The organism is Paenarthrobacter sp. CC6 (assembly GCF_040560085.1).
In the GTDB taxonomy this organism is placed as follows: domain Bacteria; phylum Actinomycetota; class Actinomycetes; order Actinomycetales; family Micrococcaceae; genus Arthrobacter; species Arthrobacter nicotinovorans.
This window is the reverse complement of record NZ_JARDAN010000013.1, coordinates 1-57,671: the sequence shown is the minus strand read 5'-3', so window position 1 is coordinate 57,671 and position 57,671 is coordinate 1. Positions and strand designations below refer to the sequence as shown.

The 57,671-nt window shown below is 61.7% G+C and carries 49 protein-coding genes, 3 tRNA genes and 1 pseudogene (1 of these 53 running past the window's edge); 35 read left to right on the top strand and 18 right to left on the bottom strand.

Going from position 1 to position 57,671, the window contains the following annotated elements; genetic code table 11:
- On the bottom strand, nt 1-794 hold the 5' portion of the coding sequence (locus PV760_RS14235; RefSeq protein WP_354628082.1) for a flavin monoamine oxidase family protein. It extends 580 nt beyond the left edge of the window; 794 of the gene's 1,374 nt are visible here — the first part of the coding sequence; it begins with the start codon at nt 792-794; its stop codon lies beyond the left edge, outside the window.
- A gap of 107 nt (nt 795-901) precedes the next feature.
- On the opposite strand from PV760_RS14235, the gene PV760_RS14230 reads away from it, so the two are divergent.
- The 11 genes from PV760_RS14230 (at nt 902) to PV760_RS14180 (ending at nt 13,178) form a co-directional block, all read left to right on the top strand.
- Nucleotides 902-1,606, top strand: a complete 705-nt coding sequence (locus tag PV760_RS14230) for a TetR/AcrR family transcriptional regulator (protein ID WP_055976690.1) — start codon at nt 902-904, stop codon at nt 1,604-1,606.
- 53 nt (nt 1,607-1,659) lie between these two features.
- Complete coding sequence (locus tag PV760_RS14225; RefSeq protein WP_354628081.1) at nt 1,660-2,265, top strand: helix-turn-helix domain-containing protein; 606 nt, start codon at nt 1,660-1,662, stop codon at nt 2,263-2,265.
- A 40-nt stretch (nt 2,266-2,305) separates the two neighbouring features.
- Complete coding sequence (locus PV760_RS14220) at nt 2,306-3,166, top strand: EamA family transporter (RefSeq protein WP_018778448.1); 861 nt, start codon at nt 2,306-2,308, stop codon at nt 3,164-3,166.
- Between the two features lie 79 nt (nt 3,167-3,245).
- Nucleotides 3,246-4,373: an L-talarate/galactarate dehydratase gene (locus tag PV760_RS14215; RefSeq protein ID WP_039239022.1), complete on the top strand. Its 1,128-nt coding sequence runs from the start codon at nt 3,246-3,248 to the stop codon at nt 4,371-4,373.
- 10 nt (nt 4,374-4,383) lie between these two features.
- The gene (locus PV760_RS14210) at nt 4,384-5,082 is read left to right on the top strand and encodes a FadR/GntR family transcriptional regulator (protein ID WP_275777151.1); all 699 of its coding nucleotides are present in this window, start codon (nt 4,384-4,386) and stop codon (nt 5,080-5,082) included.
- Nucleotides 5,083-5,343: 261 nt separating this feature from the next.
- Complete coding sequence (locus PV760_RS14205) at nt 5,344-6,759, top strand: FAD-binding oxidoreductase (protein WP_354628080.1); 1,416 nt, start codon at nt 5,344-5,346, stop codon at nt 6,757-6,759.
- Between the two features lie 61 nt (nt 6,760-6,820).
- On the top strand, nt 6,821-8,473 hold the full coding sequence (locus PV760_RS14200; protein ID WP_064722329.1) for an ABC transporter substrate-binding protein: 1,653 nt from the start codon (nt 6,821-6,823) through the stop codon (nt 8,471-8,473).
- Complete coding sequence (locus tag PV760_RS14195) at nt 8,470-9,423, top strand: ABC transporter permease (RefSeq protein ID WP_039239019.1); 954 nt, start codon at nt 8,470-8,472, stop codon at nt 9,421-9,423. The genes PV760_RS14200 and PV760_RS14195 overlap by 4 nt, the downstream gene beginning before the upstream one ends.
- The gene (locus PV760_RS14190) at nt 9,420-10,274 is read left to right on the top strand and encodes an ABC transporter permease (protein ID WP_039239017.1); all 855 of its coding nucleotides are present in this window, start codon (nt 9,420-9,422) and stop codon (nt 10,272-10,274) included. The genes PV760_RS14195 and PV760_RS14190 overlap by 4 nt, the downstream gene beginning before the upstream one ends.
- Before the next feature lies 1 nt (nt 10,275).
- Nucleotides 10,276-11,982 carry a dipeptide ABC transporter ATP-binding protein gene (locus tag PV760_RS14185; RefSeq protein WP_354628079.1) on the top strand — a complete coding sequence of 569 codons (1,707 nt, stop codon included), beginning with the start codon at nt 10,276-10,278 and terminating at the stop codon, nt 11,980-11,982.
- A complete protein-coding gene (locus tag PV760_RS14180) occupies nt 11,979-13,178 on the top strand; it encodes an aminotransferase-like domain-containing protein (RefSeq protein WP_079582039.1) in 1,200 nt (399 codons plus the stop codon). The genes PV760_RS14185 and PV760_RS14180 overlap by 4 nt, the downstream gene beginning before the upstream one ends.
- Nucleotides 13,179-13,230: 52 nt before the next feature.
- On the opposite strand, the gene PV760_RS14175 is transcribed toward PV760_RS14180, so the two are convergent.
- A tRNA-Leu gene (locus PV760_RS14175) sits at nt 13,231-13,313 on the bottom strand.
- A 372-nt stretch (nt 13,314-13,685) separates the two neighbouring features.
- Here PV760_RS14175 and PV760_RS14170 point away from each other — a divergent pair.
- Genes PV760_RS14170 through pknB form a run of 7 tightly spaced genes read left to right on the top strand, consistent with a single transcriptional unit; the run spans nt 13,686 to nt 23,272 of the window.
- Nucleotides 13,686-14,435, top strand: a complete 750-nt coding sequence (locus PV760_RS14170; protein WP_018778451.1) for an FHA domain-containing protein — start codon at nt 13,686-13,688, stop codon at nt 14,433-14,435.
- Complete coding sequence (locus PV760_RS14165) at nt 14,432-14,920, top strand: FHA domain-containing protein FhaB/FipA (protein WP_018778452.1); 489 nt, start codon at nt 14,432-14,434, stop codon at nt 14,918-14,920. The genes PV760_RS14170 and PV760_RS14165 overlap by 4 nt, the downstream gene beginning before the upstream one ends.
- A 3-nt stretch (nt 14,921-14,923) precedes the next feature.
- Nucleotides 14,924-16,624 (top strand): PP2C family protein-serine/threonine phosphatase, encoded by a 1,701-nt coding sequence (locus PV760_RS14160; RefSeq protein WP_018778453.1) that lies wholly within the window; start codon nt 14,924-14,926, stop codon nt 16,622-16,624.
- Nucleotides 16,621-18,048 (top strand): FtsW/RodA/SpoVE family cell cycle protein, encoded by a 1,428-nt coding sequence (locus PV760_RS14155; protein WP_018778454.1) that lies wholly within the window; start codon nt 16,621-16,623, stop codon nt 18,046-18,048. The genes PV760_RS14160 and PV760_RS14155 overlap by 4 nt, the downstream gene beginning before the upstream one ends.
- Entirely contained in the window at nt 18,045-19,502 is a 1,458-nt protein-coding gene (locus tag PV760_RS14150) for a penicillin-binding transpeptidase domain-containing protein (RefSeq protein WP_026267267.1), read from the top strand. Before PV760_RS14155 ends, PV760_RS14150 begins: the two co-directional genes overlap by 4 nt.
- Nucleotides 19,499-21,355, top strand: a complete 1,857-nt coding sequence (locus tag PV760_RS14145; RefSeq protein ID WP_018778456.1) for a protein kinase domain-containing protein — start codon at nt 19,499-19,501, stop codon at nt 21,353-21,355. Before PV760_RS14150 ends, PV760_RS14145 begins: the two co-directional genes overlap by 4 nt.
- Nucleotides 21,356-21,361: 6 nt before the next feature.
- The gene (gene pknB, locus PV760_RS14140) at nt 21,362-23,272 is read left to right on the top strand and encodes a Stk1 family PASTA domain-containing Ser/Thr kinase (RefSeq protein WP_354628078.1); all 1,911 of its coding nucleotides are present in this window, start codon (nt 21,362-21,364) and stop codon (nt 23,270-23,272) included.
- Nucleotides 23,273-23,323: 51 nt separating this feature from the next.
- Here the strand turns inward: pknB and PV760_RS14135 are convergent, their stop codons facing one another.
- Both PV760_RS14135 and PV760_RS14130 read right to left on the bottom strand, forming a co-directional pair.
- Entirely contained in the window at nt 23,324-23,965 is a 642-nt protein-coding gene (locus PV760_RS14135; protein WP_039239007.1) for an aminodeoxychorismate/anthranilate synthase component II, read from the bottom strand.
- 170 nt (nt 23,966-24,135) lie between these two features.
- Nucleotides 24,136-24,948 (bottom strand): class E sortase, encoded by an 813-nt coding sequence (locus PV760_RS14130; protein WP_502921444.1) that lies wholly within the window; start codon nt 24,946-24,948, stop codon nt 24,136-24,138.
- Nucleotides 24,949-25,121: 173 nt separating this feature from the next.
- On the opposite strand from PV760_RS14130, the gene PV760_RS14125 reads away from it, so the two are divergent.
- The 7 genes from PV760_RS14125 (at nt 25,122) to PV760_RS14095 (ending at nt 29,916) form a co-directional block, all read left to right on the top strand.
- Nucleotides 25,122-25,376, top strand: coding sequence for a cell division protein CrgA (locus PV760_RS14125; RefSeq protein ID WP_018778460.1), 255 nt, complete (start codon nt 25,122-25,124; stop codon nt 25,374-25,376).
- Nucleotides 25,377-25,421: 45 nt separating this feature from the next.
- Nucleotides 25,422-25,931, top strand: coding sequence for a methylated-DNA--[protein]-cysteine S-methyltransferase (locus PV760_RS14120; protein ID WP_039239004.1), 510 nt, complete (start codon nt 25,422-25,424; stop codon nt 25,929-25,931).
- Nucleotides 25,931-26,461, top strand: a complete 531-nt coding sequence (locus PV760_RS14115; RefSeq protein WP_018778462.1) for an RNA polymerase sigma factor — start codon at nt 25,931-25,933, stop codon at nt 26,459-26,461. The genes PV760_RS14120 and PV760_RS14115 overlap by 1 nt, the downstream gene beginning before the upstream one ends.
- Nucleotides 26,458-27,087, top strand: coding sequence for a methylated-DNA--[protein]-cysteine S-methyltransferase (locus PV760_RS14110; RefSeq protein WP_018778463.1), 630 nt, complete (start codon nt 26,458-26,460; stop codon nt 27,085-27,087). Before PV760_RS14115 ends, PV760_RS14110 begins: the two co-directional genes overlap by 4 nt.
- Nucleotides 27,084-27,800 carry an alpha-ketoglutarate-dependent dioxygenase AlkB family protein gene (locus PV760_RS14105; protein ID WP_039238999.1) on the top strand — a complete coding sequence of 239 codons (717 nt, stop codon included), beginning with the start codon at nt 27,084-27,086 and terminating at the stop codon, nt 27,798-27,800. The genes PV760_RS14110 and PV760_RS14105 overlap by 4 nt, the downstream gene beginning before the upstream one ends.
- Before the next feature lie 139 nt (nt 27,801-27,939).
- Nucleotides 27,940-28,539: a DNA-3-methyladenine glycosylase I gene (locus PV760_RS14100; protein WP_018778465.1), complete on the top strand. Its 600-nt coding sequence runs from the start codon at nt 27,940-27,942 to the stop codon at nt 28,537-28,539.
- 756 nt (nt 28,540-29,295) lie between these two features.
- Nucleotides 29,296-29,916 (top strand): GyrI-like domain-containing protein, encoded by a 621-nt coding sequence (locus tag PV760_RS14095; RefSeq protein WP_354628077.1) that lies wholly within the window; start codon nt 29,296-29,298, stop codon nt 29,914-29,916.
- A gap of 51 nt (nt 29,917-29,967) precedes the next feature.
- Here the strand turns inward: PV760_RS14095 and PV760_RS14090 are convergent, their stop codons facing one another.
- Together PV760_RS14090 and PV760_RS14085 are read right to left on the bottom strand one after the other, a co-directional pair.
- A complete protein-coding gene (locus PV760_RS14090) occupies nt 29,968-30,822 on the bottom strand; it encodes a rhomboid family intramembrane serine protease (protein WP_354628076.1) in 855 nt (284 codons plus the stop codon).
- Nucleotides 30,823-30,842: 20 nt separating this feature from the next.
- Entirely contained in the window at nt 30,843-31,385 is a 543-nt protein-coding gene (locus PV760_RS14085) for a peptidylprolyl isomerase (RefSeq protein WP_018778468.1), read from the bottom strand.
- Nucleotides 31,386-31,538: 153 nt separating this feature from the next.
- On the opposite strand from PV760_RS14085, the gene PV760_RS14080 reads away from it, so the two are divergent.
- Both PV760_RS14080 and PV760_RS14075 read left to right on the top strand, forming a co-directional pair.
- On the top strand, nt 31,539-32,510 hold the full coding sequence (locus tag PV760_RS14080; RefSeq protein WP_018778469.1) for a hypothetical protein: 972 nt from the start codon (nt 31,539-31,541) through the stop codon (nt 32,508-32,510).
- Between the two features lie 129 nt (nt 32,511-32,639).
- Entirely contained in the window at nt 32,640-33,515 is an 876-nt protein-coding gene (locus PV760_RS14075) for a glycosyltransferase family 2 protein (protein ID WP_018778470.1), read from the top strand.
- 34 nt (nt 33,516-33,549) lie between these two features.
- On the opposite strand, the gene PV760_RS14070 is transcribed toward PV760_RS14075, so the two are convergent.
- From PV760_RS14070 to dnaA, 12 genes and pseudogenes are all read right to left on the bottom strand, one after another.
- Nucleotides 33,550-34,473, bottom strand: coding sequence for a DMT family transporter (locus tag PV760_RS14070; RefSeq protein ID WP_110504801.1), 924 nt, complete (start codon nt 34,471-34,473; stop codon nt 33,550-33,552).
- 116 nt (nt 34,474-34,589) lie between these two features.
- A tRNA-Ala gene (locus PV760_RS14065) sits at nt 34,590-34,665 on the bottom strand.
- Nucleotides 34,666-34,736: 71 nt separating this feature from the next.
- Nucleotides 34,737-34,856, bottom strand: a complete 120-nt coding sequence (locus tag PV760_RS14060) for a DLW-39 family protein (RefSeq protein WP_018778473.1) — start codon at nt 34,854-34,856, stop codon at nt 34,737-34,739.
- Between the two features lie 47 nt (nt 34,857-34,903).
- Nucleotides 34,904-34,977: transfer RNA gene (locus tag PV760_RS14055), tRNA-Ile, on the bottom strand.
- A gap of 113 nt (nt 34,978-35,090) precedes the next feature.
- On the bottom strand, nt 35,091-35,816 hold the full coding sequence (locus PV760_RS14050; RefSeq protein ID WP_026267271.1) for a DUF3566 domain-containing protein: 726 nt from the start codon (nt 35,814-35,816) through the stop codon (nt 35,091-35,093).
- Entirely contained in the window at nt 35,813-38,485 is a 2,673-nt protein-coding gene (gyrA, locus tag PV760_RS14045; RefSeq protein WP_079582045.1) for a DNA gyrase subunit A, read from the bottom strand. Before gyrA ends, PV760_RS14050 begins: the two co-directional genes overlap by 4 nt.
- 63 nt (nt 38,486-38,548) lie before the next feature.
- On the bottom strand, nt 38,549-40,627 hold the full coding sequence (gene gyrB, locus PV760_RS14040; RefSeq protein ID WP_018778477.1) for a DNA topoisomerase (ATP-hydrolyzing) subunit B: 2,079 nt from the start codon (nt 40,625-40,627) through the stop codon (nt 38,549-38,551).
- Nucleotides 40,628-40,964: 337 nt separating this feature from the next.
- Nucleotides 40,965-41,519, bottom strand: a complete 555-nt coding sequence (locus PV760_RS14035; protein WP_018778478.1) for a DciA family protein — start codon at nt 41,517-41,519, stop codon at nt 40,965-40,967.
- Nucleotides 41,506-42,699 carry a DNA replication/repair protein RecF gene (gene recF, locus PV760_RS14030; RefSeq protein WP_354628075.1) on the bottom strand — a complete coding sequence of 398 codons (1,194 nt, stop codon included), beginning with the start codon at nt 42,697-42,699 and terminating at the stop codon, nt 41,506-41,508. The genes PV760_RS14035 and recF overlap by 14 nt, the downstream gene beginning before the upstream one ends.
- 23 nt (nt 42,700-42,722) lie before the next feature.
- A pseudogene (gene gnd, locus PV760_RS14025) lies at nt 42,723-43,634 on the bottom strand (phosphogluconate dehydrogenase (NAD(+)-dependent, decarboxylating)); the annotation flags it as partial.
- A 15-nt stretch (nt 43,635-43,649) separates the two neighbouring features.
- On the bottom strand, nt 43,650-44,774 hold the full coding sequence (gene dnaN / locus PV760_RS14020) for a DNA polymerase III subunit beta (RefSeq protein ID WP_018778481.1): 1,125 nt from the start codon (nt 44,772-44,774) through the stop codon (nt 43,650-43,652).
- 576 nt (nt 44,775-45,350) lie between these two features.
- Entirely contained in the window at nt 45,351-46,769 is a 1,419-nt protein-coding gene (dnaA, locus tag PV760_RS14015) for a chromosomal replication initiator protein DnaA (protein WP_018778482.1), read from the bottom strand.
- A gap of 466 nt (nt 46,770-47,235) precedes the next feature.
- On the opposite strand from dnaA, the gene rpmH reads away from it, so the two are divergent.
- From rpmH to PV760_RS13975, 8 genes are all read left to right on the top strand, one after another.
- The gene (gene rpmH / locus PV760_RS14010) at nt 47,236-47,373 is read left to right on the top strand and encodes a 50S ribosomal protein L34 (RefSeq protein ID WP_011776797.1); all 138 of its coding nucleotides are present in this window, start codon (nt 47,236-47,238) and stop codon (nt 47,371-47,373) included.
- 41 nt (nt 47,374-47,414) lie between these two features.
- The gene (rnpA, locus tag PV760_RS14005; protein ID WP_079582047.1) at nt 47,415-47,825 is read left to right on the top strand and encodes a ribonuclease P protein component; all 411 of its coding nucleotides are present in this window, start codon (nt 47,415-47,417) and stop codon (nt 47,823-47,825) included.
- Nucleotides 47,755-48,240, top strand: a complete 486-nt coding sequence (gene yidD, locus PV760_RS14000; protein WP_026267272.1) for a membrane protein insertion efficiency factor YidD — start codon at nt 47,755-47,757, stop codon at nt 48,238-48,240. Before rnpA ends, yidD begins: the two co-directional genes overlap by 71 nt.
- A 16-nt stretch (nt 48,241-48,256) precedes the next feature.
- The gene (yidC, locus tag PV760_RS13995; protein ID WP_018778484.1) at nt 48,257-49,234 is read left to right on the top strand and encodes a membrane protein insertase YidC; all 978 of its coding nucleotides are present in this window, start codon (nt 48,257-48,259) and stop codon (nt 49,232-49,234) included.
- Nucleotides 49,234-49,785 carry a Jag family protein gene (locus PV760_RS13990; RefSeq protein WP_039238989.1) on the top strand — a complete coding sequence of 184 codons (552 nt, stop codon included), beginning with the start codon at nt 49,234-49,236 and terminating at the stop codon, nt 49,783-49,785. Before yidC ends, PV760_RS13990 begins: the two co-directional genes overlap by 1 nt.
- Nucleotides 49,786-49,790: 5 nt before the next feature.
- Nucleotides 49,791-50,441 (top strand): 16S rRNA (guanine(527)-N(7))-methyltransferase RsmG, encoded by a 651-nt coding sequence (rsmG, locus tag PV760_RS13985; RefSeq protein ID WP_354628074.1) that lies wholly within the window; start codon nt 49,791-49,793, stop codon nt 50,439-50,441.
- Nucleotides 50,442-50,528: 87 nt separating this feature from the next.
- On the top strand, nt 50,529-51,584 hold the full coding sequence (locus tag PV760_RS13980; RefSeq protein WP_227453619.1) for a ParA family protein: 1,056 nt from the start codon (nt 50,529-50,531) through the stop codon (nt 51,582-51,584).
- A 67-nt stretch (nt 51,585-51,651) separates the two neighbouring features.
- Entirely contained in the window at nt 51,652-52,893 is a 1,242-nt protein-coding gene (locus PV760_RS13975; protein WP_354628073.1) for a ParB/RepB/Spo0J family partition protein, read from the top strand.
- The last annotated feature ends 4,778 nt before the right edge of the window (nt 52,894-57,671 follow it).

Below are 57,671 nucleotides of genomic sequence, written 5' to 3'. Positions count from 1 at the left end.
GGCGGAACGGCCATGATCACGTAACGGGCGTTGACGGTGGCCTGCTCGGAAACAACGGTCGCGCCGTTGTCGTCCCACTTGATGGTGCGCACCGGGCTGTTAAGGACGACATCGGCACCCAGTTCTGCTGCCTGGAGCAGTGAAACCTGCTGCATGCCGCCGATGACGCGCTTGTCCAGGATGAAGTCTTCGTCCGTGAGGTGCGTGAACGAACCGGCAGAGGCGGCCATCAGGACTGCCTGCAATGCCGAGAAGGCGTGCGCGGGCTTGGTGAGCATGCCGCCGGCGATGAAGAGGCCGATGTTGTTGCAGGCTTCTTCGTCTGTGGAGTTCCGGCGGAGCCAGTGGTGGAAGGAGATGGTGTCCAGCTCGCGTGCCTTGGGGTGTGCCCAGGGCTCGGTGGGGCCGATCTCTGCTGCGAGTTCGTCCAGGATGGCGACGAGCTTGTCCATCTCGGCCTTGGTGGTTTCGTTGACCGGGAAGGTGTCACCGGTGTACTGCGTGCGCTTGCCGTCTGCGCCGATGTAGACGGATTCGCCATCGCGGTAGCGCGGGTACATTTTCAGGCCGAGCTCGTCCAGCAGGTCCATGAGGGCCGTCTGGTCCGGCGAAACCCACTGGCCGCCGATCTCCAGCATGGCGCCGTCGATGGTGTCGGTCCAGGTGCGGCCGCCCACGCGGTCGCGTGCTTCGAGCACTGCGACGCTGAGCCCGGCCTTCTTCAGTTCACGTGCCGCCGTCAGCCCTGACGGCCCGGCACCGACGATCACAACGTCGCGATCAAGATTCTGCATGATGTCCTCTCCGTGGCCGTCCGTTGGTGGCTGACCAATAAATGAATGGCATTCATTTATCTCCATAGTAGCGGCTGAGTGCGCGGCTGTGAAGAGCCGATGGAATAATGCTGGGGACACAGGCAGCAGAAAGGCTCCCGATGCCCGAACCCACCCCAGCCCCATCCGCCACTTCCCGGCGCCGCGCCGGCCGACCAACGGCGGCGGTTCTGGACCAGGACGGCATCACGACGGCGGCGCTCAAGCTGATCAGCAGCAAGGGTTACGACGGACTCACCATGGCGGCGTTGGCCCGCACACTGGGAGTAGCCCCCTCCGCCTTGTACAACCACGTGTCCTCCAAGGACGACGTGCTCGTCCTGCTCGAGGACCACTTGGCCGCGATGGTTGATGTGTCGGCGTTCGGGATTGAGCCCTGGGAAGAGGCCGTTCGCAAGTGGGCGTGGTCCTACAGGGATGTGTTCTCCGAGCACACGCCGCTTATTCCGATCATCGCCGTCCTGCCTGTCGCCAATGCTCCCAAGACCCTGGCCATGTACGAGGCCGTGACGGCCGGCTTCCGCGACGCAGGCTTCCCGGAGGAGAAAATCATCTCCGCGATTGTGGCTATCGAGGCCTTTGTCTTCGGGGCCGCTTACGACGTCACCGCACCTGAGGACATCTTCGACGCCGGCACCCTCGCCGATCAGGTCCCCAACTTCACGGCCGCCGTGGACCGACTGGCCTTGGAACAGCATGCGCGTCCCACTGACATCGCCTTCAGCTTGGGCTTGGAGGCTTTGATTACGGGCTTTGGGGCTCTGCGGAACTAGGCCCACGAGAATCCGAGCTTCTTAATGCCAAGTTAGTGCATTATGCTGCACTTATGGATGACAGTGCAGAGGCCTTGGCGCGCGCAATTGGCCTGCGGGTGAAACAGGAACGCAAAGGCAGGGAGTGGACCCTCGACCAGCTTGCCGCCATGGCCGGCGTTAGCCGCAGAATGCTGGTGAGCGTCGAACAAGGCGGCGTAAATCCCAGCATCGGAACCCTCCTGCGGCTCAGCGATGCCCTAGGTGTTGGCTTGCCTGCATTGGTGGAGCCGCCCACGCTGCGTTCGGCCAAACTTACCCGCAAGGGCGAAGGCGCCGTACTGTGGTCCGGCCCCCTGGGCGGCAAGGGCGAGCTGGTTGCCGGTACCGAATCTCCCGACGTTGTTGAACTGTGGGACTGGTCCCTGGCTCCCGGAGAGCTCCACGAGAGCGAAGCCCACAGCTCCGGCACGCGTGAATTGCTCCAGGTGCAGGAGGGCGCCATCACGGTGAACGTCGAGGCCGGGAGCTACGAACTGAACACCGGCGATGCCCTGACCTTCCGCAGCGATGTTGCCCACTCCTATGCAAACCACGGCGGGACAACTGCCCGATTCTCCCTCGCCGTTTTCGAACCGGGCGTTGGAGCCGGACATCGGACGGAAAGCCCCAGTGCGTAATACCTTGACCCGAACCCTCACCGCCGCTCCCCCCTGGTCGATGGCCGTCGCAGCAATGATGGCCATCCAGCTCTCCAACGCCATGTCGGTCACCGTTATCGGCCAGGTCGGCCCAGCAGGGACGGCATGGCTTCGGATGTGCTTTGGAGTGGTCTTTCTCTGGGTAATCAGCCGTCCGGCCATCCGCTCGCTGCGCCGCCGCGACCTGCCGGCTTTGATCGCCCTGGGGGTCGTGACAGGTTTCATGACCACCTTCTTCCTCGCCGCCGTCGAGCGCATCCCGCTGGGAACCGCCGTCGCGATTGAATTCCTTGGCCCCCTCACGGTGGCCGGGATCATGAACAAACGCCGGAAGGCGTTGGTCTGGCCGCTCCTCGCCTTCATCGGCGTGGTGCTGTTGACTGAGCCATGGCATGGCGTCATCGACCTTGCCGGCGTGGGATTCGCTGTGGCTGCGGGTGCCTGCTGGGGCCTGTACAACGTGCTCACCCAACATGTGGGAGACCGGTTCTCCGGCATCAGCGGCCTGTCACTCACCATCCCGATTGCCGCTCTTGCCACCATGCCGGTCGGGTTGCCGCAGGTACTGGGCGGGTCACTCGACTGGTGGGTGCTGCCCCTGGCGGCCGGGATTGCCCTCATAACGCCGGTGATCGCGTTCGGCCTCGAAATGCTGGCGCTGCGGCGCATGACCCACACGGCCTTTGGAACGCTGCTTTCGATCGAGCCCGCATTCGGTGTCCTCATCGGGCTGCTTGTCCTCGCCCAGCAGCCGACACTCATGCAGGTGGCAGGGATAGCCCTGGTGGTCATTGCCGGGACAGCCGCACAGCAAGGAGGCAAGCGCACACCCAAACCCGTGCTGACAACGGATGTTCCGGCATCGCCAGCAGGGTCGTGAAGAAGCAAGTCTTGTAATACAAGTACTCAGCTTGTATCTTAAGTAGTAGGCAAGGATGCCCCGCCCCTTAGGAGACCCAGTGAGTACCGTAGACCTCATCCGCCACGTCAAACTGTCCACGGCGCGACTGCCGCTCAGCGTTCCCATCAGCGACGCCAAGGTCTTCACCGGCAGGCAGAAGCCGATGACGGAAGTAGTGTTCCTCTTCGCCGAGATCACCACGGAGCAGGGACACAGCGGCCTCGGTTTCAGCTACTCCAAGCGCGCCGGCGGGCCGGCCCAGTACGCCCACGCCAAGGAGGTCGCGGAGGGCATCATTGGCGAGGACCCCAACGACATCGGCAAGATCTACACCAAGCTCCTCTGGGCCGGCGCCTCGGTGGGAAGGTCAGGCGTGGCGACGCAGGCTCTCGCCGCGATAGACATTGCCCTCTACGACCTCAAGGCCAAGCGCGCCGGACTCCCGCTGGCCAAGCTGCTGGGGTCCTACCGTGATTCCGTCCAGACCTACAACACCTCCGGCGGCTTCCTCAACGCCACCCTGGCAGAGGTCAAGGAACGCGCCACGCAGTCCATCGACGACGGCATCGGCGGCATCAAGATCAAGGTGGGCCTGCCCGACTCCAAAGAAGACCTCCGCCGCGTGGCGGGAGTCCGCGAACACATTGGCTGGGACGTTCCGCTCATGGTCGACGCGAACCAACAGTGGGACCGGGCAACGGCGCTGCGGATGGGCCGCCAACTGGAGGAATTCAACCTCATCTGGATCGAAGAACCACTCGATGCCTATGACTTCGAGGGCCACGCCCACCTCGCACAGCTCCTGGACACGCCTATCGCCACCGGTGAGATGCTTGCCTCTGTCGCCGAGCACAAGGGCCTCATCAACGCCAACGGCTGCGACATCATCCAGCCGGACGCGCCGCGCGTCGGAGGCATTACCCAGTTCCTGCGCCTGGCAGCACTGGCCGACGAAAGAGGCCTGGGCCTGGCACCGCACTTTGCCATGGAGATCCACCTCCACCTGGCCGCCGCCTACCCGCGCGAGCCGTGGGTGGAACACTTCGATTGGCTGGACCCGCTGTTCGAGGAGCGGCTGGAGACGAAGAACGGTCGCATGATCGTCCCGGACCGTCCCGGACTCGGCGTCACGTTGAGCGAACAGGCCCGTGCGTGGACCACCGAAACCGTGGAGTTCGGCGCGTAATCTGGAACGCATGAGCCGAAACCTGACTGCGGATCTCGCCGCCGACCTCCGCAACCGCATTGTCGACGGCGTCATCCAACCGGGCGAGAAGCTCCCCAGCGAGAACACCCTCATCAGCGAATTCGGGGTGAGCCGAACCGTGGTCCGCTCCGCATTGACGCGGCTGCAGGCCGAAGGCCTTGTGGAAACCGAACGTGGGCGGGGCAGCTTTGCCCTGACTCCGCCCGCCGAAGGCCCGACCCAGGCACCGGGAACCCGGCCTGTGTCCAGCATGGAAGAACGGCTGCAGATGCTCGACTTCCGGATCGGCGTCGAAGCAGAGGCAGCTGCCCTTGCTGCCCGGAACCACAGCGAACGACAACTCAAGGCCGTCCACGGTGCCTTGGAACAATTCACTGCGAACGTTTCGCATCCGGCGCACGCCATGAAAGCTGATTTCGAGTTCCATCGTGCTGTGGCTGCGGCTTCAGGCAATCCCTTTTATACAGACTGCATCGCCGCCCTCGGCCAGACCATGATCACCATGCCCCGCCCACGCCTCGTCGGCGGGGATGACCGGGAAACCCGCGAACGCTTCGATCAAGTAGTCCACGAGCATTCCTCTATCTACGCAGCAATCGCGGACGGCGATCCCGTGGCTGCCGCGGCAGCCATGCGCCTTCACCTCAGCAACTCACGACGCCGGCTGGCAGGTTCCGCCCGCAGCTGACCGTGCGTGGGGACATATGACGTCGCGGCGCTTTTTACTGCGACACAATTCGTCTTTCAGGGTACCCGTTTAACGAAATGGGAATCCCCACGACGCCCCATTGAGAACTGTTGATTGACATTTCAAGAAACTGGCGCGCAAATTCCGAGTCCCGCTAACTTTTGAAGAGCCCGTCAATTTATGACCGGGAAATCCATCAAAAGCCTTTGGGTGCTTCACGCAGGAATGCCTTGTCATGCACCCGGACAGAGAGACACCGGCATGACAACAGAGCAAATCAACTCCCCCGCCCTCACAACAATCCAAAGCTACGTCCGGGAGCTCACGCGTCGGGTGGAAGGGCTCGAAGTCCTGGCTCCAGGCCCTGCTACCTCCCGCTACAGCCATGACGCTGCCACCGCCAAGACGGGAGCCGCAACCGGAAACCCGGGTCCCGCCGTCGTTCTTCCCACGTCAGCAGCCGAAGTTCAAACGGCCGTGAGGCTCGCAGCGGAACTCGGCGTGACCGTTGTTCCCCGCGGGGCGGGGACGGGCTTGTCGGGTGGTGCCAGCGCACAACAGGACCAGGTGGTCATTTCGACGGAAAAGCTGACCGCCATCATCGAAGTTTCCCCGCTGGACGAGGTGGCTGTTGTCGAACCCGGTGTCATCAATGCCGAATTGAACAAGCATCTAGAACCCTTCGGACTTTTCTATGCACCCGATCCGGCAAGTTTCGACATTTCCTCAATTGGCGGGAATATCGCCACAAACGCGGGCGGACTCCGCTGCGCCAAGTACGGGGTGACCCGGGAATCCATCCTGTCGCTCGACGTCGTCCTCGCAGACGGCAGCCTGATCACCGTGGGCCACCGCTCCATCAAGGGCGTCACCGGACTGGACCTGACGTCATTGTTTGTCGGCTCGGAAGGCATTCTCGGCATCGTCACGAGGGCCACGGTTCGCCTTCGCCCCATTCCGGTTGCCCGCAAGACGATCAGCGCGTTCTTCAACAGCACCGCCGAGGGGACCGCGGGACTGTCTGCGATCACCTTGTCGCCAGTGCGCCCGGCCGCGATCGAGTTCTTTGATGCGCCAAGTCTCGCCAACATCGACTCGCACTCCGGAACCCGCCTGCGGGACCGCGGTGCCGCACTGATCCTCATCGAAATCGACGGCTACGGCATCGGCGACCAAGCCGCGGACCTCGCAGTGGCACTCAGCGCTGTAGGTGGCCGCGTCACCGTGGAGTCGGACGATGACGGTGTACGGCTCTGGGAACTGCGCCGCAGCGGCCGCGGACTCCCGCAGGACAAGTGGTACATCGGCGAGGACATCGCCGTGCCCAAGTCCCAGCTCCCCAGGGTTTACGCCGCGTTCCCGGCTCTGGAAGCGCGTTTCGGGGTGGATATCTCAGCCGTGTCGCACGCGGGCGACGGAAACCTGCACCCTTTGATCACCAAGGACAAGACGCCCGACGACGGCCCGAACCCACCGGCCTCCCTCCTGGAAGCTGCCACTGAACTCGTGAGGGTGGCGCTTTCGCTTGGCGGAACGGTCACCGGCGAACACGGGGTAGGAACCATCAAGCGCGAATGGGCAGCCCTCGAACTGTCCGAACGCAGCCGCGAGTTGCAACACACCATCAAGGAGGCTGTCGACCCCCGGCAGCTTCTCAATCCCGGCAAGGCCATCTAAGCGCACTGCCTCCAGCAGCACCCCAACGCAATCCCCCCCAAACGCATCCAGGAGAAACACCATGAGCACTTTCAGCACCCCCGAATTCCGCCGAAGGGCCTTCCTCGCAGGCCTTGGCGCACTGTCCACCTCTGCCTTGGTCACCGCTTGCGGCGGCACAACTGCCAGCACCGGCGCCGGCTCCACAACCCCAGTGGACGGCGGAAACATCACCTTCCTGATCCAGGGCTATGACACCGGCTGGGTCTCCAGCAAGACGTCCATCTCCAGTTACGAGGGCAATCTATGGGGCCAGATCACGGACAAGCTGGTGTACGTCAATGAGAAGGGTGAGCTGAGCCCGTGGGTTGCTGAGAGCTGGGAAGAACTCAATGGCGCCAAGGACTTCGTGATTCACCTGAAGAGCGGCGTGACGTTCTCGGACGGGACACCGGTGGACGCAGCGGCTGTTGTGGCCAATCTCAACGCCTGGGCCAAGGGTGATTCCACCCGCGGCGTCAGCAAAGTAGGCCTGTTCCCGTCCAGCAACTTCGTCTCGGCCGAGGCCACGGACGCGGCTACCGTAAAGGTGTCCTTCTCCTCCCCCGCGCTGGGGTTCATCGCCACGCTCGCGTACCACGGATGCATCCTGCTTTCACCGAAGACCTTGGCTTTGCCGGTGGAAGCCCAGGCCGACCTCAGCCAGGAAATCGGCAGCGGTCCGTTCGTCGTGAAGTCCTGGAAACAGGGTGACAGCTACGTCCTGGAGAAGCGCAAGGACTACAACTGGGGTCCGGCCGCGCTGGGCCACACCGGCCCGGCCCGTTTGGACACCATCACCTACAAGGTCATCAAAGACACGTCGGTGCGGACATCGACGGTTGTTTCGGGCCAGGCCGATGTTGCCTTCAATGTTGAGCCGCAGGAAATCGAATCGCTGAAAGCCCAAGGGTTCACAGTAGGCACACCGCGCTATCTGGGCTTCGTGGACGGGTTCCAGGTCAACACGCAGGCCTTCCCCACCAATGACATTGCCGTCCGCCAGGCCATCCAGCATGGCATCGACCGCGACGAGATCCTCAAGACTGTCTACACCAGCGACTGGAACGCCGCCACCACCTTCATCCAGGGCAATGTTCCGGAAGCAGGCGAGTTCAGTGACTCGTTCAAATTCGATGCCGACAAAGCCAACAAGATTCTTGACGATGCAGGTTGGACCAAGGGCGCCGACGATTACCGCAGCAAAGACGGGAAGACCCTCGAGTTCACGCTCACGCCCAACCCCTATGTCCCGTCCACCAAGGCCGAGGACGAGCTCATTGCCCAGCAGCTCAAGAAGGTGGGCATCAAGGTCAACCTCAAGGTTGTGGACGTAGCCGGCTACGCGGCAGTGCAGGCGAGCAAACCCCCTCTGTTCCAGACCTCCCGCAGCTTCGTCGACGTCGGAACGGTTGCCGGAGTCCTGACAAGCCAGAACAAGGGCGAGGATTGGTTCGGACTCGGAACCAGTGATCAGAAGCTCAACGACCTCTCCACGGCCATCGCCACTGCCTCCGACCGGGCTTCACGCGAAAAGGTCGCCGACGAACTCCAGCAGTACGTCCTTGAGCAGGGCTACTTCATCCCTCTTAACCAGCTCGTCCAGCGCCTCTACCTGATCAGCCCGAAGATCAAGGATGTCCAGTACAACGGCCTTGCCTACGCAAACTTCTACACCGCCTGGATCTCACAGTGACCAGCGATTACAAGCGCTTTGCCCTGACCCGGGCGGGTCAGGCGGTCGTCGTCGTGCTCCTCGCTTACGTCCTGACATTCCTGGTGATCAGCGTGCTCCCGGGCGATGCGATCACCAACACGCTCCGGGACCCGCAACACGGACTGAGCGAGGAAGACATTCAGCGGATCGTGGCTTTCTATGGCCTGGATCAGCCCGTGATTGTGCAGTTACTCCTCTCCTTGGGGAGGTTTCTGACGGGTGAACTGGGCTTCTCGCTGCAGTCCAACCTGCCTGTGTCCCGGATTGTGGGGGACGCCTTGCCGTCCACGCTCACCCTGGCCACCAGCGCGTTGGTCATCGCCGTCGTTTTCGCCGTGGTGATCGCGTACGGCGCGCAGTATTTGCCGGGCAAGTGGGCCGCAATCGTCCGCTCCATCCCGTCGTTCTTCCTGTCAGTGCCCAACTTTGTGATCGGGCTGGTGCTGATCGAGTTCTTTGCCTTCCGCCTCCATTCGTTCACCACCACGGATCCCAACAGCCCGGTGGCCACGCTGTTCGCAGCCATCACTTTGGCCATTCCGGTCTCCGCGCCGCTGGCCGAGGTCCTGATTGCCAGCCTGGACCATGAATCCCGCCAGGAATACGCCTTGGTTGCCCGTTCCCGTGGTCTGACTGAGGCCAGGCTGTTTGCCAAGCACCTGGTGAAACCGTCCGCTCTGCCGTCCGTAGCCATGGTGGCGCTGATCGTGGGTGAGCTGCTTGGCGGATCCGTTATTACGGAAACGATCTTCGGCCGTGACGGCATCGGCACGGTTGTCCAGAAAGCCGTGACGGGAGAAGACCAACCCGTCCTTCAAGCCGTGGTGTCCCTTTCAGCCGTGGTGTTCGTGGCCGTCAACCTGGTGGCCGACCTCGCATCGCCGCTGCTCGATCCACGCGTCAAGCTTCGAGAGAAGGTGGCCGCATGACCGCCACACTTGGATACCCGCAACTACGCAATGTCGGCACCGCCTCAAAGAGGCTCACCGCAGGACTGCCCCCCATCACGGTGATCCTGTCATTTGCCGTGGTGCTCCTGGTTATCCTCTGGTCCCTTGTCCCGTGGCTCTTCACTTCGTACAGCCCGGTCACCGGAGATACGGCAAGCAAACTGGCCGCGCCGAGCGCCCAGCATTGGTTTGGCACTGACTACCTCGGCCGGGATCAATTCGCACGGGTCGTATACGGCACGGCATCGTCAGTTACCAGCGCCTTGGTCGCTGTCCTGATCGGCCTCGTGATCGGCAGCCTCATCGGCCTCGCCAGCGGATTCCGCGGCGGCTGGCTGGACTCCGTTTTGGGGCGTTTCGTGGATGTCCTGCTGGCCATTCCGGGCTTCCTCCTGGCCGTTGTCATCGTCAGCTCGCTGGGTTTCCAAACCATTAATGCGGCCATCGCCACGGGAGTGTCCGCCGTCGCGGTCTTTGCCCGGCTGATGCGTGCGGAAGTGATGCGTGTCCGCAGCGCCACGTATGTGGAGGCCTCCTACCTGGAAGGCGGAAACCGGCTCCACGCGCTGCTCGGCCACATCCTTCCCAACGCTTACAGGTCGGTGCTGGTCCTGGCAGTGCTTCAGTTCGGGACGTCCATCCTGATCATCGCCTCGCTGGCGTTCCTCGGCTACGGCGATCCACCCCCGGCCTCGGACTGGGGCCTCCTGGTCGCCTCCGGCAAGACCTACGTGACAGCCCCTTGGCTCGTCTACGCTCCGGCCCTGGTGATCGTGGGCACCGTCCTGTCCGTTAACCGCATCAGCCGCTGGCTGCGAAAGGCCAAGTGACATGATCTTGAAGACCAAGGACACCAACGTGTCAGCAGACCTATTAACAGTGCAGGGCTTGTCGATCGCCTACGGTTCCACCGCCGTCGTCCATGACGTCTCGTTTTCGCTGGCCAAAGGCGGGAGCCTGGCGCTCATTGGCGAGTCCGGCTCGGGCAAGTCCACCATCGCCAAAGCCATTCTCCGCCTGCTCCCACACGGTGAAGCGACTGCTACCGGGCGGGTGGAACTCAACGGCAGTGATCTTCTCGCGTTGCCGGAGAAACAGTTCCGTCCCCTGCGCGGCCGGGAGTTGGGCTTCATCCCACAGGATCCCGCGTCCGCACTGAATCCGGTCCGGACCATCGGCGCCCAGGCCCACGAAGCTGCCGCCTTGCTCGGTGAAACCGACCCGGGGGTCCGCCGAGCGAAGATTCTGGAGGTGCTTGACCAGGTGGGGTTGCCGGACCCGGCCCGGGTTTACGACTCCTACCCCCATCAGCTCTCGGGCGGCATGCTCCAGCGCGTGCTGATCGCCCTGACAGTGTTGCCTCAACCATCCCTGATTGTGGCTGACGAACCCACGTCAGCCCTGGACGTGACGGTTCAGAAGCTGATCCTGGACATGCTGAGCGATCTCCGCCGCGAGCTGGACATCAGCCTGCTGCTGATCACGCACGACCTCGCCATCGCGGCCGAGCGTGCCGATTCCTTGGTGGTGCTGAAGGACGGAGCCGTTCAGGAAAGCGGTGCCTCGCGGGACGTATTCGCTTCGCCCAGGACCGAATACGCGCGAAGCCTGCAGGCCGACGTGCCCGCTTTGCACCCGGACCGGTACAGGCGCAAGCGCACCTTGCTGACGCAAGCGGACGACGGCGGCTTCCGCACGGACACTGCCCCCTCACCAACCGCCCAACTGCAGATTGATGTACGGGGCGTAACCAAGAGCTTCCCGGTCGGCGGCAAGGACGTTCTTGCCTGCGATGGGGTGAGTTTCTCCGTGGAGCGCGGACGCACGCACGCCCTCGTGGGTGAATCCGGTTCCGGCAAGACGACAGCAGTCCGGTTGCTGCTGGGTCTTGAGCAGCCCGACGGTGGGGACATTACGGTAGCCGGTCAGTCGACGTCGGGCCGGTCCAGAGCCGACGTACGCGAGATCCGCCGCCACCTCCAGCTTGTTTACCAAAACCCCTTTACGTCACTTGATCCAACCTGGCGGGTTGGCCGGATCGTCCGCGAACCGCTTGACCATTTCGGCGTAGGGACCAAGGCGGAGCGGACCCATCGTGTGAGCGAAGCGTTGGAGGCTGTCGGGCTGCCGTCCGATGTGGCGTCGAGACGGCCCGCGCACCTGTCGGGTGGCCAGCGTCAACGGGTGGCGATCGCCCGCGCGCTGGTGGTGAGACCCGACGTCGTGGTTCTGGACGAACCTACGTCGGCACTGGACGTGAGCGTCCAAGCGGGAATCCTCGAACTCTTGACCACCCTGCAACACGAACTCGGCCTGACGTACTTGTTCGTCTCCCACGATCTTGCTCTCGTGAGGCAGGTAGCTGACACAGTGTCGGTCCTTCGACGAGGTCAAGTGGTTGAGGACGGTCCTGTGGAGGAGATCTTCCACAGGCCCCGGCATCCATACACACGCGCCCTGCTCGGGGCGATTCCACTCGCGGCCGTGTCCACCGAGGAACAGACAGCCCTTAAACAACCAGCGAAGGCAACAGCATGACCGTAAACCTGATATCTGCCCGGCGGCCCGCGCTTATCGAGGCATTCACCGCACCCAAGGGCTTTGGCGACCAGACACTCCGCGACCGGCGTGCCGACGCCATCGAGCTCCTTGGTGGCATTCCGGATCCGGGGGTCCTCCCCACGGAGGAACTGACCGCCGCCACGGCACGGGTGCTGGCCCGGCCGGGGGTCCCTGCACTCCAGTACTCACGAACGGAGGGGATTTCGCCCCTGCGGGAGTGGATCGCCGAACGCGAAGGCGTACCCGTGGATCGGATTCTGATCACCAATGGAGGCTTCCACGGCCTTTCCCTGGCAATCCAGTCCGTGGTGGAACGCGGCGACCTGGTGGCGGTGGACAACCCGATCTTCCCCTTGTTCCTCCGCGGGTTGCAGTTGTCGGATGCCGGGACACTGCCCGTCTTTGTGGGGCCACAAGGTCTCGACGTCGATCATCTCGCCGACCAGCTCCGGGCCGGCGCCCGCCCGTCCGCCCTTTATACGGTGCCGGATTTCCATAACCCATCCCAAGGAACACTGTCTGGAGAGGCCCGCAAGGAACTTGTCAGGCTGGCGGAACACTATGGCTTTGTGATCCTGGCGGACAACCCCTACCGGGAACTTCGTTTTGCCGGCGAGCCGGAGAGTGTGGAGGAGTTCAATAACTCGGACCATGTCCTTCACATCAATACGTTCACCAAGACACTCGGTCCCGGGTTGCGCCTGGGTTGGACTGTGGCCCCTGAGCGTTTGGCCCGCGATCTGGTGGCGTTGCGCAGCCGCCAGGATTCGCACAGCTCCACGCTTGTCCAGGCCATCATCGGGGAATTGGTAACCTCAGACCCCGGAATCTTCGGTGCCACCTTGGACCGGGCCCGCGCCTTGTACCGGAACCGTGCCGAAACCCTGGTTGCCGCGCTGCACCGGGAGGCCCCTGGCGCTTTCGAGACCGTACTTCCCGAGGGCGGCTTGTTCCTCTGGCCCAAACTCTCGGATTCCTCCGTGGACCCGGATCGCCTGGCCTCCGACGCCAGCGCCGAGGGCGTGGAGTACCAACGGGGATCGTTCTTCGCCTCAGGACCCGGAACGGACGCTGACCGGCATCTGCGCCTGGCCTACGGAGATGTCCCTGCGGCCAAGCTGGAGGAAGCAGCTGCGCGCCTGGCCCGCGCGTTGAAGCGCCAAATTCCGTAGACCCACAAAACAAAAGAGCCCCGGTCCTAAGACCGGGGCTCTTTCGATTGCGTGCGCGAGGGGGGATTTGAACCCCCACACCCTTTCGGATACTGGCACCTGAAGCCAGCGCGTCTGCCGTTCCGCCACTCGCGCGCAACTTCTTTTTCCGGACTTCGCTGGTCTCCCAGCTTCGTTTCCTTCAAAAGCAGCGAGATCAAGCATAACGGACATCCGGAGCAAAACACCAATCGGGCTGGGAGGCACCCTCCGGAAGGGCGGTGGACGGCCTGGAAACCGCAGAACTTCAAGGGATTTTCAACCCCTGCGAGCCCCGCCAGCAAGGGCCGCCGTCGAACTTTTCCGTGGCGCAAGGCGTTGTGGATTAAGGTCATTCCCAGTCAGTCCCAGTAGTATCGGGAAGAGGAAGGGCCGTGGGGCGCGCACTTTGGTGTGTGCACAGTCGGACCAATTGCAGGACTATCGGACAGGCACAGCAGGTGCCGCGGCAAGGAAAGGAGAAGGAACATGGGTTTGCTGGACAAAGTCGAGCGCGGCATTGAAAAGGCCGTCCGCAACGTCTTCTCCACGGGGTCGCGGGCACGGGTTGAGCCAGTGGAGATCGCGAGCAAGCTGAGGCGGGAACTGGACAATCAGTCCATCACCATCGCCGCCGGACGCACGCTTGCTCCCAACGTTTTTGATGTCCTGCTCAGCGATGAGGACTTCGCCCGGGCCCAGGAATGGGGAACGCCCCTCGCTGAGGAACTGTGCGACGTCGTTATCCAACACGTTCGCAGCCAGGGCTATACGCTCCAAGGCGCGGTCAGGATCTCGTTCCGTCGCAATGACGAGGAACGGGCCGGCCACTTCGAGATCGCTTCCCGGACCGAAAAGTCCTCCGGCGACGCAGCTCCTGCTCCGCAGCCTCCGCGGGCCAACGTTCCCGCAGCCCCCGCACGGCAGCCAATTCGCCTCCAGCCTGTCCTGGACATCAGCGGTCAGCGATACTCCCTCAATGCAGCCAGCGTGGTGCTCGGCCGCTCTTCTGAAGCCGACATCCTGGTGGACGACACCGGGGTTTCACGGAAGCATCTTGAGGTACGCACCGAGAACGGGAGCACGTGGGCTGTTGACCTCGGCTCCACGAATGGCAGTTACGTCAACGGACATAAGGTAAACGGCAGCGTGGAGCTCACAGACGGCTCAACCATCACGATGGGACGTACCAAGATTATTTTCCGCCTCCTCCCCCAGACCCCGGGTGGCCACGCGTGAACGATGTCAGCGAACTGACCATTACAGCGCTTCGTTTCGGCTTCCTCCTGTTGCTGTGGGTCCTGATCTTCAGCATTGTGTCCACCATGCGCCGCGACTTCCAGATCGGACGCAAGGCAGTGACCGGTGTTCCTACGGCACGTGAAGTCCGCAAGCATCCTGAACTGGCTGCCACACCACCGCCGGCCATCCAGCATGCCCGCAACCTGGTGGTCACCGAGGGTCCCCTCAAGGGCACCACGGTTCCCCTGGCGGCCAGCCCCATCCTGCTCGGACGCGCGCAGGAAGCCACCCTGGTCCTGGAGGATGACTACGCCTCCGGCCGGCATGCGCGTCTGTTCCCGCAGGGCAGCCGATGGTTCATTGAGGACCTCGGCTCTACGAACGGCACCTACCTGGCCGATCAGCAGCTCACTCGTGCGTTGCCGGTGGAGCTCGGTGTCCCCGTGAGAATCGGCAAGACGGTCATTGAATTGAGGCCATAGTCCATGGCCTCTTCTGAGACCCCCGAGGACAAGGAAAAGCCCGCGGAGCGCCCGCTGATCATGCGCTACGCGGCCCGTTCCGACGTCGGCCGGATCCGCTCCAAGAATGACGACTCCGCTTATGTGGGCCGCCATCTCGCTGTGGTCGCCGACGGCATGGGTGGGCACGCGGGCGGCGATGTCGCCTCCGCTTCGACGGTCCTGGACATGATCCACCTGGATCATGACGACTACCCTGAAGGCGCCGACACCGTCCTGGCGGACGAGATCCAAACCGCCAATTCACTGCTCTCAGAGCTCGTCCACCAGAATCCCAAGCTGTCAGGCATGGGTACGACGGTCACGGCGTTGCTCCTTGAGGACCGCAAACTCCACTTCGCGCATATTGGCGATTCCCGCGCTTACCGCCTGCGCAACAAGAAGTTCGAGCAGATCAGCGTCGACCACACGTTCGTCCAGCGCCTGATCGATGAGGGACGCCTCCGTCCGGAGGAAGCCGAGACCCATCCCCATAAAAACGTCCTGATGCGCGTGCTTGGCGACGTTGACGCGAGCCCTGAGCTGGACTTGGACGTCCTGGACGTCGAACCCGGCGAACGCTGGCTGCTGTGCTCTGATGGCCTGAACTACGTAGCAGGGCACGTCGTGGAGCGCATGGTCCGCGAGACCAAGGACCTTCGCGAATGCGCCGAGATCCTCGTAGACCTCACGCTCGAAGCGGGCGCCCCGGACAACGTCACGGTTGTCATGTTGGAAATCGTCGAGGAGACGGTCGACGACGTCAACACGGCCGCCGTCGACGTCGTACCGGCCGCTGCGCTTGCCGCCGTCGATGAGCCTGAAGCGGTGACGGCCACCAAGTCCCCCGATGAGGTGCCGTCCGGAGATGCGGCCAAGGGCGCCTCGAAGTCGGAAGCTGACCGGAAGCCGGACGCAGGATCGGCTTCCGACGACGGCACGAGGACGAAGGAATCGGACGAGGCGGACGAAACGTCCGGGACTTCTGATTCCTCCACCGAACCGCCGGCGACCACCGATCCCCACCTCGGTGAGCATCTGTCAGCCGAAGTCCTGCGCGAGGAACTGGCCAGCCGCCCCCATGAGCTCGTTGGCGCCGCGGCAACGGCTGCTGAAACAGGCTCCATTCCTACCGTTGCCGGCCGCACGGTGGCCCGTCGCGCTGCCACAGTCCTGACGCACAAAGCAGAGCAGGACCGCGCGGAGGCCGAAGAGCCGCCAAGGCGTCGCATCCGTTGGTTGATGCCCGCCGTCGCCGCATTCCTGGTTCTGGGCGTCGTGGTCGGCCTGTGGCTTGGCTACGCCTGGACCCAGACACGCTATTACGTGGGTGAATACGATCAGCGTGTTGCCATCTTCAACGGCATCTCGCAAAGGCTCGGCCCAATTCAGCTTTCCCGGCTGGAAGCCGTAACCGATGTCAGGGTGGATTCCTTGCCTGAATATGGCCAGCAGAGCGTTCGCCAGACCGTTCCTGCCGGGGACCTCGACGACGCCCAGCTCATCGTGGAAAACCTCAAACAGTACGGCAGCGCCTCGGCCAATTGCCCCAGCCCGACTCCAACCGGGACGGCGACTCCCACGCCGTCGCCGTCGGCTACGGCCACAGTGCCGGTACCCAGCACGGCAGCCGTTGCCAGCCCCACGCCATCTCCCGTTCCGACTCCCTGTGAGGGGGCAAAATGATCCAGACTGAAACCGCCCCCAAGCCCCGCCGGAACGTCGAGCTTCTGCTCATCGTGCTGGCACTTGCCGTTGGAATCGGCGCCAGCGCACTGGTCAGCCTCAACTCGGATCTGGGACTGGACAGCGACTTCTGGTTCCAATCGAGCCTGCTCGCCGTAGCCGCCTTTGCATTCCACGTGGTGCTCCGTCTCCGCGCTAAATATGCCGATCCGGTAATACTTCCCATCGTGGTGGCCCTGAATGGATTGGGCCTGGCCCTGATCCACCGCATGGACGGCCCTGGCGACGACACCGGCAACAACCAGCTCCGGTGGACGCTGATTGCCATGGCCGTTTCCATCGCCGTGATCTGGTTCCTCAAGGACCACCGCATCCTGCGCCGCTTCACCTACATCTCGTTGGCGGCCAGTGCATTGCTGCTGATTCTTCCTCTGGTGCCCGGCATCTCCGCCGGTGAGGTGCTCGGTGCCAGCGTCTGGATCCGCATCGGCCCCATGACTTTCCAGCCTGGTGAAATCGCCAAGATCACCCTGGCCATATTCTTCGCGGGTTATCTGTCGTCCAACCGGGACCTCATCCTCCTGGCCGGCCGGAAGATCGGTCCCATGCAGTTCCCCCGCTTCAAGGACCTGGGTCCGATGATCACCGCCTGGCTGGTGAGCATCGGCGTCCTGGTCTTCCAGCGCGACCTCGGATCGTCCGTCCTCTTCTTCGGCCTCTTTATCGTGATGATCTACGTGGCCACCAGCCGTATCTCCTGGGTCGTTATTGGCCTGGCCCTGATCCTCGGCGGCGGTTTCATCGCATCGAAGATCTTCTCCCACGTCGCGTTCAGGATCGACAGCTGGATCAACGCCTTCACCCCGGAGGTCTTCGGCAGGTCTCCCGGCGGTAGTGGACAGATCGTCCAAGGCCTGTTCGGCATGGCCGACGGCGGCCTGGTGGGAACAGGACTGGGACAGGGCCGCCCGGACCTGGTTCCGTTCGCAAACAGCGACATGATCGTGGCGCTCATCGGCGAAGAACTGGGCCTGATCGGCCTTTTCGCCGTGGTGATGCTCTATTTGCTGCTCTTCACCCGCGGTTTCCGCGCAGCCCTGGGAACGCGCGACGCCTTCGGAAAGCTCCTGGCGTGCGGATTGTCCTTCGCGATCGCACTGCAGTGCTTCGTGGTCATCGGCGGCGTCACCCGGCTCATCCCGTTGACCGGCCTGACCACCCCGTTCCTGGCCGCCGGAGGTTCATCCCTGCTGGCCAACTGGATCATCGTCGGGCTGCTGCTCATGATCTCCAATACGGCCCGCGGACCGGTTGACACCACACCCATGGTCAACAAGCCCCCGACCACCAGCTCCCACGGGACAGTCAAGACTCCAACAGGCCAGACACCAAGCGCACCAACTGAGGCGGTGAAGCATCAATGAACCAAGCGATTCGCAGCTCGTGGATGGCCGCCGTCGCCATGTTCGCGTTGATTTTCGGCGCCATCAGCTACGTCCAGGTCATTGGCGCGGACGACCTCAACGCCAATCCCTGGAACCAGCGCGCCATCCTCGCCACGTTCTGCAACGAACGCGGTGCCATCATCGTTGGCGGGAAACCGGTGGCAGAGTCCGTCCCCGGAACCGAGTCCTGCGCCTTCCAGCGTTCGTACCCCCAGCCGGAGCTTTATGCGGGCGTCACCGGCTTCTTCTCAAGGGGCTTCGGATCCACCGGGCTGGAGCAGTCAATGGGGGAAACCCTGGCGGGTAACTCGGACCAGTTGTTCCTGGACCGCATCAGCCAGATGTTCCTGGGCAAGGAACCCAAGGGCGCTTCTGTGGAGCTGACCCTTGATCCTGCCATCCAGAAGCTGGCCTACGACCTCATTCCGGACGGCCAGCGGGGTTCCATCGTGGTCACCAACCCGAAGACGGGAGCCATCCTGGCGATGGTCTCCAAGCCGTCGTACGACCCCAACCTGATTGCCACCCACGACACTGCCGCTGCAGAGGCGAACATGGCCCAGCTGAACCAGATCCCGGGTATCAACCTGAACCAGAACGTCAGCGGTCCCACCGGAAACCTTCTCTCTCCCGGCTCGGTTTTCAAGCTCATTGACACGGCCGCGGCGTTGAACTCGGGCAAGTACAACAAGGACAGCGAGCTGCCGAACCCGAGCAGCCTCCCGCTTCCCGGTTCCAATGCCAGCCTTCCCAACTATGCCGGGGGCAACTGCAACGTCCGGGAGACGGCGTCGTTCGCCTTTGCCCTGGAGCAGTCCTGCAACACGCCGTTCGCGAGCATTGCCCTGGACCTCGGCCAGGACGCCATCCGTGAGCAGGCCGAGAAATTCGGATTCGGTGAAACCTTCGGAGATCAGCTCAAGCTCCAGCAGGCCAAGAGCGTCTTCCCCAGGGACCTGGACCAGGCACAGCTCGCCCAGTCGTCCGTGGGCCAGCGCGACGTCAAAGCTACTCCGCTGCAGATCAACATGATGACGGCAGCCATCGCAAACGGCGGCGTGCAGATGAAGCCGAACCTGGTGCAGACAGTACGTGCTCCTGACCTGCGCGTCATCAGCGAAACAAAGCCTGAAGCACTCCGCACCAGCACCACGCAGCCGATCGCCGGCCAGATCACCGAATGGATGACCAGCGCAGTGGACAACGGCATTGCCAAGGGCGCAGCCGTTCCCGGCATCAAGGTGGCCGGCAAGACCGGCACGGCGGAACTCGGTGATTCAGGTTTGAACAACTCATGGTTTACCGGGTTCGCCCCGGCAAACGACCCGCAAGTAGCCGTCACCATTGTCATGGAACGTGTGGACGTGCTCAGCGGTGCCCAGCTAACCAGTCCGAACGCAAAGAAGATTTTTGAGGCGGTGTTGAATAAGTGAGGCCTACTTCGGGAATCACACTCGGCGGCAGGTTCCAGCTGACCAGTCGCATTGCGATTGGCGGCATGGGCGAGGTCTGGAAGGCCAAGGACCAGATCCTTGGCCGGATCGTGGCCATCAAGGTGCTCAAGGAGGAATACACGGGTGACCCCGGCTTCCTGCAGCGCTTCCGTGCCGAAGCGCGCCACACCGCCCTCCTCAACCACGTGGGCATCGCCAACGTGTTCGATTACGGCGAGGAAGCCGGCTCGGCATACCTGGTGATGGAGCTCGTGCCGGGCCACCCCCTGAGCGGCATCCTGGAGCGCGAACAGGTGCTGTCCCCGGACATGACGCTCTCCATCATTGCCCAGACGGCCCGGGCCCTTGCCGTGGCTCACGCGCAAGGCCTGGTTCACCGCGATATCAAGCCCGGCAACCTGCTCATCACACCGGACAACCGGGTCAAGGTCACCGACTTCGGCATCGCCCGCCTGGCGGACCAGGTTCCGCTGACGCAGACCGGCCAGGTCATGGGCACCGCCCAGTACCTGGCACCTGAGCAGGCAACCGGCCAGACAGCCACCGGGTCCTCGGATATCTACTCCCTGGGTGTCATCGGCTACGAATGCCTCACAGGTCACCGTCCGTTCTCCGGGGAATCGCAGATCGCCATTGCCTTGGCGCAGGTCAATGACGCACCGCCGCCCCTGCCGGAGACGCTGCCTACGCCCGTGCGTGCCCTCTTGATGTCCATGCTTGCCAAGGACCCCAAGAACCGGCCGGCCAACGCCATCAAGCTTGCCGAAGCAGCTGAAGCCATCCGTAACGGCGACATCGCCACGGCTCATGCCGCTGTGCCGGGAATGCTGTTGTTCGAAGACTCAACCGGCCCCATCACGGCGCCGGTCGACACCGCAACGGCACCCACCGGCGTCGTCGCCTCACCTTACGGCAAGGAGCAATCCTCGACGGCGACCTCCGCACTTCCGGTGCTGGGCGCCGGCGCCGCCGGAGCTGCTGTGGGAGCCGCTGCGGCATCCGCGGACAACCCACTGACACGAGCCAACGCCCTCGAGGCGGAACGGCAACTGAACGACGACGAAGAGGTCATCTACAGCGATGACGAACGCTACGACGATCAGGAACCGGAACGCAAGAAGCGCAGCCCCTGGACGTGGCCCCTTGTTGCGTTGATCCTCCTGGTCTTGTTCGCGCTGGTCGGTTTCCTGATTTCCCAGTCGGGATTCTTCTCGCCCACCCCTTCGCCGAGCCAGTCCACTTCCGCGAGCCCGAGCCGCTCTGCCAGCCCGTCGTCCTCATCGACGTCGTCCTCGCCGACGCCTACGCCTACGGAAACCTCCGAAGCGCCGTCGCCCACCCAGTCGACGCCGCAGAAGATCAACATCATCCCGGAGGAATTCCAGGGACAGCCGTTCGAGACGGTCAGTGCCAAGCTGCGTTCCCTCGGCCTCGGCGTCAACGGCCAGGAGGTCTTCGATCCGGCAACACCCGGGACGGTTCTCAGCCTCAACCCCACAGGTCCTGTTGACCCGGGGACCACCATCACGGTGACCTACTCAAAGGGACCCGAAATGGTTGCGGTCCCGAACATCGGTCAGGGAGTCTCCGAAACCCAGGTCCAGGGCGCCCTGCAGGGGGCAGGTCTTAAGTACGTGAGGGGCGAGGACGTCAACGGAAGCATCAGCCAGGGCCCGAACACGTTCGTGCGTTCCTCGCCTGCCGCCGGCACCGAGGTACCCGCAGGGTCCACGGTGACCTACTACCTGTCCAAGGAGCTCATCCCTACGGATCCCGTCACTCCCAGCGGCAACCCCAAGCCGTCCAGCTCTGCGTCCCCCACAGGCCGCTAAGCCACCATGTCTACGCCACGCCCCGGCCCCGCGCATCGAGAGGAGAGCACACCTGTGTCTTCACAGCGCATCCTCAATGGACGCTACGAACTCGGTGAGTTGATCGGTCGTGGCGGCATGGCTGACGTCTACAAGGGAACAGATACCCTCCTGGGCCGAACCATCGCCGTAAAGGTCCTGCGTGCCGACCTTGCCCGCGATCCCCAGTTCCAGGCCCGTTTCAAGCGTGAAGCCCAAGCCGTCGCGGCGCTTAACCACCCCTCCATCGTGGCTATTTTCGATACCGGAGAATATTCCGTTCCAGGTGGGCCCGGAGAGGATGTCCGCGTTCCTTACATCGTCATGGAGTTCGTCTCGGGCCGCACCCTGAGGGACATGATCAAGGCGAAGGAACTGGGCGTAGAGGACTCCGTCGGCTACACGCTGGGTGTCCTCTCAGCCCTGGAGTACAGCCACCGGGCAGGGATTGTGCACCGGGATATCAAGCCGGCCAATGTCATGGTGTGTGCGGATACCGGCGACGTCAAAGTCATGGACTTCGGAATCGCCCGGGCCATGGCAGATTCCGCGGCCACCATGACCCAAACACAGGCAGTCGTTGGCACCGCGCAGTACCTTTCCCCGGAACAAGCCCGGGGCGAAACCGTGGACGCCCGCAGCGACCTCTACTCGGCTGGATGCCTCCTGTACGAACTGCTGACCAGCAGGCCGCCGTTCGTTGGCGACAGCCCGGTGTCCGTCGCCTACCAGCACGTCCGGGAAACCCCGGAACTGCCCAGCACCCACAACCCGGATATCACAGAGGCGCTGGATTCCGTTTTGGTCAAGGCACTGCAGAAAAACCGTACTGACCGCTTCCAGGACGCAGCGGCCTTCCGTCGGGCCCTCCGGGCAGCCAGCAACGGTATCCCCGTGCCTGCACTCCCGGCAAGCGAAGCCCCCACAGATCCCAACGACCTCGTGGAACAGGAAGATCCCGCCACGCAGCTCCTGAGCACTACCGCCGTGGGGCTTTTGGACATGGACCAGTTCAAGGACGAGACCTTGGACCACGAGCACGAGGACCCCCTTCCTTTGGGCCTCCCAGCGGAACGCGAGCGGCCCGCCCAGCAGAAGTCCCGGCGTCGAGCGTGGATCTCCACCCTGGTGATCTTCACTATCCTGGTACTGGCCGGCGGCGGGTTCTGGCTCTACAACCTCATGAACGCCAAGCCGGCCGAACCTGCACAGATCGAGGTTCCGGTGGTGGCCAACATGTCGGAATCCCAAGCAATCCAGAAGCTCTACTCGCTCAAGCTGGTACCGAAATCCGTACGCGAGCCAAGCGATACTGTGGCCAAGGACATGGCCATTGGCACCTCGCCCGCAGCGGGCGCCAAGGTACCCCAGGACGGCGAAGTGATCCTCAAGGTCTCCAGCGGTCCGAGTTCGGTGACCATACCGGCGGATATCGTGGGCCGCACGGAAGCAAACGCGACCGACGCCCTGCGGGAACTTGGTATCACGGGCACCATCACCAGTGTCCGGACGCACAGCCCGACGGTACCCATGGGCCAGGTGATCAGCACAGCCCCGGCGCCGGGCGGACCCATAGCTACGTCCTCAAAGGTGGAACTGCAGATCTCATCCGGCAAGGTCCTGATGCCCCAACTCATTGGCCTGCCTGTAGCGGAGGCCGAAGCGGCGCTGAAGGCCAACGGCTTGACCATGCAGGTAGTGGAACAGGAAAACTCGCAGGTGGATCCGGGCAAGGTCACGGCACAAAGCGAGGTATTCAACAGCGAGGTAGATCAGGGCAAGTTGGTCACCGTTACTGTTGCGAAGGCTCCCGCGCCTGTCCCGACCCCGACCCCCACTCCAACACCCACAACGGACACGCCGACGCCGAAGCCTACGCCGACGACGACCAAGAAATAGCCTGCTGCCGGGGCGGATCCGCCGTCCCGCCGGGTAAGTCTTTACCGGCAGTTATTGCTTAATGAGCGGGCTCAGCTTGGAGGCACGTTCGGCGGCACCGGCCATGCCCAGGGATTCGAGCCAGTTCCCCAACATCTGGTACCCGCCCTCGGTGAGCACTGATTCCGGGTGGAACTGGACACCGCACAGGGGAGCGGTCCTGTGTTGAAGACCCATCACTACACCGTTCGTAGTCTCCGCTGTGACCTCCAGGACGTCCGGTATGGAATCACGAACCGCCGCCAGTGAGTGGTACCGCGTTGCCGTAACGGGCGAGGGCAGGCCGACGAAGACGCTTTTGCCTTCATGCCGCACGGGCGATGTCTTGCCATGCATGAGTTCCGGCGCGTGGGTCACCACTCCGCCGTAGGCCTCAGCGAGGGCCTGGTGTCCCAAGCAGACACCGAACATGGGTTTGGAGGCCTCACCGCACCACTTGATCAGCTCAATGCACACGCCGGCTTCTGCAGGGGTCCCGGGCCCGGGGGAAACCAATACGCCGTCCCGCGTTGCGGCCAGTTCGATGGCCTCGGCAAGCGTGACGTCGTCGTTACGGACGACCGTTGTTTCCGCACCCAGTTCCTGAAGGTAGCCCACCAGTGTGTAGACGAAGCTGTCGTAGTTATCTATTACCAAAATCTTTGTTGTGCTCATGGCTGCTGCACTAAACCAATCGTTGAGTCAGTCAATGTGGTGAATTGGGAAAACCAGGGGAAGAGGAACTCGACCATCAAGACAAGGGCCACACCCACCAGAACCAGTGAGGTCAGGATCCGTACCCACAGCGGACCGGGCAAGTTCCGGAAAATCCATGCGTACATCTGCTACCCCTTTCCGTGGGCGCGGGCTACTTGGGCGGCTATTTCCGACGGCGGCCCTGCCGAGGCAGGTTGCCAACCATCCAGCACTGAGTACGCGATGATGCGTTCCTGTGCACCAAAGCGGGGATTGCAGCTGGTCATGGTGAGGAAACTTTCCGTGGGGGTTGCCCCCGGTTGGGTAGGCACGGGCATCAGCACGTCGGTACGGTCCGGCAGGACAATCTGATTGTTGCGGAACACGTAGGTGTAGTAGCCATCCGCGGTTTGGACGTAGATCTTGTCACCGGGAACCAACGTGTGGATGTTGTCCAGGACCGCACCGTGCGTTTGCCTGTGGCCGGCCACCGCAAAATTGCCGGGAGCTCCAGGCATGCTGGTGGTTCCGTAGTGGCCCAATCCCAAGGTGTCCAGGACGTCCGAGCCCGTGCCTTCAATGATGGGGCGGGTGTAGTCCTGGCCGAAGCGGGGGATGTACATGATCCCGATGGTTCCGCCGTTGCCGGGGGCATTGCCCACCACGGGAGGGCCATAGTCCACCGGACCCACCGGCGCCGCCGGAGCTACCGGGCCGGTGAATTCCTGGGCGAAGCTCTTCACCGCTTCCGTTTGCTTGGCATCGGCTTCCACATTGGTCCACCACAATTCCCAGCCAACGAACAGCAGCAGTACTATCCCGGCTGTGATGAGGAGTTCGCCGAAGATCTGGCTGATTTTACGGATAACATCCGAGGCCCGGCGACGCTTTCGGGGCCGCCGTTCGTGCCCCGGGCTGGCGGACGGCACGGCTGATGCCGCCGTCGTCTGCTGGTGCGCCACAGGGTCTCCTCATATAGGGCGCGGGCGTCGCGGGCGTATCCCGAGTTGCGGCTAGACTTGACAGCTAGAACCAACCCGGAACGCCGTGTGGCCGTTAACCGCTGGAAATTTCCTTCCTGCAGGATATCAAGGCCGGCAGGGACGGGTATCAACCGAACAGTCCAGGAGGATCCGTGCCCGAGTCCAAGCCCCGCAAGCGGCCTGCCCGCCAGGCCCCACAGACTTCGGCCACGCAGCAGTACAAGCCCAACCCGGTTTGGTACAAGGCCGTCATGTTTGGATTGATGATCCTCGGCCTCCTGTGGATCATCACCTTCTACATCACTGAAGGGCAGTTCCCGGTCCGCGACTGGGCATCCTGGAACATCGTGGCCGGCTTCGGCATTGCAATTGTCGGGTTCCTCATGACCACGCGCTGGCGCTCCTAGGAATTCCGGACCTCACATTCCAGTGCTTGCTGGCGTCTACAGGATATGAGCAACCGGCACACCACGTTGGACTCCCCGTTGGGTCAGTTGACGCTGACAGCCCGCGGGGAGTTTTTGACGGGCATATTTTACGAAGGCCACTGGCATATGCCTCCGCCCGACTATTTCGGAGAGCCCACCACCATCGAGGACCCGGTGTTCTCCCGCACCCGGAGCGAGCTCTCCGAATACCTGGCCGGTCAACGCACCGAATTCAACGTGCCGTTCGAGGCACGCGGAAATCCCTTCCAGGAGAAGGTCTGGGCACGCCTCGAGACCATTCCTTTCGGGGAAACGGTCAGCTATGGGGAATTGGCCCAGGAACTGGGTGATCCCCACCTGGCGCAGGCAGTTGGTTCGGCTGTCGGCCGTAATCCCATCAGCATCATCATCCCCTGCCACCGGGTAGTGGGCCGGAAGGGGCAACTGACCGGCTATGCCGGCGGGCTTCGCAACAAGCGCTTCCTCCTGGAACTGGAAGAACCGGATTCCGTAAGAGAGGGCAAGCTCTTCTGATGGAAGACGGACAGGCGGCCAGCAAGAAACCGTTCGAAGCAGTTGTTCGGGAACGCGGGGCGACAGTGCTTCGTGTTTGCCGTGCAATTCTGGGCGTCCACGATGCCGACGACGCCTGGTCGGACACGTTCCTGGCGGCTCTCCAGGCCTATCCCGATCTTCCCGTGGGGGCCAACGTGGAAGCCTGGCTGGTGACCATCGCCCACCGGAAGTGCATTGACCATCTGCGGGCCGGTGCGCGCCGGGCATTACCTGTGGAACAACCGCCGGAACAACCAACCCGCCTGGGCCTTCCGGGCGAACGGGACACCGAGCTTCTCGACGCCGTCGCCAAGTTGCCCTCGAAGCAGCGCCAGGCCGTGGCGTACCACTACCTCGCCGGGCTGCCTTACAAAGAGATCGGCGCCCTTCTGGGCAGTTCCCCGGAGGCCGCACGCCGGGCCGGAGCAGATGGCGTGAAGGCGCTCCGGGCAGCCGTCCACACCCCCGTTCCGCTGGTCCATTCATCGTCGAAAGGTGAAGTGCAATGACCCTCGACCCCAGCCCCGGGCACACCGAGGTGTTGTCACTCCTGGAACCACTGGACGTTGCCCTTGGGCCCGCCCTCGCGGACCTCCATGCCCGCCTGGCCCTCGACGCACAACTGACCCACACCCTGGACATCGCCTACCGAACCGTCGATTCACCGGTGGGGAAGCTCCTCTTGGCAGCCACGGACCGCGGAATCATCCGGGTAGCCTTCGAATTGGAAAACCATGACTCCGTCCTGCAGTTGCTGGCGGACACGGTCAGCCCGCGCATTCTGGAAGCGCCCACGCGCCTCGACGACGCTGCCCGGGAACTCGAAGAGTATTTCGCCGGTACACGCCGCGACTTCGACCTCATCCTCGATTTCCGGTTATCCCGCGGTTTCCGGCTCAACGTCCTCCGTCACCTGCCCCGGATTCCTTACGGCAACACGGCGAGTTATGCACAGGTGGCCCAGGCGGCCGGCAGCCCCAACGCCGTCCGTGCCGTGGGCACCGCCTGTGCCACCAACCCGCTTCCCGTGATCGTTCCCTGCCATCGGGTGGTCAAATCCGACGGCAGCTTCGGTGGCTACCTTGGAGGTCCTGAAGCCAAACGCGCATTGCTCACGCTGGAGGCCGCGGCGTGAGCGACGACGCCCTGTTCCCGCTGGAGCTGGTTCAACCGGAAAACCACGACGCCGGTCCACGCCTGGTGCGGCCGGGTGCGGTTCACGTCCCCGGTTGGCTGACCCTGGAGCAGCAACGATGGATCGTCGGGCGTTTTGGTGAATGGACCCAGGGGCCCGTTCCCTTGCGGGCTGCAACTCTGCCGGGAGGGCATCAGATGTCCGTCCGCACGGTTTGCCTGGGATGGCATTGGCAGCCGTACCGCTATTCACGGACGGCGACCGACGTGAACGGCCAACCCGTCCTCGACTTTCCTGAGTGGATGGTCCGCCTGGGGAAGCAGGCCGTTGCTGTCGCGTATTCCCCGGACCTTGGAGTCGATGAATCCTTGATTGGCCTGTCCCGGGACTACGCACCGGATGCCGCCCTGGTGAACTATTACGGCGATGGAGCCGCCATGGGCATGCACCAGGACAAGGACGAGCATTCCAACGCTCCGGTGGTGTCCCTCAGCATCGGAGACACGTGTATCTTCCGTTTCGGCAACACCGAGTCACGGACCAAGCCCTACACCGATCTGGAACTCCGTTCGGGCGATCTGTTCGTATTCGGCGGGCCCTCCCGGTTCGCCTATCACGGCATCCCCAAGGTCCTTCCGGATACGGCTCCTGAGGGCTGCGGCCTCGATCGTGGACGGATCAATATCACCATGCGTGTCACGGGTCTGTCGTAAGACCGGACCCGTGGAAACCGGCTCCGTGCTACCCGGCTGTCGACGTGACAGCTGTTAATGTCACAGGTGCCGGGAAGAATATCCCCGGCAGTTAAATGCATGCCGGCCGCTGGGCCGGCATGGTTGCGGAGGAGTGCGCATGACCCCGGATAACGGTACCATCATCGGACCGGACGGCTTGGCTCGTCCCTCATGGGCTGCCTCGGACCCGCTCATGCAGGCCTACTACGATCACGAGTGGGGCATGCCCGTGCGCGATGAACAGGGCATGTACGAACGCATCAGCCTCGAGGCGTTCCAGGCCGGCCTCTCCTGGGCCACCATCCTCCGGAAGCGCGAGGCCTTCAGAGAGGCGTTCCTGGACTTCCACCCGGAAAGCGTGGCCGCCTTCACGGAATCCGACGTGGAGCGCCTGATGCTCGACGCCGGGATAGTCCGGAACCGCCTGAAGATCCACGCCGCGATCACGAACGCCAAAGCCACCATTGCCTTGCGTGAGGAGGGCGGGCTGGTGGAATTCGTCTGGTCCTTCCAGCCGGACAGCACACCCGCTCCCCGCACGCTGGCGGAAATCCCCACAACTTCGCCGGAGTCAATCGCCCTCTCCAAGGCCCTGAGGAAGAAGGGTTTCGCTTTCGTGGGACCCACCACCATGTACGCCCTGATGGAAGCAGTGGGCATCATCGATACCCATTTGGTGGACAGCCACCGGCGCGGCACGTCTGGAGTATGGACCTAGGGGAAGCGTCCACCTTCGCTGTGGGCGGCTGAGCCGCTGTCCACAGAAGTGCGTAACTTTATCCACAAGGGTGGATAACTTCTGTGGACATCCACGTACTTAGGTCCAAAATCGGTGCCACACCGCGTCTGGAGGGGCTAAACGGCCCATGCTGCGACTTATGCCCACTGTGCATCGAGCTGTGGATAGTGGTCCAAGCTTCACCGAAAATTCAACGTCGCAGGATTGCCTGGTTCGTCTTGGCGGAATAATCCGGCCACTACCTTGAGGCACCGGAGGCCCCGGTCGACTCTCGCCTCGCATCTTCCGAGTCCGTGCCGGTTACCCACTTAACAACAACCCCCTACCCACAAGTTATCCACAGATGGGGAAAACATGTGGGTTTCAGCAAAGGGATCGCTGTCGTGCCGGGCCTCAGTGGCCCTAAGCCGGACTGAACTACACGTGTGTAAGTTATTAACATTGTTGATAAGCCTGTTGATAGCCGCTTCCACGCAACGCAATTAACAGGCTTATCCACAGACATCCCAAATTAGCCTTGTTTGTCCACAAATTCCGAGCTGGTGGGGACATAGTTATCCACAGGTGTGGAGAAATCCATGCCTTTCGGGGGATATCTAGCGCTTCAGGGGCTGCAACGAGGGCTTAACACGATAACTACACGTGTGTAAGTTACTCACAGTGTGGATAACGCTTGTGGATAACACGGGTGCCGCAGGGTGGGACGCCCTGGCCTGTGGGCTTAGCGTGGGTTCCATGAAGACCGACCTCAAGAAACTGATACCTGCCTACAGTGCGACCAAGGGACGGTTTTCCCTGCTTACCGTCCCGCCCATGCAGTACCTGATGATCGATGGCAAGGGTGACCCCAACACTGCCCAGGCGTACAAGGACGCGTTGTCGACCCTTTATCCGGTCGCCTACAAACTGAAGTTCTTCAGCAAGGGCGAGCTCGCGCGTGATTATGGTGTCATGCCGCTGGAGGCCCTGTGGTGGGCCGAAGACATGGATTCCTTCACCAGCGCCCGGGACAAATCACTCTGGTCATGGACGTTGATGAACATGGTTCCCGAGTGGCTTACACAGGAACACATGGAGGCAGCGTGCAGGTCGGTCGCCGACAAGGGAGCGGCTCCTGCCGTAGATGCACTCCGTCTGGAATCGTTGGAAGAGGGTTTGAGCGTGCAGACACTTCACGTTGGCCCCTACGACGACGAAGGCCCCGTACTGGATGAGATGCACAACAGGTTCATACCGGAGCATTCACTGGCCATGGCGGGGAGGCACCATGAGATCTACCTCGGTGATCCCCGGCGTACTGCCCCGGACAGGCTCAGGACAATCCTGAGGCAGCCAGTCGTGCGCCCTGCGGACTGAAGGTCGGAAAAGCAGCGAGCGTGGGGGCCAGTCCAAGCAACGGGCAGCCCGCTAGCCGGCAGTAATGCGGAACCAGGTCACCACGGCCAGCAAGCCGGCCACGAGGACCAGGCCGCCGGCTTGGAGCAGGGCCTGGTTCTTGCCCCGGGGCGCGTAGGCGATGGCTGCTGCGGCCAGGCCACCGGTAATCAGCCCGCCCAGGTGGGCCTGCCAGGCAATGTTGGGGACAAAAAATCCGATAGCGCCGTTGATGGCGATCAGGATCCAAAGTTGCCGGGTGTCGCCGCCGCGGTGCCGTTGAACCACCAGCATGGCCCCGAAGAGGCCGAAGATGGCACCGGAGGCACCGACGACGCCGGACAGAGGGTAGTCAGGGGTCAGCAGGAGATAGCCAATCGAGCCACCGACAGCAGACAAGAGGTAGACAGCCAGGAAGCGGATCCGCCCGAGCAGTGGCTCGAGGGCTTGTCCGAAGATCCACAGCGTATACATGTTCAGGACTATGTGGAGCAGGAATCCCTGGGAGTGCAGGAACGCTGCGGTCAACATCCGCCAAGGTTCCGTGGCCGCAAAAGCATTCGCGAACGCGAAGTCCTGGAAAATCAGGTCGCCGGGGACAATCCACTGAAGGATGTACACCAGCACGCAAAGCCCGATGATCGTGAACGTCACCAAAGGACGGCCGACAGCCAGGGCCCCGCCATACGGGGACCGGTACGCCGGCATCGTACGTTTTTGTTCGTTGACGCAGTCAACGCATTGGAACCCGACGGCGGCCGTCCGCTGGCACTCGGGGCACGCGGGGCGCCCGCAGCGCTGGCACCGCACATAGGAGGGCCTGTCCGGGTGCCGCGGGCACACCGGAATATCAGCGGACGGCTCTGCCGACGGGATTCCGTAACTCATGGATTCAGCTCAGTGAATGACTAGAGCTGTTCGATGTCGATGCTGTTGATGACGACGTCCTCAACAGGGCGGTCGCCCATGCCGGTGCGGACAGCCTCAATGGCGTCGACAACCTTGCGGGATTCCTCATCCGTGACTTCACCGAAGATGCTGTGCTTGCCGAACAGCCAGTCGGTGTTGACCGTGGTGATGAAGAACTGTGACCCGTTGGTGCCCTTGCCCATCTGGATGCCAGCGTTTGCCATGGCCAGCTTGTACGGAGCGTTGAAGGTCAGTTCCGGGTGGATCTCGTCATCGAACTGGTAGCCGGGGCCACCGACGCCGCGGCCCAGGGGATCGCCGCCCTGGATCATGAAATCCTTGATGATCCGGTGGAAGATCGTGCCGTTGTACAGGGGAGTTCCGGTCTTGTCCTCGCCCGTCTCGGGGTGGTTCCAGGACTTTTCGCCGGTAGCCAGGCCAATGAAGTTGGCTACGGTCTTGGGCGCGTGGTTGCCGAAGAGGTCAACCTTGATGTCGCCGAGGGTAGTGTGGATCGTTGCTTTTGCAGTTGCAATGGTCATAGGGCCATTCTTCCATGCAGGGTCAACGCCGTTGCAGTTGTAAAGCCGGTTCCGCGCTCGGTGAAATCCGGGTCGAATCCGGCAGATGAATAGCCGGTGTTCCCCAAGCGACGTAGGCTAGCAACAAACGAGCACGTGTATCGGGAGGTAGTTGTGAAGAAAACAGACCGTATTGCCCGCGAACTCGAACAATCCGTTGCGGTTGGTGTGGATAACGCACGCGACTGGGCTGCGCCCCGTGTGGAAGCAGCCGTCAATTGGGCTGTTCCGCGCATCCAGCACGGCATTGACACCGCTTCCCCCAGGATCCAAGAGGGGCTGAAGTCCGCCGCGCACAACCTTGCCGACGGCGTGGCAGTTGTAACGCCGCGGATCCAGGATGGGCTGGCGCACCTCGCGCCGAAGATCCACGACGTCGTAGAGGACGCAACACCCCGGATCCAGGAGACGCTCAACAAGGCCACTCCGGCTCTGGGTATTGCGCGGGACAAAGTCGTGGACGAGTACCTGCCCAAGCTCTCTGAGCAGTTGGGTCAGGCCTCTGTAGCCGTTCACCACGTTTTGGAGAACGCCCCCGCACAGGTTGACGCGGTTGCGCAGAAGCTTGTTGATTCAGGCGTGGTGCACAGCGTCCAGGAGCAGGCACACGCTACCGGCAAGCAGATCAAGGCCGTGGCTGACGAGGCCACCAAGGCCGTCTCCACGAAGTTGGGCAAGGAACCGAAACCCAAGAAACGTGGATGGCTGATCTTCACCGTCATTGCCGCAGCTGCGGCCGCCGGTGTTGCCGCCTGGAAGGCTTCCAAGCCGGTTGAGGATCCGTGGAAGACGCCTTCTCCGGTCACCCCCACGCCGGCTCCGGTTCCGGCCGCCCCGGCACCGGCTCCCGCGGACACCGCAGCATCGGCAACGGCTGCGGAAGCTGCCAAGCCGGGTGCAACGGACATCACCCCGGAAGATGCAGCAGCCGAGGCCGAGCAGGCCACCAAGGACGCCTTCAAGAACGTCGAGGACTCCACCGCCAAGGTGGCAACCGACGCCAAGACGGCCGTGAAGAACATCGCGGCCAGCTTGAACAAGGACACCGAAGGCACCGGGGCTGACGCCAAGGGTACAAACAGCTAAGTGCTTTTCAGATAGGCACCGCTTCAATACTGGAGGGACTTCGGCAGCAGCCGGGGTCCCTCCAGTGTTTGCCGGCTTGTAACCAAAGCCTCCGGCTGGGGCGAGGATGCGGGTGTTAGATTTGGAGAGATGTCAGCCGATAGCCCCTTGACGGGTGCCCTCCAGGATGCCCCGGAACCCCCCGGGGTCTCCATCGTCATCCCGGCGTATAACGAAGAAAGCGTCATCCGCCAGTGCCTAATCGCTGCCATCTACCAGTCTGTCCCTGCTGACGAGATCATCGTGGTGGACAACATGTCCACGGACCGGACAGCACGGATTGTGCGGCAGATGCAGCAGGAATACCCCGAGAGCCCCATCATTCTCCTGCGGCAGGACGCAACGCAGGGTCTCATCCCCACACGCAACCACGGCCTGAACAGCGCTACGGGGGACGTCGTGGGCCGCATCGATGCCGACTCTGTCCTGGAACCGGATTGGGTTGAGCAGGTCCAGAAGGCGTTCACTGACAAGTCCGTGGCCGCTGCCACGGGGCCGGTGGTGTACTACGACATGCCCATGCGCCGGTTCGGGCTCAAGGCCGATGACAAGATGCGCCAACTCATGCTGCGCCTGGCCAAGCACCAGTACCACTTCCTCTTCGGCTCCAACATGGCCCTTCGCCGGACTGCCTGGGAAACCATCCGCGACGAGGCATGCCTCGATGAGAAGGATGAGATGCACGAGGACATCGACCTCTCGCTGCACCTTTTTGAGCACGACCTCAAAGTCCAGTACGTGCCCCAGATGGTCTCCGGCATGTCCGCGCGCAGGCTGGAAGACTCACCGAGGGACTACCGCTACTACGTCCAACGCTTTGACCGGACCTATAAGGCGCATAACGTCAAAAAGATGGCCCTGAAAGCCCCCATGGTGGTGTTCTTCTCCGTGTATTTCCCCGCCAAATTGCTGCGGGCCATCCACACAGCCAATTCGGCTCAGGGCGTCCGCCGCGGCGGTCTGTAACGCCTGTAAGCCGTCGACGTACGACGCCGGCACTTCAGTCAGTGCCTAGCTCGGCTTCCCGTCGGTCAGCTTCCGGGCGCTCCGTTCCCGGGCGCTTGCGCCTCTGTCCGGCCACCACAACGGCCAGGCCGGCGAGTATAAGTCCCAATCCGGCGTAGATACCGGGCGGCAATGTTTCGTTGAGGAAGATGGCTGCCAGAATGGCTGCCCCTGGGATCTCCAGCAGGATGATCATGGATACCAGCAGGGGACTCATCGTTGCCAGCAAGTGATTGAAGGCCGTATGGCCCACCAACTGCGCACAAACGGTGATGGCGATGATGCCCAGCCAGCCGCCGGCGTCGAATCCTGACAACGGCTGCCCACTGACCAGCGCCATCAATGCCACGAGGGCCGCGCACATGCCGTAACAGAGCGTGGTGTAGGTTCCCGTTGCCATGGACTGCCGGGCTTTGCCGCCCGCCAGGGTGTAGAGACCTGCCAGGGCCCCGCCCGCGACGGCCAGGAGATCTCCGAGCAGTGCTTCGGGGGAAGAACCCATATCGAATCCCGTGATCGCCACAACGCCCACGAATGCGATGCCAAGGCCGGCCAGGACAGGCCAGCGGTGGCGGGTACCACGGAACATCTGGAAGACCGCGATCCACGCTGACTGCAGGCAGACCAGAGCAGTAGCGGCCGCAACGGACGTCAACTGGAGTGCGGTGATGAAGCACGCGAAGTGGAATGCCAATGCGACGGCGGCCACCGTCGACCAGCCGAACTCACGCCGGGTGATCCTGCCGAACGCTCTCGGCTCCCGGATAGCTACAGGCGCCGCCATCACCACAGCCCCGATGGCGTTCCGCCAGAAGGCGATGGCCAGTGCAGTCACCGAGGTGGCACCCAAGGTCCCGGCAATCAGTGGTCCGGAGGAGGCAACACCCAGGACTCCCAGGGCGGCGATGAGAAGGTTCACAGACCAACCCTAGTGCGCCGGAGTTCCCTGTCCATTCGAGCTGCCGGCCAGATCATATTCCGGATCCTGGTGTTAAACGCGAAAGTCCCGGTCATTCCTGACCGGGACTTTCCTTATGGTGGAGGCACGGGGACTCGAACCCCGAACCCCCTGCTTGCAAAGCAGGTGCGCTACCAATTGCGCCATGCCCCCATAAGAAGCAACCCGTCAATCATACCCCATCTCCGGACTGGCTTTTACCAGTTCAGAACCGGGATCCTCGGCTAATCAACCGTATCGGTTGACTTGCTCCAGACATCTTTCCGGGCTTCGGATTCCTGGTTCTTTTTATAAACCAGGACACCTGCGATTGCCGCTGCCACAACTATCAGCAACTTCTTCACAAGTACCTCATTCCGGCTCAGTTTTACCTGAACCTGTTTTGGTTCCGTGGGCGTACCAGGACTTGAACCTGGGACCTCTTCGTTATCAGCGAAGCGCTCTAACCGCCTGAGCTATACGCCCCGATGCCTCATCGGGCCGAGATATGACTGTACAGCACTTCCCGGCCCGATCTCAAATCGAGGCAATTTTGCGGAGGATTTCCGCCGAAAACGGCGAAATTCCGCGGATTTCTTCTAGTCGTCCGTCAGGGTGACGCCGACGCCGCCAACCAATGTTGCAGAAATGTTATACAGCACGGCCGACAGCATGGACAGCGCCGTCAGCAGAACAACATTCACCACGGCGATGATGGTGGCGAACGAGGCAACCTGGCCCAGCGAGGCAATCTTCTTCAGCTCGAAACCGCCGCCTTCAGAACCTGCGAGAGTGCCCAGGAGGCTGTCCACCTGGTTGAAGATTCCCGTAAGGTCCAGCACAGTCCACAGAACGATTGCAGCCACGACAGTGACAATGCCCAGCGCTACGGACAGCAGGAACGCCATCTTGAGCACCGACCACGGGTCCACCTTGCTGACCAGGAGGCGTGCACGGCGCACCTTCGCCTTGGGAGCGGGCTTTACCAAGCCGGGGGCACCCTGGGCCGGACGCTGGCCCGGGGCCCCTGCAGGCCGCTGGCCGGGCTGGGCCGGACGCTGCCCGGGGGCACCCGCAGGACGTTGTCCTGCCGGGGCAGGTCGTTGTCCGGCTTGAGCGGGACGCTGTCCGGGGGCACCGGCAGGTCGGGGAGCGGAGTTGGCACCCGTCGCCGGTCGTGCGCCTGTGGCTCCTGAACCGGTGGCTCCTGCTCCGGGTCGTTGCTGGGGCCGTGCAGGCGTTCCTGCCTGTGCATTGCCCGAGGGCTGCCGGAGTCCGCCGGGGACACCTGTGCTCGGCTTGGGATATGAGTCGGAATTACTCACTCGTTACCTCCGGTATTGTCTTCGTTCAGCTCCGCGCCCGATTCACTTTCCGGGTCTGCGTCGTTTTCCGTTGCGGGCGTTGCGGTCACCGCAGCGGCGCCGTCCTCTGCAGCCAACGTTACGTCATCGTCGGCTCCGTCTTCGGATTCCTCGCCTTCCAAACCGCGTTCGCTGTTGCGGGCAACTTCAATAATGCGGTCATTCTTGTCCGGTTTGGCAAAGATGACGCCCATGGTGTCGCGGCCCTTGGCGGGAACGCCGGTCACGGCTGAGCGGACCACCTTGCCGCCCTCCATGACCACCAGGACTTCGTCTTCTTCCTGGACGATCAAAGCGCCTACAAGGTCGCCACGGTCCTCGGCCAGCTTGGCTACCTTGATACCCAAACCGCCGCGGCCCTGGAGCCGGTACTCATCCACGGCAGTCCGCTTGGCATAACCGCCTTCGGTCACGATGAACACGAACGAGCCATCTTGAACCACGTCCGCAGCCAGCAGTTCGTCGTCCTCACGGAACTTCATACCCGTAACACCTGAAGTGGCACGGCCCATGGGCCGCAGGGCGTCATCCGTGGCTGTGAAGCGGATGGACTGGCCCTTGCGTGAGACAAGCAGGAGATCGTCTGTTTCACTGACCAGCTGGGCTGAAACCAGCTCGTCACCATCGCGCAGGTTAATGGCGATGACGCCGGCGGTGCGGTTGGTGTCGTAGTCTTCCAGCCGCGTCTTCTTGACCAAGCCGTTCTTGGTGGCCAGAACCAGGTACGGAGCCTGCTGGTAATCCCTCAGGTCCAGGACCTGGGCGATGTGCTCGTCCGGCTGGAAGGCCAGAAGGTTGGCAACGTGCTGACCCTTGGCGTCGCGACCGGCTTCGGCAAGTTCGTAGGCCTTCGCGCGGTAAACACGGCCCAAGTTGGTGAAGAACAACAGCCAGTGGTGGGTGGTGGTGACGAAGAAGTGCTCAACCACGTCGTCGCCACGCAGCTGGGCACCCTTGATGCCCTTGCCGCCGCGCTGCTGCGAACGGTAGTTGTCACTGCGGGTGCGCTTGACGTAGCCGCCGCGGGTGATGGTGACAACCATTTCCTCTTCAGGAATCAGGTCTTCCATGGACATGTCGCCGTCGAAGCCCATGAGGATGTGCGTCCGCCGGTCGTCACCATGCTTGGCAACGATTTCAGCGAGTTCCTCGCTGATGATCTGGCGCTGGCGTTCCTCGGAAGCCAGGATCGAGTTGTATTCCTCGATCATCGCTTCGAGCTCGGAGTGCCGGTCCTGGATCTTCTGGCGCTCCAGGGCGGCCAGGCGGCGCAACTGCATGTCGAGGATGGCCCGGGCCTGGAGTTCGTCAATCTCCAACAGCTCCATCAGGCCTTCGCGGGCTGCTTCCGTGGTGTTGGACGCACGGATCAACGCGATGACTTCATCCAGCATGTCCAGTGCCTTGAGGAGTGCGCGCAGGATGTGCGCTTCTTCCTCGGCCTTGCGCAGGCGGTAACGGGTGCGGCGCGCAATGACGTCCATCTGGTGGGCAACCCAGTGCCGGATGAAGGCATCCAGGCTCAAGGTGCGCGGCACGCCGTCGACAATCGCCAGCATGTTCGCCGAGAAGTTGTCCTGCAGCTGCGTGTGCTTGTAGAGGTTGTTCAGGACCACCTTGGCCACGGCGTCGCGCTTGAGGACGATCACCAGGCGCTGGCCGGTGCGGCCGGAGGTCTCATCGCGGAGGTCGGCGATGCCCTGGATCTTGCCATCCTTGACCAGCTCGGCGATCTTGATCGCCAGGTTGTCCGGGTTGGCCTGGTACGGAAGCTCGGTGACTACCAGGCAGGTACGGCCCTGGAGCTCTTCAACGTTGACCACCGCGCGCATCGTGATGGAGCCGCGGCCAGTGCGGTAAGCGTCCTCGATACCCTTGTGGCCCAGGATGGTGGCGCCTGTGGGGAAGTCGGGTCCCTTGATACGCAGCAACAGGGCTTCAAGCAACTCTTCGCGCGTGGCGGTGGGGTTTTCCAGTGCCCACTGGACGCCCTCGGCAACTTCACGGAGGTTGTGCGGCGGGATATTGGTTGCCATGCCGACGGCGATGCCTGAGGAGCCATTGACCAGCAGGTTCGGGAAACGGGCCGGCAGGATGGTCGGTTCCTGGTTCTTGCCGTCGTAGTTGTCCTGGAAATCGACGGTTTCCTCGTCGATGTCCCTGACCATCTCCATGGCCAGCTGCGCCATTTTGGTTTCCGTGTAACGCGGTGCAGCAGCGCCGTCGTTGCCGGGCGAGCCGAAGTTACCCTGGCCCAGTGCCAGCGGGTAGCGCATGGTCCAGTCCTGGATCAGGCGCACCAGGGCATCGTAGATCGCCATGTCACCGTGCGGGTGGTAGGTACCCATGACGTCGCCCACGACGCGGGCGCACTTGTTGAAGGAGCGGTCGGGGCGGTAGCCGCCGTCGAACATTGCGTACAAAACACGGCGGTGAACGGGCTTGAGTCCGTCGCGGACGTCCGGGAGGGCGCGGCCGACGATGACGGCCATGGCGTAGTCCAGGTAGGACCGCTGCATCTCTGTCTGCAGGTCCACCTGCTCCACGCGGTCGGTCAGCACATCACCCTCAAGAACAACTTCCTCGGCGTCGTTCGATTCCGCCGGGACTTCGGGAGTTTCGTCACTCATAATCTAAGGTTTCCGTTTCAGGTATATGTCGGTTCTGGAATATTCAGGTGCCCTGCTGGGCCCTTAGATATCGAGGAACCTGACGTCCTTGGCGTTCTGCTGGATGAAGTTACGGCGTGATTCAACGTCCTCGCCCATCAACACGGAGAAGGTCTGGTCGGCTGCCAATGCGTCGTCCATGGTTACCTGCAGCAGCGTGCGGCGACCCGGATCCATGGTGGTATCCCACAGCTCGGTGTAGTCCATTTCACCGAGGCCCTTGTAGCGCTGGATGCCGTTGTCCTTGGGGAGGCGCTTGTTCATGGCGGCACCCTTGCGGATGGTCTCGTCGCGTTCACGATCGCTGTAGACGTAGTCGTGCGCGGCATTGGACCACTTGATCCGGTACAGCGGCGGCTGGGCCAGGTACACATAACCGTTCTCGATGAGCGGGCGCATGTAGCGGAACAGCAACGTCATCAACAGGGTGGTGATGTGCTGGCCGTCAACGTCGGCATCGGCCATCAACACGATCTTGTGGTAGCGGAGCTTGGAGATGTCGAAGTCTTCGCCGATTCCCGTGCCGAATGCGGTGATCATGGACTGGACTTCAGCGTTACCCAAAGCCTTGTCCAGGCGTGCGCGCTCCACATTCAGGATCTTGCCACGCAGCGGCAGGATCGCCTGGGTTTCGGGGTTGCGCCCACGCTTGGCCGAACCGCCGGCCGAGTCACCCTCAACGAGGTAGACCTCGCAGCGCGAAGGATCCTTCGACGAGCAGTCAGAGAGCTTACCGGGCATACCGAAGGACTCAAGCGGGCTCTTTCGGCGAGCATTGTCGCGCGCCTTCCGGGCGGCCATGCGGGCCTGGGCGGCTGAAATGGCCTTACGGATAACGTCGCGGGCCGGGCCCGGGTTCCGTTCCAGCCAGTCTCCCAGCTGGTCAGTAACCACGCGCTGGACAAAGCCCTTGACCTCGGAGTTGCCCAGCTTGGTCTTGGTCTGGCCTTCGAACTGCGGTTCAGCAAGCTTTACCGAAATCACCGCAGTCAGGCCTTCGCGGATGTCATCACCGGTAAGGTTGTCTTCCTTTTCCTTGATGATGCTCTTCTCGCGCGCATAGCGGTTGATCAGCGATGTCATCGCGGCACGGAAGCCTTCTTCGTGCGTTCCGCCCTCGTGGGTGTTGATCGTGTTCGCGTACGTGTGGACACTTTCCGAATAAGCGGTGGTCCACTGCATGGCAACCTCGACGGCGATGTGCCGCTCAGTGTCCTCGGTTTCGAAAGCGATGACGTCCTCGTGGACGATCTCGACCTTCTTGTTCGAGTTGAGGTGCTTGACGTAGTCCAGCAAGCCGTCCGGGTACTCGTAGACAACCGTGCGGTGCTCGGCTGCAACTTCGCCTTCGGTGGCTACTGCGTCCAGGTCAAGGTCGTCATCGCCATCGCGGTTGACCGGACGCTCGTCAGTCAACGTGATCCGCAGGCCCTTGTTGAGGAAGGCCATCTGCTGGAAACGTGCGCGAAGAGTCTCGAAGTCGAACTCAGTGGATTCGAAGATCGTTCCGTCCGGGTAGAACGTCTGGGACGTTCCGGTACGCTCGGTTTCTTCTCCCTTGACGAGTTCGCCCTGGGGCTTGCCGCCGTCGGCGAAGGTCATCCGCCAAACGTGGCCCTGGCGGCGCACTTCCGTGTCCACACGACGGGAAAGGGCGTTCACAACCGAAATGCCGACACCGTGCAGACCACCCGAAACCGCGTACCCACCACCGCCGAACTTGCCGCCAGCGTGCAGGATGGTCATGACTACTTCAACCGTGGGCTTACCCTCGGTGGGGTGGATATCCACGGGAATGCCGCGGCCATCATCGACCACCTGCACACCGCCGTCAGCGCGGAGCGTTACTTCGATATGGCTGCAGTAACCGGCCAGGGCCTCGTCAACAGAGTTGTCCACCACTTCATAGACCAAGTGGTGCAGGCCGCGGGGACCGGTTGAACCGATGTACATACCGGGGCGTTTGCGCACGGCTTCGAGGCCTTCCAGCACGGTGATGTCGCTGGCACCGTACTCCCTGGGGGCCTCCGCAGGCGTATCAGGCGTGGGAACAGTCTCCTCTTGGGGCTCTACTGCCAAGGTCTCTGCATTGTCGTTAGCCACAGGCGCTTTCGACTCCTCTGTACTCGATGTCGGCCGTTCCCGCAGCTGCCCGCGGCGAACCGCGGCCGCCAACGGGCACGTGACTGATTGCGCCGATTACTCCGACGACGGGGTTCCCAACTGCCACAGGAGTGGATTCGGGATCCGACGACGTTTCACCGGCGCTCAGTGATCTACGCCAATTCTATCGTGGAAACCCGCGAATCCTTGCAAATACGGGGGCAGCCCAGAGCTGAATATGCCGATGGGAGGCCGCTGGCCCTATCTGCAATGGCCCTGCGGAGGTCCCGATGGGTGCCTATACGACCCGGGGGCGTTGAAACGCCCTGCACGCCGTTCAGCCGTAGGTATCCCGGGGGCCGCGGCCGTTGACACTGCGCCCGCCTTTTCGCCAACTTGGAGCTGATGGCCCCAGGACCTGGATGCTGGTGACCACCCCTTCACCCAGCTCATTCCGGAACATCTCCAGGAGGCTGGTACTGAGCAACCGCAATTGCGTGGCCCATGCCGTTGAGTCACAGCGGACATGCAGCGTGGTGTCGGTGAAACTCTCCGGGGTGCAGTGGGCGGAGATGTCCGACCCAACCAACGTTTCCCATTCGGCCATGACGGAACCGACGGCAACAGGAGAAGTCCAACCCCGTTCCGCCACAAGCCTTCCCACAACATTGCCCAAGCCCAAGGGGTCGCGGCCGCTGCCATGAAACTGCGCAAAACCCCGGGTATCCCGCAGACCCTTGCGTTTGGGAGCAGATCCGGGCCTGGGGGCACGCAGCCTTACTTCACCTCGGGCCGCGGCTGCTTCACGCATGCGGTTCAGCGCCGCCTGGGCAGCATCAATTTCGTCCGGATCCCGGCCCGGTTGCAGTCCTTCGGGACTATCCTTCGCCATCGATGCCTCCCGGAACAACGGTTACGCGCCGTCCGGCCAGCTCCTCAGGGATATCGGCACCGACGGCGGCAGTCACCAGAACCTGTTCGGCGCCGGCCACTATTGCAGCCAGTCTACGCCGCCTCTGCACGTCCAATTCGGCAAAAACATCGTCCAGAATCAGGATCGGCGCAGTTCCACCAGTCCGGGCATCGTCCAACATGACGTAGTAGGAAGCCAGGCGCAAGGACAGGCACATGGACCACGTTTCGCCGTGGGAGGCATAGCCCTTGGCTGGAGCCTGTCCCAGGACGAGTTCCAACTCGTCGCGGTGCGGGCCAACAAGCGAGATGCCCCGCTCAAGTTCCTTTTTCCGCGAAGCTGCAAAGGCCTGGACATAGCGTTCGGTGAGTTCGTCGACGGACAGCAGCCTGAGGTCCTCAACCGACGGCGAAGGTTCCGTTCCGTAGTCGGCCGGACCGCCGTCGTCGTCCAGGATGTCCTGGATGGTGGAGCGGTAAACCGCCCCGGCGTCCTTGGAACCATCCGTGAGTTGGGCGTAGGCGCTGTTCAGGTGCGGACGCAACCGCTCCACCAACTCCAGCCGGGCGTGCAGCAATTCGGCCCCGGCCTTGGCCATGTGTTGGTCCCACACATCCAGGGTTGCTTCATGACCCGCAGTGAATTTGCCTGCACGGGCCGATTTCAACAAGGCGTTCCGCTGTTTCAGGACGCGGTCGTAGTCACTGCGGGTGGCAGCATGGCGGGGTACCAGGCTGACCAGCAGTTCATCGAGGAAGCGCCGGCGGTTGGAGGGGTCCCCCTTCACCAGTGCCAGGTCCTCGGGCGCGAACAGCACCGTGTGGCAAATGCCCAGGATGTCCCGTGCGCGCACCGGGTTTCCCCGGTTGATGCGTCCCCGGTTGGCGCGCCCGGCATTGATTTCAAGCTCGATGACCGTCGCTTGCTCACCACGGACCAAACGGGCCCGGATCAATGCGCGTTCTGAACCAAAACGAAGCAATGGCGCGTCTGTGCTGACACGGTGCGAGCTCAGGGTAGCCAAATAGCCGATGGCTTCCATGAGGTTTGTCTTGCCGATGCCGTTGGAACCCACCAGCACGGTGACACCGGGACCCAGTTTCAGGTCTACCTGTGCGTAGCTGCGGAAATCAGTCAGCGAAAGATGTTCGAGGTACACGCCGTTTGCAGGACTCCTGCGGCCTAGTTGGCCGGACGGGTGGCGTGTCCGCCGAACTGGTGACGCAGGGCGGAAACCATTTTCATGGCCGGTGAGTTGTCTTCGCGCGAAGCAAAGCGTGCAAAGAGCGCAGCCGTGATGGCCGGTGCCGGAACAGCATTGGCGATGGCTTCCTCCACGGTCCAGCGGCCCTCGCCGGAATCTTCGACGTAGTCGTCAATGGAGGCCAGCCCCGGATCTTCGTCGAGTGCCTTCACCATGAGGTCCAGGAGCCAGGACCGGACAACCGTTCCCTTTTGCCATGCGCGGAACGTTCCGGGAAGGTCCTTGACGATGTCCTTTGCGGCGAGGAGTTCATATCCCTCGGCATAGGCCTGCATCAAGCCGTACTCGATGCCGTTGTGCACCATCTTGGCGTAGTGGCCGGCGCCAACGCCGCCAACGTGGACAAAGCTGTCGGCCCGATCGCCTTCAGGACGAAGAGCGTCGAAGACCGGCATGGCAAGTTCGATGTCTTCGTCAGCTCCACCAGCCATGAGGCCGTAACCGTTCTGGAGACCCCAGACGCCGCCGGAAACACCGCAGTCAGCGAAGCGGATGCCCTTCTCGGCCAGCGCGGCAGCGTGCTTCTGGTCTTCGGTGAAACGTGAATTTCCGCCGTCGATCACCATATCGCCGGGGCTCAGTTTCCCGCCGAGTTCCGTCACGACCGCGTCAGTGATCTCCCCTGAGGGAACCATGACCCACACGAGCCGCGGAGTAGGAAGGGCGGCAATGAGCTCGTCGACCGAAGCGGCATCGGTGACCTCGGGATTCCGGTCGAAGCCTGTGACCTCGATGCCGCCTTTCCGCATGCGTTCCCGCATGTTGAAACCCATTTTTCCAAGGCCGATCAATCCGATGTGCACAGTGCGAACTCTTTTCTGCGAAAGCGGGGCGGGTTTTGCCGATTAGTTGGGAAGGCGGACCGGCATCACGAGGTAGCGGTAGTCGTCCTGGTCTTCGCCGTCGGCCTCAGCCTGGGCCGTGATCATGGCCGGCTTGGGAGCGGTGGTGAAGGAGAAGCGAACGTACTTGGTCTCGATGACGCTCAAACCTTCAACAAGGTAGTGCGGGTTGAAGGCCACGGTGATGTCATCGCCGGACAACTGTGCTTCGAGCTCTTCGGAAGCCTGCGCGTCTTCGCCGGTGCCGGCGTCGAGGTTCAGCAGGCCCTGCGTGAAGGCGAGGCGGACGGGAGTGTTGCGCTCTGCAACGAGGGAAACGCGACGTACAGCCTCCACCAATTCCTGGGTCTGGACTGTTGCGTGGATCGGGGTAGAGTCCGGGAAAAGTGAGCGGATCTTCGGGTAATCGCCGTCTACCAGGAGCGACGTCGTGGTACGGCCGCCGCTCTCGAAACCAATAAGCCGGCTGTCGTCGTCCGCGAGGGCCAGGTTGATGTCACCGCTGCCGCCCAAAGTTTTGGCGACTTCGTTCAGGGTCTTGGACTTCACGAGTGCGCTGGTTGAGATGCCGGGAGTTACTGGCTTCCACGGCACTTCCCGCATGGCCAACCGGTAGCGGTCCGTAGCCAGGAGCGTGATGAGGTCATCCTCGATCTCCATGCGGACGCCGGTCAGGATCGGCAAGGTGTCGTCCTTGCTCGCAGCGATGATGACCTGGGACACGGCTTGGGCGAAAGCATCGCCGGGCAAGGTGCCGCTGATGGCCGGAAGCGCAGGAAGGGCCGGGTACTCGGACTCAGGCATTGTGGCCAGGTGGAAGCTGCTTCGACGGCAGGTAAGAGTGACTTTGCTTCCGTCTGTTTCAACCTCGACCGGAGCCGAGGGGAGGCTGCGGCAGATGTCTGCCAGGAGGCGTCCGGAAACCAGGATGGTGCCCTCGACGGCGATATCGGCGGGGATTTCCAGGCGCGCCGATGTTTCGTAGTCGAAGCTCGAGAGGCTTACGGTTCCCGCCTCAGCTTTGAGGAGGAGGCCGGAAAGCACAGGAACGGGCGGCCGCGGAGACAACGACCGCGCGGTCCACGTAACGGCTTCTGCCAGGACGTCGCGGTCGACTCTGAACTTCACGGAGGGGTGCCGCCTTTCATTGCTGCTGCCATGTAGTAGCCGCGGATTCCTGCTTGGAAACCGCTAAATCTTCGCAGTCCGGCATCGGAACCTGCATGGTCCGCACTCAGCGAACTACAAACAAGACCCAAGGATGGGAGCGCTGCTGACAGCTTAGCCGGAAGATCCGCGATTAACCCATCCCCGATTGCTCCGACCCGTCCTATGTGGACAGCCGCAGGCTGGCCGTGGCCCGGAACTTGGCATGTCCTTCGGAGGGTCGGGTGGGTGGCAGAACGAGATTGTTATTTGAGGGATTTCAATTTTTTGGGATTCGTAGTGTTAATAACTGCTGTGGAAACTGTGGATAACCCCATCCTGCGGCGCAGATCCGGGGTTAAGCCCTGTTCATGGACTGTGCGTTAACTGGGTTTTAAACAGGTTGTGGATGGGGACAACTCCAAAGCCGGTTTTTAACGATCCACAGACGGCTTAAGGGTTTTAAGCCCATTAACCGTGCTTGTCCCCTTAAGTATCCACAGGCTTATCCACATGTGCCTGTTAATAAGGTATGTAGTGGCGGACGCGATGTGGATTTCAGGAGTCGCGTTGCTGCTGTTTGATGCGGTTGGTGAGCTCTGTGACCTGGTTGTAGATCACACGACGCTCGGCCATGAGCTCGCGGATCTTGCGGTCGGCGTGGATGACCGTGGTGTGGTCACGTCCGCCGAGCTCCTGCCCGATCTTGGGAAGCGACATATCCGTCAGTTCGCGGCAGAGGTACATCGCGATCTGGCGTGCGGTCACCAGGGTGCGGGTACGGGACTTGCTGCAGAGCTCTTCCATGCTGAGCTTGAAGTAGTCAGCAGTCTGGTCAAGGATCTGCTTCGCCGTGATCTCTTGGGCGCCGTCGTCGGTAATCAGGTCCTTGAGCACCATCTCTGCGAGGGCGACATCCACCGGTTGGCGGTTCAGGCTGGCGAAAGCCGTGACGCGGATCAGTGCGCCTTCAAGTTCGCGGATGTTGCTGGAGATCTTGGACGCGATGTACTCCAAGGCGTCATCGGGGGCCGAGAGGCCTTCGCTCAATCCCTTTTTGCGGAGGATGGCGATACGCGTTTCGAGTTCCGGCGGCTGGATGTCCGTCAGAAGGCCCCACTCGAAGCGGGAAGTCATGCGGTCTTCGAAGCCGGCCAGCATCTTGGGTGGCTGGTCCGAGGTGATGACAACCTGCTTGTTGGCGTTGTGCAGCGCGTTGAACGTGTGGAAGAACTCTTCCTGCGTCCGGTCCTTGCCTGCCAGGAACTGGATGTCATCGATCAGGAGGACATCCACGTTGCGGTACGTGGTCTTGAAGCTGGTGCCCTCGTCATCACGGATGGAGTTGATGAAGTCGTTCGTGAATTCTTCCGAGTTCACGTAGCGGACCCGGATGCCGCTGTAGAGCCTGCGTGCGTAGTGCCCGATCGCGTGCAGCAGGTGCGTCTTGCCAAGGCCCGAGTCGCCGTAGATGAAGAGCGGGTTGTACGCCTTTGCCGGCGCTTCCGCGACAGCGACGGCGGCCGCATGGGCAAATCGGTTCGAGGAACCGATCACGAAAGTGTCGAAGATGTACTTAGGATTCAGGCGGCCGAACTCATGTGAGGTGCTCGGCGGGGTTGGCTGCGGCTTCGGCTCAGCGAAGTCAGGAACGGCGGAAAGCTCGACGGCGGGTTCCGGCTCGGCATGGACGGGTACCAGATCGGTGTCGACATCGATGGCACAGCGGATGTCGTCGGAGAAGACATTGCGCAAGGCGTCATCCAGAGCATCCTTGACCTGCGTCTGGAGGACTTCGCGGGTTAGCTCATTGGGCACGGCCACCAGCAAGGTTGAACCGATAAGGCCTTGGGCCTGGGCGAGAATGACGAAACCACGCTGACGGGGTGTGACCCGGTCGTCCTGTTCCAGGAGGGTTAGCACCCTGCGCCAGGAACTTCCGACAGTGTTGGCGTGGTTGGCTTCGTCTACTGTCATCAATCAGTTCCTAAATACTTGCTTGCCGGCGTTGCTGGCAGCCGAGGTGTCTCAGGCGGGCGCTGGTCCGGGCGTTAATCCACAGAGTTATGCACAGCGGGTGGACAATGGGCTACTGAGCCACTCTAGGGGATGAAATCGCCAGAAGATAGCTGGGAAGTTGCCTGTGGATAATTACACTGTTGTGGTTCTGCAAAACGCTCTGTGAGCCACTTCATCCACAGGCTTGAAGCCGCTGTTGAACACAACTGTGGATAGATGCGCGGCAGGCTCCCGGTTTGACTGTGGGTGCCTTTTTGCCCTAACGTTGTGAAGTCCTTTGTGTCCGCTTTTGAGATCAGTTGTAACCCCGTACGTTCATCGTTCGGAAGGCAACGGCGGCAGGCACATACAAAACTTAGCGTCGGCCAGTTCTTCCCCTTTTTTGATCGGGTGGGCGCACCTTTGATCCACTGGAGTAACTAACGTGAGCAAGCGGACTTTTCAGCCGAATAACCGCCGTCGGGCCAAGAAGCACGGCTTCCGCCTTCGTATGCGCACCCGTGCCGGCCGCGCCATCCTGGCTGCCCGTCGCGGCAAGGGCCGCGTCGAACTGTCGGCGTAAATAACTGACTTGTCGGTCAGGGTCTATTTGCGGGTTCGACGGTGCTAGCCACCCCTAACCGTCTGCGGACGTCTACCGACTTTTCAACAACTGTACGTTCCGGCGTCCGCAATGGACGCCGGAACTTAGTGTTATATACGGCTCCTATCGGAGCCGGGGAGCCGAGTCGAATCGGCTTCATTGTCTCCAAAGCCGTCGGGAACGCCGTGACCAGGAACCTCGTTAAGAGGAGACTGAGAGAAGCAGGCGCACTTTCCTTGCATACGCATGGAACGGGCCTGGCGGTCGTGGTCCGGGCACTGCCCGCAGCTGCAAATGCGAGCTGGGAGCAGTTGCTTTCGGACTACAACGCCGCACTGGCAGTGACGACGAAGCGATTGAGTGGCTCAGTTCCACGCAATGCTTCGACCGAACACAACGGCACCACAACGGAAGGGACACCGCGTGCATGACATAAGCACCGCCGTCGTTCCTTCCTCAAGCGACCCCTCCGGGAAGGTTCCCCGGCGGAGCCTCTCGGCGGCGGTGGGCACATTCCTCTGGGAGCTGCCCCGCAACATCCTGATCATCCTGCTGAAGACATACCGCAAGGTGATCTCACCCCTGTACGGCCAGGTTTGCCGTTTCTTTCCCTCCTGCTCGGCATATGCCTTGGAAGCAGTGACGGTGCATGGCGCCGTGAAGGGTAGCTGGCTGGCAGCCAGGAGGCTCGCCAAATGCCACCCCTGGAACGCCGGTGGAGTGGACCATGTCCCCGCCGGCCATCGTCATTGGCCCGAAGGCCGGACGCCCACAATTGTTGTACTGAACAATCCGGACCAGTTCCTGGCTGCTCAGGCTGATGAAGAAGGCCGCACTGCGGCCTAACGAATAGGGATATCGTATGGACTTCTTTGGAACGATCATGTTTCCGTTCAAGTGGCTGGTGTCAATCATCATGGTTGCCTTCCACGACGGACTGAGCTTCATCGGCTTGCCCGCCGCCAACGGCTGGACGTGGACCTTGTCGATTATCGGCCTTGTGCTGGTGATCCGTGCTGCCCTGATTCCTGTGTTCGTGAAGCAGATCAAGGCGCAGCGCGGCATGCAGCTGCTGCAGCCGGACTTGAAGAAGCTGCAGACCAAGTACAAGGGCAAGACTGATCAGCTCTCCCGCCAGGCCATGGCCCAGGAGCAGATGGCGCTGTACAAGAAGCACGGCACCAACCCGTTCTCGGCATGTTTGCCGATGCTGATCCAGATGCCGTTCTTCTTCGCGTTGTTCCAGGTGTTGTCGGGTATCTCCACCAACGCCAAGGAGGGCCAAGGCGTCGGTGCCATGAGCCACGAACAAGTGGTGCAGTTCGATCAGTCCAGCATCTTCGGCGCGCCTCTGTCAGCATCCTTGCTGCACGGCGGGGCTGGCGGCAATGACGTTACGGTCTGGGTACTTTCGATTGTGATGATCGTCGCCATGACCGCCTCGCAGTTCATCACCCAGAAGCAGATCATGGCCAAAAACATGTCCGAAGAGGCCATGGCCAGCCCGTTCATGCGCCAGCAGAAGATGATGCTCTACATCCTGCCGCTCGTCTTCGGTATCGGTGGCATCAACTTCCCGATCGGTGTCCTCATCTACTGGACCACCACGAACCTCTGGACCATGGGACAGCAGTTCTTCGTCATTCGCCGTATGCCTACCCCGGGCTCACCGGCCGCGAAGGCACTTGAAGAGCGCCGCGCTGCCAAGGGCCTGCCCCCGCTGCTGGGTGGCAAGAAAGCCGCGGACGCCGCTGCCGAAGCCGAAGCTGCTGCAGCCGCCGCAGCCGAAGCCCGTGCCCAGCGCGTCCAGCCACAACGTAAGAACAGGAAGAAGAAGTAATGTCTGCCGAGAGCACTGAAGAAGTTATCGCCGCCGTGACTGAAGAGCAGGATGACTCCCAGGAAGAGACACAATCCAAGACGGCAAGCCGCTTGGAAGAGGAAGGCGACATCGCCGCCGACTACCTCGAAGAACTTCTTGATATAGCCGACATCGACGGCGACATCGACATTGAGGTCCGGAACGGACGTACTTACATCTCCATCGGTACGGACGAAGAGTCTGCGGCCCTGGACAGCCTGGTGGGGCGCGACGGTGAGGTCCTCGAGGCCCTGCAGGAACTCGCCCGCCTCTCCGTTCTCTCCGCTACCGAGACCCGCTCACGCCTGGTGCTGGACATCAACGGCTACCGCAAGGAGCGCGCAGGCGTTCTCCAGCAGATCGCCGAAGACGCAGTGGCCAAGGTTAAGGCAGACGGCGGGACTGTGGCCCTCGAACCGATGAGCGCTTACGAGCGCAAGATTGTCCATGATGCCGTGGCTGATCTTGGATTCGTCTCCGAGTCCGAAGGCGAAGGCGCTGGCCGTCACATCGTCGTTTCGGCTGACTAGAGCCCATGGTCGAAATCACCGCAGCAGAACTGGCAGCTGCAGAGAAGATCTTTGGGGAGCGCCTGGATCTTGCCAAGCGCTACGTTGAGCACCTGGCCACGTCAGGAGCAGAACGTGGGCTGATTGGCCCGCGCGAGGTTCCCCGTTTGTGGAGCAGGCATGTTCTCAACTGTGCAGTGATCGAGTCCGCCATCGCAAGGAACAGCCACGTTGCCGACGTCGGTTCCGGCGCCGGGCTACCTGGTCTCTGCCTTGCCATAGCCCGCCCGGATCTCGAGTTGACCTTGATTGAACCCTTGGAACGTCGAGTCATCTGGCTTCAGGAAGTGGTGGATGACCTGGGACTGGACAACGTCACCATCATGCGGACACGTGCCGAGTTGGCCGTAGGCATGGTGGACGCTGACGTCGTCACAGCCAGGGCTGTATCAGCGCTGACCAATCTGGCCGGGCTGACCATCCCGTTGCTTAACGGCAGCGGAGAGGTAGTGGCCATCAAGGGTCGCAGTGCTTCTGAAGAGATAGAGAAGGCCGGCAAAGTCATCCGCAAGCTCGGGGGCGTGGAAACGTCTGTCGTGGTTTGCGGGCAGGAGCTGCTGGAAGAACCCACCACTGTGGTGAGGATTATCGTCAAGAAGCACGGAAAGACGGCGTAGGTACCGCTTGGTTTCCCGCGTGTCGGCGGCTGAGCGGTTAGGCTAGAGAACGGCAGCAAGCGCCGAATGAGAGTGAGAGTGTGACCAGTGGGCAGTAGTGAAACTTCCACGCAACGGATACCCCCCTTTATGTCCTTGGGGTCCGCGCGGGCCATGGCTACACCCTCTTCGTCTCTCCAGTCCGCGATTGTGCGCACTGATTCAGTTGCAAACGCTGCAGTTTCACGTGAAACCGTCTCAGATGGAGTGCAGAACGTCATGGATTCCATCGATGATTCCAGCCCAATAGCGCGGCAGCTCGCGAATGAAACGCGGCGCCGAGAGCGCTTGATCGGCCGTGAACTTCCCAAGCCGGAAGGGACACGTATCTTTACGGTTTCCAACCAAAAAGGCGGGGTGGGTAAGACCACTACCACTGTGAACATTGCAGCAGCCCTGGCCTCGGCAGGCCTCAACGTGCTCGTGATCGATATCGATCCGCAGGGAAACGCATCTACGGCCCTGGGTATTGAGCACCATGCAGATGTAGACAGCATCTACGACGTCCTCATCAACGATCTTCCGTTGAAGGAGGTCGTGGCCCCATGCCCCGACATTCCCAACCTCATCTGCGCGCCGGCGACCATTCACTTGGCTGGCGCTGAGATTGAACTCGTTTCGCTGGTGGCCCGTGAGCAGAGGCTCCGGCGTGCCATTGATGTCTATGCCAAGGAACGAGAGAAGAACGGTGAGGGCCGTCTGGACTTCATCTTCATCGATTGCCCTCCCAGCCTGGGTCTGCTCACTGTTAACGCTTTCTGCGCAGCCAGTGAGGTTCTCATTCCCATTCAGTGTGAGTACTACGCCCTTGAGGGACTGAGTCAGCTACTCAAGAACATTGAGATGATCCAGAAACACCTCAATGCTGACTTGGTGGTCTCGACCATCCTGCTCACGATGTATGACGGCAGGACGAACCTTGCCGCACAGGTCGCATCAGAGGTACGCCAGCACTTCCCCCAACAGGTCCTGAGTGCGGTGGTTCCGCGCTCGGTGCGTATCTCTGAGGCGCCGAGCTACCAGCAGACCGTCATGACTTACGACCCTTCATCGAGCGGCGCGCTGTCCTATATGGAGGCCGCAGCCGAAATCGCTGAACGTTAGAATTCTTGAAACACAGCAACAGCCAGGGCAGGTCCGTGCTCGGCTATTCCATCGGAGGGATGAATCAATGAGCGAAAAGCGAAGGGGCCTCGGCAGGGGTCTTGGGGCTCTCATTCCTAGCTCGGCCGCGGCCCAGGGAAATGGCTCAGCGCCGTCCCGCCCCGTGGACCTGTTCTTCCCGGAAGCACGTAAGGCGTCGGAACCGACAGTTGAATCTCCGCGTGAGGAGTCGGTGCCTGCCGATTCAGCGCCGGCAGCTGCGAAGTCATCACCCGCGACGTCAAAAACCAAGGCCCCTGCGGCGAAGTCACCGGTCAAGAGCGCGTCAGCCAAGACGCCTGCTGCCAAGTCCAGCGCGAAACGTTCTGCCGACGCTGCGTCCACTGCCGTCGAACAGCCCGTGCCTTCTTCGGATGCAGATGTCCAGGTTCCCTCAGCTCGTGCAAAGGCTCCCTCGGCACCCCAAAGCAACGACGTCGAGTTGGTGGAGGTTCCCGGGGCTCGGTTCGCTGAGATCCCGGTCGGTGATATCCATCCGAACCGTAAACAGCCCCGCTCCGTCTTCGATGAGGACGACATGGCTGAACTGGTTCACTCCGTTCGGGAAATAGGGGTTCTCCAGCCAATTGTTGTACGAACCTCAACCGAAAAGGGTGGAGAACCGTACGAGCTCGTTATGGGCGAGCGTCGGTGGCGGGCAGTACAGGCCGCAGGGCTGGAAACCATTCCTGCGATTGTCCGGGATACCACGGACGACGACCTTCTCCGTGATGCTCTTCTGGAGAACCTGCACCGTAGCCAGCTGAACCCCTTGGAAGAAGCTGCAGCGTATCAGCAGCTCTTGGAGGACTTTGGTACTACGCACGAGCAGCTGGCAGATCGCATCGGCCGCTCACGCCCGCAGGTCTCCAATACACTGCGCCTCCTCAAGCTTCCGCCGTTGGTGCAGCGTCGTGTGGCCGCTGGTGTCCTATCCGCAGGCCATGCACGGGCTTTGCTTGCCCTTCCGGATGCGGCCGCAATGGAACGCCTGGCGCAGCGTATTGTCGCCGAGGGTATGTCTGTGCGTGCCACCGAAGAGGCAGTGACGCTTTACCAGGATCCCACCACGCCCGCGAAGAGCAGCATTCCCAAGCCAAATGCTCGGCATGAGCGGCTCGATTACCTCGCTTCCTCACTTTCGGACCGTTTGGACACGAATGTGAAGATCACTTTGGGCGCCCGTAAGGGACGAGTAAGCATCGAGTTCGCCAGCGTTGAGGACCTCAACCGCATTATGGATGTTCTGGGTCCGGGTTCTGAAGACTAAGCTAACGCGCAATTACTGAAGGGCTCCACTCATTGAGTGGGGCCCTTCCTCTCTTTCCAGATCGATGTGCCCTTTTTGGGGGTTTCTGGCCTTGCACCGTGAGGCACCGTTTCATTCCCGGCGGGCGCGCGGAACGGTTCTCTCGATCCGCGCCGGCGCTGGGTGTTGGTGCATCGCAGAGTGGGGCTGACTAACTGATTTGACTAGGACTGGCGTGTTTCACGTGAAACACGCAGTGCCGGGGTCTAGAAATCTCCGGCAATCTACTCATACAGATGCCGTCTCAGTAGCGTCTCGCGCTGTGGTTAGGCCCTCTCTTTGGGTGTCTGAGCTGTCAGCTCTCTTAGCAGTTGGTCAAAATCATGATTTAGTGCCGGGACGTCTACCTAAGATCTTGATATTGGAATAACTCGGGATTCCATGTGCTGGGAGCACAGGTTTGTTCCGCCGGTATCTGAAACCACGCCAGATGTTCACGGTGTTTCACGTGAAACCTGCGGCCGCCCTATTCTCCGTGTCGAAATCAGCGCAATGCGCCGTGCAGCGCCAAAAGCACTCTTCCGGCCATAGGCGATCCCCTTCAAGTCGCCCTGGACACAACTGAGGAACGAACCTTACAGCAGCCAGCGGCGACAGAGAATGCCCGAGAGGTCCATGCGTACCTGTTTACGGAGATGCGGCGCCTGCAGTGATACATCTTGTACTCTGACATTGCTGGTTTCACGTGAAACACCCAGACTGACCATAGGGCTATGGTCCGCTGGTTTGCCGCCTTGGCTGAGTCGTATCACTGCCTTTGGACTGGGCGTGGGATCCTTCTGATTCGAGTCAGGATCAGTCTCCTCCCACGCTTCTACATTCGATATCCCAAGCCGTGGGGGCTCAGTATCCCGTCTGTTTCACGTGAAACATTGCCGTACAAATCTACTAAAACGGAATAGGGTTCACATTGACCTCTAAGGAGGTTGCTCCGCATACTCTGGGCCAGAGGAATGTTGCTGGCGTCTGGGCCTAGCGGTCTGTATAGACCGTCTTACCTGCAACCGGACTGTGCCTGAGGGTGTCTGCAGAGCTGGCGACTGCGGACCCGGACTTCGCTGGCGTCGCTGTCTTGGAGTCATGAGACACTGCTGTAGGGCGGAGGATGATGGAGCCACGGATTAGCCGACCGTCGCACATAGCCCGGCAGGTCCAGAGAACCAGATTGATCGGGTCGCATCAGGTGCGAAGGAGCGCCGTGGCTGGTTGGCGCGGCTGGCTGCTCGCATAGTTCCCTGGCTTGCAGCCGAACCAGTGTGTCCTCGGAAGACCCATTGGTTAGGCCGGTGCCATCGTCAGATCAGGAGCAACGCGGCCAAGGTGTGGCAGTGAAGCGCTCGATTGCCCAAATAGTTAGGTGTAGTCCCCAATTGAATGGTTGTCACCGTGCTGTTCAAGCTGTGGAGTCGAGCACCAGGGCAGTAAGGGAGTACAGCACCGTGGGTGTGTAGGGTCCTATAGTGATCCAGGGTCTCGGTGATAGCTTAGCCGCGGCCAGTTATCTAGCGATGTTGAATGCTCCCCCAATGCCTGGGCTAGCGAGGTCTCGGGGCGTCCATGGGTGTCGGGAGTGTCGAAGGCCTGTGAGGCATGAACCAGCCCAGGTTGGCACCTTCAGGGGTGAAAAACAGGCCAAGGGGCTCTTGGACCACCTATAGTTCGTTCCGTCCGTAGGGCGCTCTGCCCTGTGCAATCTCATCGTCTTCGCCGTGAGGATTCAGGCTAGGCCGGCAGTATCCGGCATCTGTCCATACACTCCCCCGTATCACGCACCCTGGATCTCTGACGGTGAGTGCGGGGTCGAGGCTTGTATTGGTCGGATGTTGAGGACGAGTATTTCGTCCGCGTTCACACACTATTGTTCTAGCGATTCGACGACTGGCTTTTAGGCCGCTGAGTAGCCGGCTCCCCTATTACGACCTCATCAGCCGGCGCACCTGCAGGCGCTGCATAGGGCCATCATCTCCGCTTGTTTCACGTGAAACGCAGAGGGGACCATTACCTCGTCGTGGTCTAAACTGCCCGTTACAACTGTGCATATCGCAGTGGATAAGCCTGTGGATATCTTTGGGGATAACGTTCGGCCGATGTGGGTCGAACGAGCGAGCGAATATGACTCGACGGCTTCCTCAGAGCCCGTTCGCCGGATGGCCTGAAGTGATGCGGCAAGGCCTGTTCTGGGTTTGATCCCGAGTGGTAGAAATTGAGCTTCAACAGGGGTTTATGACACGTAAAAGCGCTGTATTCTTGCGCAATTTCGGAACTTTCGAGCCTCAGCAGTTTGGGCTTTGTGCATTGGAATCAACTTCCCCAAAAGATGCCATAGATGTCCCACTGTCTTGGCTCTCTTAGTGGGATGGTGAGATTGAACACCCGCAGTGGATAAGCCTGTGGATAACTATGTGCATAAGAAGAGGGCTCTCCTGCGGATAACTTGGGAATGATGGCGAGGATCGATCCTGAACCATCCGAGAGCACGACAGAGTTGAGGCCTTCGCCTAGGCTGGCGATTGGCGCGGACGGTAGGGTGATCCCCTCCCGGTCTCAGCCTGGGATGACAGAACTGGAATGAAGGCCGACACCTGTGGCTGCTGACGGAGCATTGCGCCGAACGTGCCTAAGATGCCGAGCACCTAGGTGCGTAAATCATCGGATGTTCTGTCACGAATGACCATAGCGACTGAGATACGAGCTGCCTCATGTTGACGTCCATGCAGTCCTCTGGCTCCGCATAAACAGTGCGCCACCTGGAGGCACTGAACGGTGGCCGCAGTTGGCGTGGCGTGGGGGCCGAGTAGCTGTCAGAGTTCCCCTGCCTCAGCAATCAGAACCCGGGATCAGCATGGGCAAGTATCTCGTGATCCTATTCGGCCGTCGCAGTAGGCATCGTCGCAGTCCGCCCCACACACACAAGGGTTCAGCGAGGAGCCGCTCTGAGTCTACTGAGAGAATAGGTGCCCTCCGTAGCCGCTGGCTAGAGAGTGTTCTGTGGTTCGGTTTCACGTGAAACGACCCATAGCCCGGCATGCCGTTGGTGTTCCGTCGCGAAGAGTTGTCGCCATTAGCCCACAGGGCAATGTGCGGAATCTGGACACGCTGACGGCGTACCCGCCAATCCGACAGCTGAATACCTGAAATCACATGGCGTACTGTAGACCTGCTGCGATCGTCGACATGGGCTTAGGCCGTCAGGCTGAACACTCTTGCGGTCGGGTGACACGATCATCCTCAGAGAAGAGGCAATCCCGCCCTTGAGCTACTTCTCGGTGGCTGCGAATCAAAAGGCAAAGCAGCAAGCCACACGGGCGTTCCGGTCACTCCCCGTGTTCCTCATGAGATGCTCGCTCCGCAGCAGCAAACAGCAAGCAGCAAAGAGTCCTAACGGCGGCAGCGATGGGCTGTCTTGCTTGTGATCAGATTCGAGTGTGCTTCCCGGGACACCGGTCGTCGTGAAACTACGGATACGTTTCACGTGAAACAGAGAGTCCGTGTCTCTGTCGGGGTACCGCGGAGAGGTCTCAGCGGAACGAGTCTGCTTGGAGGTGGAACGTTCTGATGCTTTCCTGAATGGGCCTGGTTCAGACTCTTGAACCTTCATTTCGCGGAAGTCGGCTAAAGGGGTACTGCGGGTCATACGAGCGCTTCTACACCAGCCTAGAGGCTGCTGGTCGCAACTCTGCCACTTCATGCCACTTCAGGGCTCTGGCAGCCATGGAAGCACGCCTAGAGCGGACAGCATGCCGCTGCCCCGGAATCTGGTTCGGGAAAGGCCGCGATCGCCTTACAGGGCCCGCTGAGCATCCGGAGCGGCCTCCCTGAGGGCATACGTCCCGGTAGGGGCCGATGAAAGAACTTCCGAGGCCGCCGATAGCACTGAAGGCGCATACGCGTTTGCTGTGCAGCCGCTGGTACGACTCCTCGCCGACCCCGCGCATACTTCATCGCTGGATCCTGAGACATCTACTCCGTTGCGTTTCCGGACGAGACGGTGAATGAATCCAATTGTCGGGATCGGATTCAGTCGCCGTTGGCCTACCCTGTAGTGCTGTCGTAGTGCCATCACCGTGGTGTCGAACGGATCCGATTGGTCCTGTTTCACGTGAAACACCGAGCAGAGGGTGCTGGCCATTTCAGTGCCTGGAGGTCGTTTCACGTGAAACAGGAGGGCCCCGTCCTACCGAATTCCGAATAGGGACTTCGATCGCCCTCTTGCCCTGTTAAAAGTGGTAGATGGCATTTTGACGCAGGAAGTGGGCTGATCAACTCGCCATAAAATCTGAACTAGGGCTTTGAAGGCCGCACTATTGCCTCGAAAGCTCTGATTCTCGACTCCATCGACGTCGTATCCGTAATGGTACGGCGAGGTACACATCCCAAATGGGAACACCGGCCTCTACAAAAGACGAAGCTGTCACTCTTCTTAGCTGTGCCCAGATGCTGGGTCATCCGATAGCCCTCCCAGGCCGCAACTTGCCCCCCTTCGGCCAGGGCGTGGGAATACTTGCGGCCCCTTGATCTATGGAGGAGCCATGACCACACCATTCGGGTTGTCTCAGGACTTAGCTCGCGGTCGAATCGGCATCAACTCTGAGCTTCGCGTGCATCACGTTACGCGCACTATCGGGCGGCGGGTCTATTCGCGCTAACAGACAGAAGAAGTGATGTGGAGGAGGGTCGGGTGGGAAGGGGTTGGGGTGTGGAGGAGGGTCGGGTGGGAAGGGGTTGGGGTGTGGAGGAGG

Excerpts from the sequence above, each read along its gene's own strand:
- PV760_RS14210 (WP_275777151.1), top strand. The coding sequence starts at position 4,384 with ATGAGCCGAAACCTGACTGCGGATCTCGCCGCCGACCTCCGCAACCGC.
- PV760_RS14230 (WP_055976690.1), top strand. The coding sequence starts at position 902 with ATGCTGGGGACACAGGCAGCAGAAAGGCTCCCGATGCCCGAACCCACC.
- PV760_RS14095 (WP_354628077.1), top strand. The coding sequence starts at position 29,296 with ATGAAGACCGACCTCAAGAAACTGATACCTGCCTACAGTGCGACCAAG.
- PV760_RS14225 (WP_354628081.1), top strand. The coding sequence starts at position 1,660 with ATGGATGACAGTGCAGAGGCCTTGGCGCGCGCAATTGGCCTGCGGGTG.
- PV760_RS14100 (WP_018778465.1), top strand. The coding sequence starts at position 27,940 with ATGACCCCGGATAACGGTACCATCATCGGACCGGACGGCTTGGCTCGT.
- PV760_RS14115 (WP_018778462.1), top strand. The coding sequence starts at position 25,931 with ATGGAAGACGGACAGGCGGCCAGCAAGAAACCGTTCGAAGCAGTTGTT.
- PV760_RS14160 (WP_018778453.1), top strand. The coding sequence starts at position 14,924 with ATGGCCTCTTCTGAGACCCCCGAGGACAAGGAAAAGCCCGCGGAGCGC.
- dnaA (WP_018778482.1), bottom strand. The coding sequence starts at position 46,769 with ATGACAGTAGACGAAGCCAACCACGCCAACACTGTCGGAAGTTCCTGG.
- PV760_RS14200 (WP_064722329.1), top strand. The coding sequence starts at position 6,821 with ATGAGCACTTTCAGCACCCCCGAATTCCGCCGAAGGGCCTTCCTCGCA.
- PV760_RS14220 (WP_018778448.1), top strand. The coding sequence starts at position 2,306 with ATGGCCGTCGCAGCAATGATGGCCATCCAGCTCTCCAACGCCATGTCG.
- PV760_RS14205 (WP_354628080.1), top strand. The coding sequence starts at position 5,344 with ATGACAACAGAGCAAATCAACTCCCCCGCCCTCACAACAATCCAAAGC.
- yidC (WP_018778484.1), top strand. The coding sequence starts at position 48,257 with ATGGACTTCTTTGGAACGATCATGTTTCCGTTCAAGTGGCTGGTGTCA.
- PV760_RS14085 (WP_018778468.1), bottom strand. The coding sequence starts at position 31,385 with ATGACCATTGCAACTGCAAAAGCAACGATCCACACTACCCTCGGCGAC.
- PV760_RS14035 (WP_018778478.1), bottom strand. The coding sequence starts at position 41,519 with ATGGCGAAGGATAGTCCCGAAGGACTGCAACCGGGCCGGGATCCGGAC.
- PV760_RS14185 (WP_354628079.1), top strand. The coding sequence starts at position 10,276 with ATGATCTTGAAGACCAAGGACACCAACGTGTCAGCAGACCTATTAACA.
- PV760_RS14155 (WP_018778454.1), top strand. The coding sequence starts at position 16,621 with ATGATCCAGACTGAAACCGCCCCCAAGCCCCGCCGGAACGTCGAGCTT.
- PV760_RS13990 (WP_039238989.1), top strand. The coding sequence starts at position 49,234 with ATGTCTGCCGAGAGCACTGAAGAAGTTATCGCCGCCGTGACTGAAGAG.
- gyrA (WP_079582045.1), bottom strand. The coding sequence starts at position 38,485 with ATGAGTGACGAAACTCCCGAAGTCCCGGCGGAATCGAACGACGCCGAG.
- pknB (WP_354628078.1), top strand. The coding sequence starts at position 21,362 with ATGTCTACGCCACGCCCCGGCCCCGCGCATCGAGAGGAGAGCACACCT.
- PV760_RS14135 (WP_039239007.1), bottom strand. The coding sequence starts at position 23,965 with ATGAGCACAACAAAGATTTTGGTAATAGATAACTACGACAGCTTCGTC.
- PV760_RS13975 (WP_354628073.1), top strand. The coding sequence starts at position 51,652 with ATGAGCGAAAAGCGAAGGGGCCTCGGCAGGGGTCTTGGGGCTCTCATT.
- PV760_RS14170 (WP_018778451.1), top strand. The coding sequence starts at position 13,686 with ATGGGTTTGCTGGACAAAGTCGAGCGCGGCATTGAAAAGGCCGTCCGC.
- PV760_RS14150 (WP_026267267.1), top strand. The coding sequence starts at position 18,045 with ATGAACCAAGCGATTCGCAGCTCGTGGATGGCCGCCGTCGCCATGTTC.
- PV760_RS14180 (WP_079582039.1), top strand. The coding sequence starts at position 11,979 with ATGACCGTAAACCTGATATCTGCCCGGCGGCCCGCGCTTATCGAGGCA.
- PV760_RS14190 (WP_039239017.1), top strand. The coding sequence starts at position 9,420 with ATGACCGCCACACTTGGATACCCGCAACTACGCAATGTCGGCACCGCC.
- PV760_RS14090 (WP_354628076.1), bottom strand. The coding sequence starts at position 30,822 with ATGAGTTACGGAATCCCGTCGGCAGAGCCGTCCGCTGATATTCCGGTG.
- PV760_RS14110 (WP_018778463.1), top strand. The coding sequence starts at position 26,458 with ATGACCCTCGACCCCAGCCCCGGGCACACCGAGGTGTTGTCACTCCTG.
- rsmG (WP_354628074.1), top strand. The coding sequence starts at position 49,791 with ATGGTCGAAATCACCGCAGCAGAACTGGCAGCTGCAGAGAAGATCTTT.
- PV760_RS14120 (WP_039239004.1), top strand. The coding sequence starts at position 25,422 with ATGAGCAACCGGCACACCACGTTGGACTCCCCGTTGGGTCAGTTGACG.
- PV760_RS14075 (WP_018778470.1), top strand. The coding sequence starts at position 32,640 with ATGTCAGCCGATAGCCCCTTGACGGGTGCCCTCCAGGATGCCCCGGAA.